Genomic DNA, 57,671 nt, shown 5'->3' with positions numbered 1-57,671 from the left:
GGCCCCGAGGATCTGCTGCTGTCGGGCGGCGATAACATCGGCGCCTCGCAGTACACCTCCGCCGCCCAGGACGACAACCCCACCCTGGACATGCTCAATGCGCTCGAGCTGGATGCCTCGGCCGTGGGCAATCACGAGTTCGACCAGGGCCACCAGGACCTCACCGAGCGCGTGGCCCCGCGCGCGGACTTCCCGTACCTGGCCGCCAACGTGCACGTGGGCTCGGAAACCGGCCCGCTGCTCATGGAGGGCGAGGGCCACGACGGCAGCGGCGTGTACGAGCTCTTCGAGCGCGACGGCGTGACCTATGCGGTCATCGGCGCCGTCACCCAGGCCACGCCGTCCAAGCTCGCCCCGTCGGCCCACGAGGGCCTCGTGTTCACCGACCCGGTCGCCGAGGTCAACGCGGTGGCCGAGGAGATCGCAGCCTCCGGGGAGGCCGACGTCATCATCGCGGCCTACCACGACGGCGCCGCCAGCCAGGAGGCTGCCGCCTCCGACAGGTTCTGGACCGAGACCTCCGAGGAGGTCGACGTCATCTTCGGCGGCGACACCCACGCCGAGTACAGCGTGAGCGAGGACGTCGACGGCGACGGCACCGATGACCGCGCGTACCTGCAGTCCGGGTCCTACATGGCGAACCTGGGCAAGGTCGAGGTCACCTACGACGCCGCCAGCGACGACGTCGACGTGGTCGCCTCCGTGACCCCGTACGACGAGCTGATCGCGGGCCAGACCCCCGAGCAGCTCGTGGCCGCCTCGCCGCGCACCGCCGAGGTGGACCGGATCGTCGCCGAGGCCACCGCGACCGCCGAGGAGATCGGATCCACCCCGGCCGGGGAGATCACCGGCGACTTCACCACGGCCTTCACCGGCACCACCCGCGACGACCGCCAGAACGAGTCCACGCTGGGCAACCTGGCGGCCGAGGGCTTCCGCTCCGAGCTGGCGGAGTCCCACGGCGTGGACATCGGGGTGATCAACCCCGGCGGGCTGCGCAACGAGTTCTACTACGCCGACGATGCCTCCGAGGTCATCGACGGCGACGCCGACGGCGTGGTCACCGAGGCGGAGATCAACAACGTCCTGCCCTTCGCCAACAACCTCAACACGGTCGAGCTGACCGGCGCCCAGTTCAAGACCGCTCTCGAGCAGCAGTGGCAGCCGGAGGGCTCCTCACGCGCATTCCTGCATCTGGGGCTGTCGGACAACGTCCAGTACACGATGGACGAGTCGCTGCCGGCCGGCGAGCGCATCACCTCCGTCACGGTGGACGGCCAGCCGCTGGATCCCGAGGCGAGCTACACGATCGGCTCGGTCTCCTTCCTGCTCGAGGGCGGCGACGGCTTCACAGCCTTCACCGAGGGCGGGGCCAGCGTCGACACCGGCCGGATCGATCGCGAGGCCTTCACCGACTACCTCGGCTCCTTCGAGGCCCCGCTGGAGCCCACGTTCGACCGCCGCGGCGTCAACGTCACCGGCTCCACGACCGAGGCCGGCATCACGAGCCTCGAGCTCACCGAGCTGAACATGACCTCGCTGGGGGCGGTGGCCAACGAGACCGTCGAGATCCGCAGGGGCTCGGCCGACGGCGAGGTCGTGGCCTCCGCCGAGGTCACCGGCGAGCCCGCCAAGGACGCCTCCGGGCAGGTGGGCGGCTCCGCGAGCCTCCAGGTGCAGGTCGCCGATCTTCAGGGCGAGCCCGCCTACCTGGTGGTCTCCCCCGCAGGCACCACCATGCAGCTGCCCGCCGAGCTCTTCGCAGCCGGGGGCTCCGAGCCCACGACGGAGCCGACTGCCGAGCCCAGCGACCGCCCGGGCTTCGGCCACGGCCGCGACCTGGCCGATCAGCGCAAGGCCGACCGCGGGCGCCCCTCCGGCGATCTGCGCGAGTGGGTGCTCGAGCAGCGCGAGCGCCGCTCGGGTCGCTGAGCCGCAGCCGCCTGCCCAGCTCATCTCCCGGGGCCCGTCGGGAACCCCTCCCGATGGGCCCCTCCCCTCTCTGTCCTCACCCCCTGCCCCCATCCTCCGAAGGGAATCCAGAAATGACTGCCCTGAAGACCCCCCAGCATCGCACCGGGCGCCTGCGCTCGGCCGCTCTTCCCCTGGCCGCCCTGCTGGCCATCCCCGCCGGGCTCAGCTCGCTGGCGCCGGCGAGCGCCTCACCGGCCGGCGACGAGGTCGTCATCAACGAGGCCTACCTCAGCGGCGGCTCCGCCAACGCGGTCTACACGCACAAGTTCGTGGAGCTCTACAACCCCTCCGACGCCCCCGTGAGCCTGGACGGCTGGTCGCTGCAGTACCGCTCCGCCACCGGAACATCGGGGACGTCGAACACCGTGCCCCTGTCCGGGACCATCCAGCCCGGCGAGCACTTCCTGGTCAGCGGAGCCTCCAACGGCACCAACGGGGCAGCGCTGCCCGAGGCCGATGTGGAGGCCGGCGGCCGGCTCAACCCGTCGGGCACCAAGGGAACCCTGGTGCTCTCGAGCGGGGGCACCGCGCTGAGCCTGCCGACCGGCTCGATCACGGAAGCCACACCCGGAACGGAATCCGTCGTGGACCTGCTGGGCTACGGCGACTCCAACACCTTCGAGACCGCCGGGGCCACGAGCCCGTCGTCGAATGCTGATCCGCGGTCGATGAACCGCTCGGATGCCGCGGACACCGACGACAACTCCGCTGACTTCTCGCTGTCGAGCCAGGTCACGCCCCAGTCCGGAGACGGCTCCGAGACGCCCGATCCCGAGCCCACGCCGGAGCCGACTGAGCCCGGCGAGCAGCTGTCGATCGCCGAGATCCAGGGCGAGGCCGACACGACCCCGTACCAGGGCCAGCAGGTCACCACCCGCGGCGTCGTCACGGCCGCCTACAAGACCGGCGGGCTGAACGGCTACCAGATCCAGACCGAGGGCACCGGAGGCGATCTGGCCGCCGATCACGACGCCTCCGACGGCATCTTCGTCTACGCCCCGGAGGCGCTGGACGCCGCGCAGATCGGCGATCACGTGGAGGTCACCGGCACAGCGGACGAGTACTACGGCCAGACCCAGATCTCCGTACCGGCCAACGGCATCGAGGTGCTCGGCGAGCTCGCCGAGGCCGTGAAGCCCGCCGACGTGGCCTGGCCCACCGACGAGGAGTCCCGCGAGGACCTGGAGGGCATGCTGCTGCAGCCCACCGGAGAATTCACGGTCTCGGACAACTACAGCCTCAACAGCTACGGCGAGGTGGGGCTGGCCGTCGGCGAGACCCCGCTGCGCACCCCGACGGACGCGGCCCCGGCGGGCTCGGCGGAGGCCGCGGCCGTCGAGGCCGACAACGCCGCCCGCGGGGTGCTGCTCGACGACGGCTCGACGTGGAATTACACGAATCTGCAGCGCTACGGCGACCAGCCGCTGCCGTATCTCTCGCAGGAGAGCCCGGTGCGCGTGGGCTCCTCGGTGAGCTTCGACCAGCCGGTCGTGCTGGGCTACGGCCACGACGCCTGGCGGTTGCAGCCGCTCGAGCAGGTCACCGGCGAGACTCCCGAGGCCGTCCCGGCTTTGTTCGAGAACGACCGTTCGGAGTACGCGGCACCGGCCCCTGTGGGCGGCGACTACACGCTCGGCACGTTCAACGTGCTGAACTACTTCACCTCCCTGGGCGCGGACGAGCCCGGCTGCCGCGCTCACCTGGACCGGGCGGGCAATCCCACGACCGCCGATTACTGCGATGTGCGCGGGGCCTACGACCAGGACTCGTTCGCCCAGCAACAGGAGAAGATCGTCGCGGCGATCAACGGCCTGGACTCCTCGGTGGTCTCGCTCGAGGAGATCGAGAACTCGGCGGCCTTCGGCAAGGACCGCGACCAGGCGCTGTCCGCCCTGGTGGAGGCCCTCAACGCCGACGCCGGGTCCCAGAAGTGGGCCTACGTGCCCTCGCCGTCCGAGCTGCCGGCCTCCGAGGACGTCATCCGCACCGGGTTCATCTACCAGCCGGCCGAGGTGGAGACCGTGGGCGAGTCCGCGATCCACGACGACCAGGAGAACTTCGACAACGCCCGCGAACCGCTGGCCCAGACCTTCCGCCCGGTGGGCGGCACCGAGACCGATGACTTTGTAGTCGTCGTGAACCACCTCAAGTCCAAGGGCGGCTCCGGCTCCGGCGACAACACCGACACCGGCCAGGGCTCCTGGAACGGCGACCGCACCCGCCAGGCCGAGTCCATGCAGGGCTTCGCGGAGTCTTTCGCTCAGGAGGCCGGCACCGATCGGCTGTTCCTGGTGGGCGACTTCAACTCCTACACCCACGAGGACCCCATGCTCGGGCTCTACGCGGACGGGTACGTGAACCTGGCCCCGGAGGGCCAGCACACCTACTCCTACGGCGGGCAGTCCGGCTCCCTGGACCACGTGCTGGCCTCGCCGGCCGCCGCCGAGGCGGTGACCGGATCGGACATCTGGGAGATCAACGCGAACGAGTCCGTGGGCATGGAGTACTCGCGAGCGAACTACAACGTGGTGGATCTCTACGCTCCGGATCAGTTCCGCGCCTCGGACCACAACCCGGCCCTGGTGGGGATCGCACTGAGCGGGTCGGAGGAGCCGTCGCCCGAGCCCACTGATCCGACGGACCCGACCGATCCTTCGCCGGAGCCCAGCCCTGAACCCACCGATCAGCCGACCTTCGGGCACGGCCACGATCTGGCTGAGGAGCGCAAGTCCGAGCGCGGCCGCCCGTCCGGCGATCTGCGCGAGTGGGTCCAGCAGCAGCGGGACCGCTTCACCTCGACCCGCTGATCCGCCCCGCCCCTTCTCTCGCGCCTGCGTGCGCGGATGCGTCGCCACCCCGCGAACGGCGCATCCGGGCACGCAGGCGCAGGATCGTGCGCGAGTGGGCTGACGAGGGAGGCTCAGTCCAGGATCTGCTCGGCGGCTCGATCGGCGTCGGCCAGGGTGCGGGCGCCGAGCTCGGCGGGGGCATCGGCCTCGGACGCGATCGCGGTGCCCCACTGGACCGAGGTCAGCTGCAGCCCCAGCACCCACACGCCGTCCTGGACCCGCTCGTCCGTGCCGATCGTGCGGTACGGGATGGCCGAGACGTCGAGCCCGGCGCCGGGCATCCGCACGGCGCCGTCGCGGGTGTCCATGGGCTTGGAGCGCAGCAGCCCGGCGTCGTGCATGGACTGAAGCAACGGCGAGATGTTGCGCCGGACCTCGTTGGGCGGAGACATGGCCTCGAGCATGAGGCGAGCACGGAACGGCTCGGCGGCCACCCACGGGGAGCTGGCCTCGAAGCAGCCGCGCTCGTCGTCCGCGCGGAACACCGGATCGGGCCCCAGGAAGCGCACCACATCGGCCCGGGCCAGAGCGGCCAGCTGGCGGATCCGCAGGGCGGGCGGCCCGGAGCTCAGGCCCTCGACCAGCGGTGCGAACGTGCGCAGCAGGTCGTCGTGCCAGGAGGCATCGGTCAGCCCCACCTCCGCGATGATCTGCTTGAGCAGGGTGCGCGACCAGTTCAGCGACGAGAAGGCCATCTTGGCCGGGTCGTCCTCACCCTGCGCGGAGCCTGCGGCATCGCGGTCCAGCAGATGCACGACGGCGGCCGCATACTCCTCGTGCGAGCCGAAGTCCTCCCCTCGGAACGGCTTGGCCGAGCGCACGGGGTCGAAGCGATCGGGAGCCGGCACCGCGGTCTGCACGAGCCGCTCCAGACGCACCTCCCACGGCAGCCCCTCAGCGGTGTCCTCGGCCAGGCGCTCCTGCGAGTCCTGGGCCCATTCGCGCTCGGCACCCCTGCGAGCGGCCGGTGCGGTGCGTGCGGGCCCGGAGGGGGCGTCGTCGTCGGGAACCCCCAGCGCCCGGTCGAGCTCGACCAGGAAGTCCGCGGCGGGCATGCCTAGGCGATCGGCGTGCACGCGCGCGTACGTGCGGTAGTAGGTGCGGTGGGCATCCCGCAGCACGAGCGGCAGGAGCACGCGCTCGAAGGACAGCGGGCCCTGGCCCCTGAGCTGCTCGATCGTCTCCGGGGTCAGAAAGCGGTGCTCCAGGCTGCGGGCATAGTAGGAGCCGATCTCCGGCTTGGCGCGGTACGGCGTCCCGCGGCGCGAGCCCGCCACCACGAAGGGCTCCTGGCCGGAGGGCCGGTAGACCAGCCGGTCGGTGCCGTCGTCGGCGGGCTCGAACACGCCGCCGCGGCCCTCGGTGACCTCCGCCAGGACGTCGTGGAAGTTCAGGCCCATGCCGCGCACGAGCACGGTCTCCCCCGCCGGCAGCGTGTCCCAGTGGCCATCGGCCGGGACGATCGGCGGGCGATAGTCCAGTCCGTTCTGGGCGGCGCCGTCCACGAGTTCCTTCTGCCTCCGGCTCAGGTGGGCGTCCAGGTGGCCCAGGGCGAGCACCACATGATCGGCCAGCAGCTCCTGCTGACCGCCGATCTCCACCGCATAGCTGTGCCGGCCCGACTCGACCCGGCGCGCGGCCACGGCCTCGTCGCGATGCACCCGCAGCTCGACCGTGGCCGGAGCGCTCTCGACCAGCGTGCGGAACACCCATTCGAGATAGGCGCCGTAGAGCCGGCGCTGCGGGAAATCCGCAGCCCCCAGCTGCTGCAGCGCCTCACGGTTCTGCTCGTCCAGCTCCACCGGAAGACCCTGCTCCACGACCGCCCGACGCCAGCCGTCGAAGCTCATCCCGCGCAGCGGCTCCAGCGGCGGCACGTCCAGGGCGCCGTCGGCGGCGATGACCGTGGGGAACAGCGACGGCGTGTTCATCAGGAACCGCGGCGACTGCCGGGTCCGCCAGACGTGGCCCGCTCCGGGAGGGAAGGGGTCCACGACGTCGATATTCACGCGCCGCCCCGAATGCGCGCTGCGCGCGATCAGGCGCTCCAGGGCCGAGAGCCCGCGCGGCCCGCAGCCCACGATGACCACACGGGGCACGGGGCGGGAGCGGGGCTCGTCGTGGGGGGTCTCGGTGGGGTGCATCGGAGGGGTCATGGCCCCAGCATAGGAACCGCAGACCCTGCATGAGGCCCCGGAGCCGGGCCCTAGGGTGGGGACCATGAACGAGACCCCTGCAGATGAGACCGCCGACGACCTCCTGTGGCTGGAGGAGATCCACGGCGAGCCCGCGCTCGAGTGGGTGCGCGAGCAGAACGATCGCAGCGAATCCCTGCTGGTCACCCCGCAGCTCGAGCGCCTCGAGGCCGCCGCGCTCGAGGTCATGGACTCCGATGACCGCATCCCCATGGTCTCCAAGCACGGCGAGCACTACTACGGCTTCTGGCGCGATGCGCAGCACCCCCGCGGGCTGTTCCGCCGCACCACCTGGCAGTCCTGGCTCAGCGACGATCCGCAGTGGGACGTGATCCTGGACCTGGATGTGCTCGCCGAGGCCGAGGGCGTCCCCTGGGTCTGGGGCGGCGCGCGGCTGCTGCGCCCCCAGCACACCGAGGGCCAGTGGCGACGAATGCTGATCGCCCTGTCCCCGGACGGCGGCGACGCCCGGCGCTACCGCGAGTTCGATCTGCTGCAGCGGCGCTTCGTGCCCGCCGATGAGGGCGGCTTCGACCTGCCGGCGGCCAAGACCTCGGTCTCCTGGCTGGATGCGGACACGCTCTTCGTGGGCACGGACACCGGTCCGGGCTCGACCACGACGTCGTCCTACCCGGCCCAGGTCCGCCGGCTCTCGCGCGGGCAGGCGCTCGATCAGGCTCCCGTCGTCTTCGAAGTGCCGCGGGATCACATCCAGGCCTGGGTGGGTCGCGACCACACGCCTGGCTTCGAGCGCACCCTGGCTGTGGATGCGATCGACTTCTTCCGCTCCCGGACCTACCTGTTCGACGAGTCGGTCGACGGCGGCCCCGTGCCGATCGATGTCCCCGAGACGGTCGAGGTCGACCTGCACCGGCAGTGGCTGCTGCTGCGCCCGCAGGAGACCTGGGGCGAGCACGCGCCCGGCACCCTGCTGGTCGCCGAGCTCGAGAGCTTCCTGGCCGGCGAGCGCTCCCTGACAGTGGTCTTCGCCCCGGATGAGCACACGAGTCTGCAGGGCTGGTCGTGGACCGCCTCGCACCTGGTGCTGCAGCTGCTGACGGACGTCTCCTCCGAGATCCGCGTGGTCGAGCCGGGCACCTGGCGCTGCGAGCCCATGCAGGGCACAGGCGAGCACCGCTCCACCGCGGTGTGGGCCGTCGACGACGAGGACCCCGAGGCCGGCGACGACGTCTGGGTCTCCACGAGCGGCTTCCTCACTCCCACGACGATCCTGCGCGGCACGCTCGAGCAGTCGCTGCCCGAGCCGGTCAAGCAGGCGCCGTCGTTCTTCGACGCCTCCGGGCTGAGCGTGGAGCAGCACTGGGCGGTCTCCGCCGACGGGACCCGCATCCCCTACTACCAGATCGGTCCTGCCGACCTGGAGCTGGACGGGCGCAATCCCACGCTGCTGTCCGGCTACGGCGGGTTCGAGGTCTCGCGCACGCCGGGCTACTCCGGGGTGATCGGACGGTCGTGGCTGACCCGTCGGGTCGAGTCGTCCGGCGCGGGCGGAGCCGCACCCGGGCGCACGGGCGTCCAGGTCATCGCGAACATCCGCGGCGGCGGCGAGTACGGGCCCTCGTGGCACCGGGCTGCCCTGCAGTCGCAGCGCCACCGCGCCTATGAGGACTTCGCGGCCGTGGCCCGCGATCTGCACCGGCGCGGCGTGAGCTCGCCGTCCACGCTGGCCTGCGCCGGCGGCTCGAACGGCGGGCTGCTGGTGGGCAACATGCTCACCACCTATCCGGAGCTCTTCGCGGGGATCTCCTGCGGGGTGCCCCTGCTGGACATGCGCCGCTACACCAAGCTGTCGGCGGGGACGTCGTGGATCGCGGAGTACGGCGACCCGGAGGACCCGCAGCAGTGGGAATGGCTGCGCACCTTCTCCCCGTACCACCTGGTGGAGCCGGGTCGGCAGTACCCACCGGTGCTGTTCTGGACGGCCACGAGCGACGACCGCGTGGGACCGGTCCAGGCGCGCAAGATGGCTCAGCGCATGCTGAACCAGGGCCATGAGCGGGTGTGGTTCCACGAGACGCTCGAGGGCGGGCACGCAGGTGCCGGCGACAACCGTCAGGCCGCCCGCTCGCACGCGCTGTCCTACGACTTCATGTGGCGAGCCGTGACCGCCGCCCTCTGACCCGCCGCCCATCCCCTCCCCCACCTACGCCGAGTGGATACTCAGTTGCGCTGTTGAGCCCTTTAGCGCAAACAGGTATCCACTCGGCGGGTGGGTGGGGAGGGGTTCGATGTTCTGCCGCTTCCGATCGGAGTCCCTGATGTCCGCTGCGCAGCCCACCGCGCCGACGAGCGCCCGCCACGACGACCGCCCAGGCGCCCTGCTGGAGCGCACCGGCATCGAGATCATCGCCGAGCACGAGCGCACCGCCCGACCCCGCGACCTGTTCTGGCCCTGGTTCGCCGCCAACATCTCCGTGTTCGGGATGACGTACGGCTCCTACCTGCTGGGCTACGGCATCTCGGTCTGGCAGGCGAGCGCGGTGGCCGTCGTCGGGATCATCGTGAGCTTCGCGCTGTGCGGCCTCGTGGCGATCGCCGGCAAGCGCGGCAGTGCGCCCACAATGGTGCTCTCGCGTGCGGCCTTCGGAGTGCACGGGCAGAAGGTCCCGGGGATCATCTCGTGGCTGACCTCGATCGGATGGGAGACCTCCCTGGCGATCACCGCCGTGCTCGCCACCGGCACGGTCTTCAGCGCACTGGGCTGGGGAGCGGGCGGGGCTGTGATGGTCACCGCCGCGGCAGTGGTGGCCCTGCTCATCGTCACGGCCTCCGTGCTCGGCTACCACACGATCATCCGGCTGCAGTCGGTGCTGACCTGGCTCACCGGTGCGGCCACGATCGTCTTCATGGCCCTGACCATTCCCCACATCCGCTGGGATGCCGTCCTGAGCGCCCCGGCCGGCTCGGCGCAGCAGATGGTCGGCGCATTCGTGATGGTCATGACGGGATTCGGACTCGGCTGGATCAACATCTCGGCCGACTGGTCCCGGTATCAGCGCCGCTCGACCTCGGATGCCGCCATCGTCGCCTGGAACACGATCGGCGGTGCCTGCGCCCCCGTGGTGCTGGTGCTCTTCGGGCTGCTGCTGGCCGGCTCCGACCCGCAGCTAGCCGAGGCCATCGGCGCTGATCCCGTGGGCGCTCTGAGCACGCTGCTGCCGCTGTGGGCGCTCATCCCGTTCTGGATCGTGGCCGTGCTGACGCTGGTCTCCGGGGCGGTGCTCGGCATCTATTCCTCCGGGCTCACGCTGCTCTCGCTGGGGATCCGCATCCCGCGACCGGCGGCGGCCGCCGTGGACGGACTCATCCTCACGGCCGGCACCCTGTGGGTGGTCTTCTTCGCCCAGGACTTCATCGGCCCGTTCCAGTCGTTCCTCATCACCCTGGGCGTGCCGATGGCCTCGTGGGCGGGGATCCTCATCGCGGATGTTCTCACCCGTCGCTCGGACTACGACGAGGCGGCGCTCTTCGATGCCGGCGGCCGCTACGGGTCGGTGGACTGGATCTCGCTGCTCACCATGGTCGTCGCCTCCGTGATCGGCTGGGGACTGGTGCTCAACGCCTTCGCCGAGACGGCCCCCTGGAACAGCTGGCAGGGCTACCTTTTCGGTCTGGTCGGCGGCCCGGAGGGCACCTGGGCCGGGTCCAACCTGGGCGTGCTGGTTGCCCTGGTGCTCTCGTTCATGGTGACGCTTCTCGCCCGACGGGGCCGCATCCGCCGTCAGGAGCAGACGGCGGCCCGGGCCTGAGAAGGACACGGGCACGGTGCCCGGCGGGCTGGGTCAGGACTCGCTGCGGTACCGCTGCGGAAGCGGCTCGAGGCTCAGGCGGGTCTGGTCGCCGGGCCGGGTGAGGGTCAGCAGCGCGCGCTGCACCACGGGCTCCTTCTCCAGCAGGTCCTCGACCGCCTGGACCCTGGTGCGCAGCTCCGACTCACGGGAATCTCCGGTCACGTCCACGGAGGCCACGACGAACAGCTTGTCGGCGCCGACCCACTCGGTGTGCAGCAGGCTCACGGACTCGATATCGGGATGCTCGAGCAGGATCGACAGCAGGCGGTTGCGCCCGCGCGCCGAGCCGCCCTCGCCCGTGAGCAGCTGGACGTTGCGGCGGATCAGCACCACCGCGACGATCCCCAGCAGCACGCCGACCAGGATCGAGCCCAGAGCATCCCACACCGCATTGCCGGTGATCTGATGCAGGACCAGGCCGCTGCCGGCGATCAGCAGCCCGAGCAGCGCGGCCGCGTCCTCGGCGAACACCGCGCGCAGCATCGAATCGGAGGTCGTGCGGATGTAGCGCAGCGGGCTGATGCGACGGGTGCGCGCCCCGGAGCGGGCCTGGCGCAGCGCTTGCAGGAACGACGTCCCCTCGAGCACGAACGACACCCCGAGCACCAGATAGGCCCATCCGTAGCCGCCGTCCTCGCCCTCGCCGCCCAAGGATTGGAAGCCGTGCCAAATAGAGACTCCGGAGCCCACGGCGAACAGCCCGATCGCGGCAAACATCGCCCAGACGTACCCGGCACGGCCGTAACCCAGCGGGTGAGTGGCATCTGGGGCCCGACGTGAGCGCCGCTCGCCCACCAGCAGGAAGATCTCGTTGCCGGTATCGGCCCAGGAGTGGGCTGCCTCGGCCACCATGGACGCCGATCCGCTCAAGGCCGCGACGGCTGACTTGGCCAGGGCCACCAGCAGGTTTGCCGCGAACGCCAGGATGACCGTGAACGAGCTGCCGCCGCCCTGGGTGCCGGCGGACTCGCGAGGCCCGGAGGTGGACGATTGATCAGCTGCTGTGCTCACGCCGATGCGCCTTCGAGAAGAGGAGAGGATGGACGCAGGGACGATGCCGATTCAGCACCCAGTGGCCAGATCGCCATCGTCCGCTCCGTGATCGACCAGGGTTTCACACACAGCTCGACTGCGTGAGAAGCCTGCTGGCGGAGAAGACGAACCCATACGAAAAAAGCCTGAGCCGCGACATCGTCTGTCAACGATGTCGCGACTCAGGACAAGGGCGGAGACGGGGGGATTTGAACCCCCGATCCAGGTCTCCCCGGATCCTTCATTAGCAGTGAAGTCCATTCGGCCGCTCTGGCACGTCTCCTTGCTGTCGCCAAGAAGGGTGCACAACGGCACTCTCCTGATGAAACAGCGAACGACACTCTAATCGGCCCGCTGGAGCGGGTCAAAAGCACGGTAGAGGCGCGGGCGCCGCGCTCTCCCGCGGAACCTGCCCGCGGAAGCAGCCGAAGCACCCCATGTTCGCGGGAGGGCTCCGACTCAGCCCCGGGAGGCCAGCACGAACGGCAGGACGGGTCCCGAGCCGGCGCGGCGCAGCTCGCGTGCGGCCACGGTCAGGGTCCACCTGCTGTCCACGAGGTCGTCGATCAGCAGCACGGGCTGGCCCTGGAGCTGGTCGAGCCCCTGCTGGACCTGCGGCGTGACCACGAAGCGCTCCCAGACCGCAGCCAGGCGGTAGGCCCCGTTGCCCCCGGAGCCCTGCCGCGGGTGGCCCTCCGCCAGGCCGAGCTCCCCGAGCAGCGGCATGCGGCCAGCCTGGGACAGCCCCTGGGCGAGAGAGGAGACCAACTGAGGGCGCGACATCGACGGCATGGCCACGATGCCGGCCGGACGGCGCTGCCAATCCCAAGCCGCCAGCACCTCGATGGCGGCCTTGCCCAGGGCGGGATCGACCTGCTGATCGACGGGGCGGCCGTCTGCGTCGTCGTGGAAGATCTCCCGCAGGCGATTTCCCCAGCCCAGATCGGTCAGGCGCGCGACGGCCCGGCCGTTCTGCGCCCGCTCCTCCTCCGGGATCCTCCCCTTGACCTGCACGCCGAGCCGATCCATGCCCGTGGGCCACTGGGCGCGCGGCTCGATCAGCACCCCGACCTTCTGCAGCGACGACGTGGCCGCCTGCGAGGCATCCCGGCTGACGTGATCCGAGTACCACGGCCCCGCGCAGTTGTCGCAGCGTCCGCAGGGCTCGGCGTGGGGATCATCGAGCTGCTCGATCAGCATCTGCATGCGGCACCGCGAGCTGTTCTGGTAGTCCAGCATGGCGTTCTGCTCGTCCACCCTGGCGCGGCGGATGCGGTCGTAGCGCTCGGAGTCGTAGTGCCAGGGGCGGCCGGTGACCTGCCAGCCGCCCTGCACCTGCTCGACCGCCCCGTCCACGGCCAGGACCTTCAGCAGCAGGGTCAGCGCGGTGCGCTTGATGTCCACGCGCGCCTCCAGTGCCCCCGGTCCCAGCGGCCCGCCGTGCTGCTCCAGAGCGGTGAGCACTGCGGTGGCCTTGGCCTCGGTGGGCATGGACGCGGTGGCGAAGTACTCCCAGATCTCCCGATCCTCGCTGCCCGGCAGCAGCAGGACGTCCGCGCTGTCCGTGGCGCGACCCGCACGACCGACCTGCTGGTAGTACGCCACCGGCGACGACGGCGCCCCCAGGTGGATCACGAACCCCAGATCCGGCTTGTCGAAGCCCATGCCCAGCGCCGAGGTGGCCACGAGCGCCTTGACCCGGTTGTCCTTGAGCTCCTGCTCGAGCTGCTCGCGCTCCGAGGGGTCCGTGCGCCCGGTGTAGGAGCAGACATCATGCCCGGCGTCTCGCAGCGCCTGCGTGGTGTCCTCGGCCGCGCCGATGGTCAGGGCGTAGATGATCCCCGAGCCCTGCATCTGCCCCAGGTGCTCGATCAGCCAGGCCAGGCGCACGGTGTTCGACGGCATCCGCAGCACGCCCAGGCGCAGGGAATCGCGGGCCAGCGGGCCGCGCAGCGTCAGCACGGGCGCCCGCTGCTCGTCCACGACCCCCACGCCGAGCTGCTCCTCGACGTCGTGCACGACGCGCTCATTGGCCGTGGCGGTGGTGGCCAGCACGGGCACGGTGCTGGGCAGCTGGGCGATCAGATCGCGGATCCGGCGGTAGTCCGGGCGGAAGTCGTGGCCCCAGTCCGAGATGCAGTGGGCCTCATCCACCACGAGCAGCCCCATGCGCCGCAGGAGATCCGGCAGCTGCTCCTGTCGGAACCGGGCGTTGTTGAGCCGTTCCGGAGACACGAGCAGGACGTCGACCTCATCCCGGCCCAGCCGCTCGAGGATCTGCCCCCACTCGGTGGCGTTGGCCGAGCTGATGGAGGCCGCGCGCACGCCTGCCCGCTCGGCGGCGGCGACCTGGTCGCGCATGAGCGCCAGCAGCGGCGAGACGATCAGCGTGGGGCCTGCCCCGCGGGCTCGCAGAAGCAGGGACGCGATGAAGTAGACGGCGGACTTGCCCCAGCCCGTGCGCTGCACGACCAGAGCCCGACGGGAATCCGCCACCAGCGCGGAGATGGCCTGGAACTGTCCCGGATGGAAGACGGCATCCGGGCGGCCGGTCAGCGCGCGCAGCAGCTCGAGGGCCTCCGACTCGAGTCCGGAGACGTCTTCAGCGGGACGGATGTGCTGGCTCATGCGGGAAGTCTCCCGCCCGACTCCGACAGCACAAGGACCTCGACGAGTCCGCGGGGGCATCGCCGGGCAGGGTGGGGCTCAGGCGTGAAAGCGGGCCGGGTCCGGCCCCCCGACCGGACCCGGCCCAGAGCCCGACCGCAGAGACCACTCGGACTACTGCAGCTGAGCTCATCCGGCGCGCCGCACCCCCCGATGCTGCGCGCCGACGGACCCGATGGCCGGGTCTCACGGCCGAGCCGGAGACCCCGCACTGTCGGATCACTCCACCCATGCTCCTCTGCCCGAGGCGATCCGTGAAATAGACGGTGAAGCAACCTGTCTTCTCATGAATCTTCACTTCTTCGCAATCCGCCTCCGACCTGGGAAGGAAGGGGGCACCCGCCTCAGATCGCAGAGCTCAGGTGGGCGCAAGTGCGGACAGCTGCACCCCGAGACCTGCACACCGTCTCACCAGCCCAGTGCGTCCACGAGCCTCTGCTCGAGCATCGGCGCCGTGCTGCGCCCGAACGTGGCGGTGATGTGGTCGAGATCCCGGTAGACCATCACATTGCCGACCGTCGGCCCGCAGACGTCGTCGGGGCAGTAGAGGTCGGTGAGCTCCACCAGGGGGACCTCGGGGTTCTCCTTGGCCCACTGATCCTGGATCGCCTGGCCGCCCAGCGCCTCCTCGACCGGGTCGCTGCACAGATGGGAGCCCTCCCCGTAGAGGTCGACGCACTCGAACATGTCGCGACCCCAGCGCGGGTTGTCGCGCACGCTCACAACCGGGATGTCCGCCTCCTGGAAACCGGCCACTCCCTCAGCCCAGTGCGGCACCACGATCTCGCGCTCATCCTGATCGGGCATCTGGGATCGGGTGCCCTGGGCGATCACGGCATCCGGCTCGAGCTCCAGCGCCGCCGCCTCGGCCGCGCGGTTGAAGTCGTTGCACTCGGGCGCCAGGGCGTCGTCGTGGCCGGTATAGCGGCAGCCGGCGTAGACGAAGGTGACCAGGCGCCAGTCGCGGTTCTCGGCCGCGATCTTCAGCGGCTCGGAGAGCTGCTTGGCGTGCGAGTCGCCCAGCAGCACGACGGTGCGCCCGGCCTCCCGGCCGTCCTCGGCGGCGGGATCGTAGACGTAGCACTCGGCGGAGTCGTCGAAGCCCTCCGGCTCGGCCTCGCAGGCCTCACCGCCCGGGTAGCCCCATTCGTCGTCGACCTCGGACCACAGGGGGATCGGCCGCAGGTCCGGAGCCTCGGGCGCCCCCTCGACGACGGCTGCCGCTCCCGGGTAGTTCTGCGGGGTCAGCTCGTAGGAGGTCTGCAGCTCGGACTGCGAGAGCGTCCATGCCTGCGCAGCGGTGACCGGCACGGTCACCGCCGTCACGATCGCCGCCAGCCGCACGAGCTCCTTGCGGGTCGAGACCCGGGCGCGGGCTCGGCGCGGGGCGGTGAGCACCCCGACAGCCCTCTCGGTGCCCAGGGACAGCACGATCGAAGCCGCCATGATCAGCAGGCCGGCGCCCAGCGGCACCGCCTCCGCACCCGTCAGCAGCAGCCAGGTGATCATCAGCGGCCAGTGCCACAGATAGACTCCGTAGGAGCGATCCCCCAGCCACGTCAGCGGCCGCCAGGACAGCGGGACATGGACACCGCCACGGCCGCCGCCGTCTCTGCAGATCAGCAGCGCGACGGCGCCCAGGGTGGGCACGAGGGCGGCCCAGCCGGGGAACAGGCCGTCGCGGCCGACCGCGAAGCCGGCTAGGACTACCGCCGCGAGGCCGCTCCAGCCCAGCAGCAGCGAGACCCGCTGCGGCAGCTTCGAGGTGAAGATCAGCGCGCTCAGCGACCCCAGCGCGAACTCCCACAGCCGCAGACCGGTATGGAAGTACGCCGGTCCGGGGTCCAGCGGCGTGACGATCACGGAAGCCGTCAGCGAGACCGCAAGCACCACCCCGAAGACGCCGATCGCGACCGCCCGGAAGCTGCGCCCCGAGACCCGGGACAGCCTGAGCGCGACGGCGATCAGCAGCGGCCACAGGATGAAGACCTGCCCCTGCACGGCCAGCGACCACATGTGCTGCACAGGGCTCGAGGCGACCCCGCCGCCTGCGTAGTAGTCGACGGAGGCCGCGGCGAGGACCCAGTTCAGCGAGTAGGTGCCCGCGCCGAGCAGCTGTGTCCACAGGGCGCCCCAGCGCGAGGCCGGGTAGAAGGCCAGGATCGCGACGAGCACCGCCAGCAGCGCGATCGCCACGGGGATCAGCAGCCGCACGAAGGTCCGCGACCAGTAGCGCACCAGCGCCAGCGGCCTGCCCTCCTCCGCCTTGCGCGTGAAGGACAGCGTCAGCAGATAGGCCGAGACCACGAAGAAGACGTCGACGCCTCCGGAGACCCCGCTGCCCCACAGGTGGAAGGCCACCACGAGGACGACGGCGAGCCCGCGCAGCCCCTGGATCTCGGGGCGACGAGGCGAGGCAGGGGCGGTGGGCCCGGTCGAGGACGGCGGTGCGAGGACTGGCGCAGCGATGGGGATCCCCCGGAGGCGGTGTTGAGTGCTGTGTCGAGAGGAGAGTTTACACAAGCGAATCCATGCGCGGAACAGCAGTTGGTGCGTCGCACGCGACACGCTACGTGAGCCAGCCCCCAGATGCCGGATCCGGAATGTCATGAGGTGCACAGTGCAGGGATGCCTTCTCCCACCAAGCACTCACCAGATCCCGGCACCTCGGCCACCGAATCCCAGACGGACCGCGGATTCTTCGGCCACCCCCGACTGCTCGCGCCCCTGTTCTCGGTCGAGCTGTGGGAGCGCTTCTCCTTCTACGGCATGCAGGGCATCGTCCTGCTCTACATGTACTGGCAGGTGGCCGACGGCGGCCTGGGCATCGACGCGGCCGTGGCCACCGGCATCGTGGGCGCCTACGGCGGCTCCGTCTACCTGTGCGCCATCCTGGGCGGCTGGGTGGCCGATCACCTGACCGGCTCCGAGCGGGCCATGTTCCTCAGCGGCATCCTCATCATGGCCGGGCACATCTCGCTGGCGCTGATCCCTGCCGTCTGGGGCCTCGGCATCGGCCTGGGGCTCATCGCGATCGGCTCGGGCGGGCTCAAGGCGAACATCACCAACCTGGTGGGCTCGCTCTACACGCGAGAGGACACCCGCCGCGACGGCGGGTTCTCGATCTTCTACATGTCCGTGAACATCGGCGGCCTGCTCGGGCCCCTGCTCACCGGCTGGGCCCAGCGGGAATGGGGCTTCCACCTCGCCTTCGGACTGGCCGCAGCCGGGATGGCGCTGGGACTGGGCATCTATGCCTGGAACCGCCGCAGCATGCCCGGCAGCGTCCACGTCATCCCCGACCCGCTGCCGCGCTCGGCCTACCCCAAGTGGATCGCCATCGTTATCGCAGCCGTCGCGGTGATCGTGATCGCGGTCGCCACCGGACTGCTCACGGCCGCCAACCTGGCCGGAACGATCGTGGCCGTGTGCGTGATCGCGGCCGTCGCGCTGTTCGCCGTGATGCTCACCAGCACCAAGCTCACCCCGGACGAGCACTCCCGGGTGATCGCCTTCATCCCGCTGTTCATCGGCACGGCGGCGTTCTTCGCATTGTTCCAGCAGCAGTTCACCGTCATCACCGTCTATGCCGACACGCGACTGGATCTCGACGTGTTCGGCTGGCAGGTCCCGATCCCTTGGGTCCAGTCCTTCAACCCGGCGTTCATCATCCTGCTGGCCCCGGTCTTCGCCTACCTGTGGACCACCCTGGGCAGGCGCCAGCCGGTGACCGCCACCAAGTTCGGCGTGGGGCTCATCCTCATGGGCTCGGCGTTCCTGATCTTCCTCACCCAGGTCTCCGTGGCGGCTGTGTCGGTCTGGTGGATCGCGCTGATCATGCTCGTGGCCACCATGGGCGAGCTCATGGTCTCGCCGGTGGGGCTGTCGCTGTCCACGAAGCTCTCGCCGGAGGCCATGCCGGTGCTGATGATCTCGCTGTACTACCTGGCGGTGGCTCTGGGCACAGCGCTGTCCGGCTCGCTGGCCGGGTTCTACAGCGCCGACACCGAGGCCGCGTACTTCGGCACCCTGGGCGCGATCACGATCGGCATCGGCGTGCTCACCCTGGCGCTGTCCCGCACGATCACCCGCGGCATGCGCGGGATCCGCTGACGCATCACGCACGACGACGGCGGGGCCGGTGCATCGCGCACCGGCCCCGCCATCGTTGCGATCCAGACCTCAGTCGAAGCCGGCCCAGATCCTCCGGCGCTCCTCCTGCTCGCGCCCGCGCCGCGCGATCTCCCGGTCGAAGCGCGCCCCCTCCGGAGTCGAGGGCATCACTGCGCAGATGAGCAGGAAGATGAAGCCGGCGATGGGGATCAGCCCGGCCAGCAGCCACAGCCCGCTGCGGTTCACGTCGTGCAGGCGACGCACGCACAGCGCCAGCCACGGGATCACATGCATCAGGCTGATCAGCCCCCAGACGGCCAGGAACCCGCGCCCGAAGCCGTTGAGCGATTCAGGGTCCTGGTGCCGCAGCCGCACCAGCTCGCCGCCGCCGAGGGCCCACAGCAGAATCGTGGCCGCGGCCGAGGCGAGCATGCCCCACAGCACGATCCACCAGAACTCGCTGGGCGAGGCCCGCCCGGAGATCCGGCCGAACCGCCTGTAGAAGTTCCGGATCGCGCGGAACGGGCCCACGGACTCCGGGGGCTGGGTCCCGAAGCTGCGGGGATCGGACCTGCTCACGGAGCTCCTCCTCGAGGCACGGAAGTCTTGAGGACCCCACGCAACCATCGACTCCGGAGCAGCGCCACCGCACGAGGCAGCAGCAGTCCCGATCGTGACGGGATCGTGATGGCCTCGTGAGGCGATCACGGCAACGGAGCCGGAGCGCTCAGCCCCCGATGTTGATCTGCCCGAAGATGCCGAAGCGGTCGGTCACCGCGCCGTAGATCCCGCCCCAGATCTGCTTGCCCAGCGGCATGGTCACGGTGCCGCCGTCGGACAGGCCCGCGAAGATCGCGGTGAGGCGCTGCTCGTCGGAGTCCTCTCCCATCACCGCCAGGGTGATGTCGTTGCCCTTCACGACCTCGCCCGGGGCCATGCCTTCCACGAAGTCGGAGACGTAGAGGCGGATCAGGTCATCGATCTCCAGGGCGCCGTGCATGATCTTGTCGGCGTGCTCGCTGCCGGTCGGGACGGCGCCGAAGTCGGCGAAGGTCGCGAGCTTGGGCGTGCCGGCCCGGTGCTCGACGCGCGGCGCACGCAGCTCAGCCCCAGGCCGGCCCGGCAGCACGACCTGGCCCGTGGAGCGTCCGTCGACGTCCAGGACCGCCCGACCCGCTTGGGGATCTCCGTGATGACCACGGACTCCAGCACCTCGAGGCCCGGGATGCGGGCGGCGATGCGCTGCTCGACCGTCATGATCTCGGCCGGCGAACGCACCCACATCAGGAAGCTGAAGTTCGCCGGCTCAGTCAGCGACGTGCACAGCCGCAGCGAGCTCATGCTCCGCAGCGCGGCCGCTGCGTCCTCGTGCTCGGCGGCGGGCAGCCTGCAGAACCACTCGCACACCGCGGGGAAGCCGGCGGCGCGGTGCGAGGTCTCGCAGCGGATCGTCACGGCTCCGCTGTCCAGGACCTGGCGCAGCTGGCGTCGGATCGTGACTGGATTCAGCCCCGGGACCTGATCCAGATGGGGATAGACATGCTCGGTGAGCCGCATCAGCGCCGGCGTGATCACGGTCAGCATCATGTCCCGGCCGCGATGGCAGCGCTCGATACTGAAGACATCGGGGGTCTCCGGCACGGTGCGCCTGACGGCCGGGCCCGTGATGAGCTATGCCGATTCCTGGCGGTTGACCCTGCGCGGACGCCAGTCCCACGGCTCGCAGCCGGAGAACTCGATGGATCCGATCGTGCTGGGCGCGCACATCGTGACCCGGCTGCAGACGGTGGTCTCGCGCGAGATCTCCGCCCTGCAGTCGGCCGTCGTCACGGTGGTCACGTTCCACGGCGGGCTCAAGGAGAACATCATCCCGGCCACGGCGGAGTTCACCCTCAACATCCGCTCCCTGGACGACACCGTCCGCGGGCCCGTGCTGGCGGCGGTGCGCCGGATCATCTCGGCGGTGGACGCCGCGTCCGGGGCGCCCGAGCCGCAGATCGAGGAGCTCTACCGCTTCCCGCGCAACCTCAACGACGTCGAGGAGACCGAGGCCCTGCGCGAGCACCTGGTCGGGGTCCTGGGCGAGCAGAACGTGGTCGACGGCAAGCCGTTCATGGGCTCCGAGGACTTCGGCACGCTGGCCGAGTCGATCGGGGTGCCGACGGTGTTCTGGTTCTTCGGCGGATTCACGGAGGAGCAGATGGCCGCCGACGATGTCCCGGTCAATCACTCACCGCAGTTCCTGCCGGTCATGGAGCCCACGCTGAGCACAGGCTACGCGGCGGCGATGACGGCGATCCTCTCCAAGCTCTCCAAGGCCTCCAAGGCCTCCTAACCCCCCTCCCCACCCCGCCGAGTGGATACCTGGTTGCGCTATTCGCCCCGATAGCGCAACCAGGTATCCACTCGGCGGAGGGGGTGGGACGGTGGGGGGAATGTGACTCGCGCTTCCTGATAGTGTCCGGTGAATCACATCACTGAACCCTGGGAGGGTCACAACATCATGCAGCCGACCACCATCGGGCTGGCGATCCTGCTGCTGGGCGTGCTCGCAGCGGCCGGAACGCTCATCCGCGCCAGCTGGGGGCTCACCCAGCGACTGTTCCTGCCCGTGTCGATCATCGCCGGGTTCCTGGGACTCATCCTGGGCCCCCAGATCCTGGGGCGCATCGCCGGCGCGGCAGGCGTCGACTCGCTCGTGGAGGGCGGGATCTTCGGCGCGAACGTCATGGAGGTCTGGAGCACCCTGCCCGGACTCCTGATCAGCGTCGTGTTCGCCACCCTGTTCCTGGGCAGCCCGATCCCCTCCCCCAAGCGAGCGGTGAAGCTGCTCGGCCCCCAGCTCTCCCTGGGCGTGACCTTCGGCTCCGGCCAGTACGTGGTCGGCCTGCTGCTGGTGATCCTGGTGCTGTCCCCGCTGTTCGGCGTCACCCCCATGTTCGGCGCGCTGATCGAGATCGGCTTCGAGGGCGGCCACGGCACCGCCGCCGGCATGGCCCCGGTCATGACGGAGCTGGGCTTCGACCACGGCGGCGACCTCGCGCTGGCCATGGCCACCGTCGGCATCCTCACCGGCGTCGTCGTCGGCGTCTTCGCCGTGAACTGGGCGGCCCGCAAGGGCCACACCGCGGAGCTGCACGCCGATGCCCAGATGCCCCTCTGGGAGCGCCGTGGCCTGTACGCGGGCGATGACAAGCCCTCGGCCGGCCGCGAGACCACCCGCTCGGCGGCCATCGAGACGCTGACGCTGCACGTGGCCTTCGTGGCTGTCGCCGTGCTGCTCGGCCGGCTCATGCTCTCGGCGCTGCAGGCGATCGAGGCGGCGCTGTGGGCCGATGTCGTCGAGATCTTCGCCTTCGTCCCCCTCTTCCCGCTGGCCATGCTCGGCGGTGTGCTGGTGCAGATGGTCCTGGACCGGTTCGACACCGTCGGCCTGGTCGACCGCGGCATGATGGACCGCATCCAGGGCATGTCGCTGGACTTCCTGATCGTCGCCGCGCTGGCCACGCTGTCCCTGACGGCCATCGCCGACAACCTCGCGCCGTTCGCGATCCTGGCCATCGCCGGCATCGCCTGGAACGTGTTCGTGCTGTTCGTGCTGGCCCCGCGGTTCATCCGCTCGTACTGGTTCGAGCGCGGCCTGGGCGACTTCGGGCAGTCGATGGGCGTGACCGCCACCGGCCTGATGCTCATGCGCATGGCCGACCCGGAGGCCAAGACCCCCGCCTACGAGTCCTTCGGCTACAAGCAGCTGATCTTCGAGCCGTTCTTCGGCGGCGGACTGGTCACCGCGGCCTCGATCCCGCTGATCGTGCAGTTCGGCCCGTACCCGCTGCTGGGGATCATGGCCACCCTGCTGCTGGTGGCGGTGCTGTCGGGCCTGTTCTACTTCGGACGCAATCCCGCCTTCGACCTCACCGCGGACGACCGGGCCAGCGCCTGAGAAGCTTCCCGGACTCGCCGAGCGGGCGATCTCCTGCTGCACCTCATGCAGCAGAAGATCGCCCGCTCGGCGTCTGGGGCGGCATCAGCTGGAACGCGACCACCACCGCCACGGGCACCAGCAGCAGGCCCGCCAGTCCGGCGAACCCCACGGCGCTGAGGATCAGTCCCGCGCTCGCCCCGCCCAAGGCACCCATCAGGTTCATGACCGTGTCCGAGCTGCCCTGGATCCGCGAGCGCGTCTCGGGCGTCCCGGCGCGGCTGATCTGCACGGACCCGGCCACCGTCGAGGCCGACCAGCCCAGGCCCAGCAGGATCAGGCTGGCGACCGCCACGGCGGAGGACTCCGAGCCGAGCATCGACAGGGCCATCGCCCCCACCAGCAGGGCCTGCCCCAGCAGCACCGTGGTCCGTGCTCCCCTGCGGTCCGCCAGGATCCCGAAGACCGGGGAGAAGGCGTACATCCCGGCGATGTGCAGGCTGATGGTCAGGCCGATGACGCTCAGCGTCGAACCGTGGTCCTGCAGGTGAACGGGCGTCATGGACATCAGGGCGACCATGACCCCGTGGCTCAGCGCCACCGTGAGGATGGCCCGCCAGGGTCTGACCGGCTCGGCCACAGGCTCCTGCGCCGTCGTCGCGGGCTCCGCCGCCTTCTCCCCCGCGACGCCGGCGCCCCCTGCCCGGGCCGCGAGCAGCGGGTCCGGACGCAACCCCACCAGGTACACGATCGCCGCCAGCAGCTGCGCCGTCATGGTGAACGCGAACACCCCCGTCAGCGGCGGCATCCCCAGAGCACCGCCCACGACCTCGCCGGGGCCGAGCAGGTTGGGCCCCGTCACCGCCCCGATCGCGGTCGACCAGACCACCAGGGACAGGTCTCGCCCCCGGCTGCGCGGGTCGGCCAGGTCCGTGGCGGCGAAGCGCGACTGGAGGTTCACCGCCTGGGCGGCGCCCAGCATCAGGATGCCCGCCAGCACAAGCAGCACCGAGCCCAGGTCCGCTGCCGTCACTGCGACGACTGCCCCCAAGGCGGCCGTGACGGCTCCCCCGCTCAGCGAGATCCGACGGCCACGGGCCTGGGCGAGGCCCGCCAGAGGCAGTGCGAACAGGGCGGCTCCCAGCGTGCTCATGGTGGCCGCCATTCCGGACCACGCCGACGAGCCGGCGAGCTCGCTGATCAGGAGCGCCCCGAGGCTCAGCGTGGCCCCGGTGCCGAGCCCTCCGAGGACCTGGCCCAGCACGAGCACCAGCAGGATGCGGCGCTGGGGCCCTGCCGCCCGGCACGGCCCGCCAGCCGGGACCTGATCCTGATCCGTCGTCATCACCCCCGATCGTGGGCAGCCGCGCGATCCGGGGCGCAGCACAGGCTCCATACCGCACCTCCCCCTCCGCCGAGTGGATACCCGTTTGCGCCATGGGGTCCTTCATCGCAACTGGCTATCCACTCGGCGGTGGGGTCTGGAGCTGTCATCGGAGGGCAGGCGCTCAGGCTCGAGAACGACGACGGCCGCCGCACAGGCAGTGCGGCGGGCGTCGTCGGGCGGTGGGCGGCTGAGGCTCAGGCCTCCTCGACCACGCCGCAGGCCGCGCGGTCCCCGGCATCGCCGGTGGAGGTGCTGTCCTCGTCGGCGCCCTCCGGGGCGTAGCGCTCGGGGATGTTCGCGAAGTTGTCGGCATCAGAGTGGACCATCAGCGCGGTCCCGTCGTCGTCGAGCAGGTCCTCCTGGGCGAGCCTGTCCGTGGTGAAGGTGATCTGCGCCGTGCCGTCCTCCTGGACCAGGATCGACGGCAGGTCACCCGCGTGGTCGGGATGCTGCGCGTCGTCCGGATTCAGGTGCCCGCCTGCCGAGAGGAAGTCGCCGGTGTCCGACGGGTCGTCCGGCGCGGCGCTGTCCGGCTCGCATTCGCCGACCTGATGCAGGTGCAGGCCGTGGTGGCCCGGTTCCAGGTTCTCGAGATCGACGCTGATCTCCATCCCGCCGTCCGTCTCGGTGAACTCGGCGGTGCCGGCGTCCTGGCCGTCGCCGTCCTGGGCCGCGGCGGTCGCCAGGGCGGCGCTGTCGGCGGCGGACGACGCGGTCTCGCCGTCTCCCTCCGCACCGGAGTCCTGCCCCGCGCAGGCGCTGAGCGCCAGGGCCGCGACGGCCCCCAGGCTCAGCAGCGTCGCCGGTCGTCGTGCCGTGGTGGTGGTGGATGCTGTTCGCTGATGCATGTCGGCCCCTTCCGGTTCTCGGCCGGCCGATCGAAGCGGGCCTGCTTCTGATCAGCCCGTATGCCGACGCTAGCAACTATGGCTCGTCCACCCCAGCAGGCCCCTCAGGAGGTGAGCCGGGCGCGCATCGACAGGAAGGCGCGCGCTGCCGCGCTCGGACGGCTGCTCGACCAGATGGCCGTCAGCGGGCGGGCGATCGCGACGCCGGCGATCTGCACTCGCACGAGTCGTCTCGCCCGCAGGTCCTCCGCCACCGCGATCGAGCTGAGGGCGCCGGGAGCCGTGCCGGCCATGGTCGCACTGCGCACGCCCAGGGTGGTCGGCGAGACCACGGCGGGCTCGGCGGCAAGCGGGTAGCCCGCCCGGAGCAGCGCCTCCTCGAGCGCCCGGCGGGTTCCGCTGCCCGGCTCGCGCAGCACCAGGGGCGTGCGGGCGAGCTCGTCAGCGGCGACGGCGGCACGACGGACCCACGGATGCGCAGCGTCGACCACGACCTCCACCGTGTCCGAGCCGATCTGCTCGCACCCCAGGTCCTGCGGCAGGTCGGGTGTCTCGATGAGTCCGAGGTCGACGGCCCCCTCACGCACGGACTCGATGACGGCGCTGCTGTTGGCCGCGCGCAGCTGTACGAGAGGGCCCTCCTGGCCTCGCTGCGCGCGCCAGCGGGCCACCCACGGGGGAAGCAGGTGCTCGGCGATGGTCAGGCTGGCCGCGATGCGCAGGGTGTCCGCACGGGACTCGCGCAGGGAGCGGGTCGCTGCGGCGAAGTCGTCGGCGGCCGCCAGCAGAGGGGCGGCCCAGCCGACCAGCAGCTCGCCCGACGGCGTGAGATGGGATCCCCTGGGCGAGCGCACCAGCAGGGCGAGACCCAGCTGCCTCTCCAACGCGCGGATCCGCAGCGACAGGGCCTGCTGGCTGACGTCCTGCCGTGCCGCTGCGGCCGAGATGCTGCCGTGCTGCGCTGCCAGAGTGAGGGCGCGCAGGGACTCCAGGTCCGGCTCACTCGTCATGCTGCCCCCATCGCCTCGAGATCCAACGATAGCTTGTGACCCGGCACGGAGATGCCTCTACTGCCGATCGCGCGGACTCGCGACGATGGACAGATGACCCCGCACAGGACCACCGCAGCACCGGCGTCCGCCAGCACTGTGCGCGCCCTGGTGCCCGGCATCATGCTGTGCCTGGCCGCCGCCGGGCTGTCCCTGGGGCTCGCTGCGCTGCTGCCGGGACTGCCCGCGCTGCTGTGCGCCATCGTGATGGGCATGGCCGCGGCCAACCTGGAGCTGCTCCCGAGCGCCGGTGCCGCGGGCATCGCCTTCAGCTCCCGCCACCTGCTGCGCGCCGGCATCGTCGTCCTGGGGCTGCAGCTGGTCCTGGGCGACATCCTGGCCCTGGGGGCGCCGCTGCTGGGCGTCGTGCTCGCCGTCGTCGTCGGCGGGATCATCGGCACGCTCACCCTGGGCCGACTGCTGGGTGTGCCCGGGCATCTGAGCCTGCTGGTGGCCTGCGGCTTCTCGATCTGCGGTGCCGCCGCGGTGGCCGGGGCCGCCGGGGCGAGTGATCCCCACGGCGAGCGTGAGCAGGACGCCGTCACCGCGATCGCGTTGGTGGCGCTGTTCGGGACGCTCATGATCGGGATCGTGCCGCTGCTCAGCTCAGCCCTGGGGCTGGAGGCGGAGACGACCGGGCTGTGGGCTGGAGCTTCGATCCACGAGATCGCCCAGGTGGTGGCCGTCGGCGGGTTCGTCGGCGGCGGGGCGCTGAGCGCGGCCGTCGTGGTCAAGCTCGCCCGCGTGCTGCTGCTCGCGCCGGTCATCGCGATCCTGAGCCTGCACCGCCGCCGGACCCGGAAGGCCGCGGATCCCGACGCATCGCCCGGGGCGCTGCCGCCCGTCGTGCCCCTGTTCGTCGTGGGATTTCTGGCCATGGTGCTCGTACGCTCCCTGCTGCCCATCCCGGACCCCGCGCTGGCCGGTGCCCAGCTGCTGCAGACCCTCCTGCTGGCCGCGGCGATGTTCGGGCTGGGCTGCGGCGTCCGCTTCCGAGCGCTGGCCGCCGTGGGCGCCCGCCCCTTCGCCCTGGCGGCCCTGTCCACGCTGCTGGTCGCCGGCATCGCCGCAGGAGGCATCGCCCTCGCCACCCCCTGACCCCCTCCGCCGAGTGGATCCCCAGTTGCGCTGTTCCGCCCGATAGCGCAACTGGGCATCCACTCGGCGGGGAGAGAGGCGGAATCGATACCTACCATACGTATGGTATGGTTTAGGGTATGATGACGAACCCCCAGATCCTCGACGCCGCCCTCGACGTCCTGCGCGATGGCCGCTCCCTGACCATCGACGCCGTCGCGCAGGAGGCGAAGCTGACCAAGCCCGGCGTCGTGCACCACTTCCCCACCAAGGAAGCGCTGGCCTTCGCGGTGCTGGAGCACCTGCTCGCCCGCTGGGAGCGCGAGCTGTCGGAGCGGGCCGGTGCCGACGCGAGCCCCGAGCAGCGGCTGCGCGCCTACGCAGAGCTCGCGCTGCTCGGCGAGATGGACACCGCCGATCTCGCTTTGTTCGCCGATCCCCGGCTGCGCGAGAAGCTCTCCGTGCGCTGGGGCGAGCAGATGGACGCCTGGTTCGGCTCGTTGGAGCATCCGCGCGCAGCCGCCGTGCGCTATCTCGCCGACGGCGCCTGGATCGACCGCTGCCTGGGGATCCTCCCGCAGGACCGCGATCAGCGCGCGGCCGTGCTCGACGTCGCCCTGTCCCTGTTCGAGAAGGAGACTGACGCATGAAGAAGTGGATCTTCCTGACCCTGGCGATCCTGGTGGAGGTGACCGCCACGCTGTCCCTGAAGGCAGCACTGGAGGCCCCGGCGCTCTACGCCGTGGTGGTCGCAGGCTACGCCGCCGCCTTCCTGTGCATGTTCCAGGCCCTGCGCGAGGGCATGAGCCTGGGCGTGGGCTACGGCATCTGGGCCGCCTGCGGCGTGGCGCTGACGGCAGTCCTGTCCGCCGTGATCTTCCACGAGCCCCTGACCCTGCCCATGGGCATCGGCATCGCCGCCGTGATGGGCGGCGTGCTGCTGGTCGAGATCGGCTCCCAACAGGCTCAGAACACGCCGGACACCGCACGCGAGCAGAAGGAGGCGACTGCACGATGACTCCCCTGGCAGTGACATCCCTCGTCCTAGCGATCCTCTTCGAGGTCAGCGCCACCCTCAGCCTGCGCATGGCCGCCGCCGGCTCCAAGCTGTGGTGGCTGGCGATCGGCGGCGGCTACGTCCTGGCCTTCTCGATGCTCACGCTGACCCTCGCCGAGGGCACGCCGCTGGGCGTCGCCTACGGCGTCTGGGCAGCTGCCGGCGTGGCCCTCACCGCGATCCTCAGCCGCGTCCTGTTCAAGGAGCCGCTCACCCGGGTCATGACCCTGGGGATCACCCTGATCATCGGCGGCGTGCTGCTCATCGAACTCGGCGCCGCGCACTGAGGCCCTCTCCCGCCGAGTGGATACCCAGTTGCGCTATTGCGCCCGACAGCGCAACTGGGTATCCACTCGGCGGGGAGAGGGATGGGGATCAGCTCCAGCCGGTGACCTGGGCGAAGATCAGGAAGCCGATCGAGATCAGCACCCAGACCCCCAGCAGCGGGGCATAGAAGCGCACCCACCGGTTCCACGGGATGCGCCCGACCACCAGCGCCGCCATGAAGTACCCGGAGGTCGGGTACAGCACGTTCGTCATGCCGTCGCCGGTCTGATACGCCAGCACCGCCGACTGGCGCGAGACGCCCAGGATGTCCGACAGCGGCGCCAGCACGGGCAGAGTCACGAGCGCCTGCCCGGAGCCGGACGGGACGATCAGGTTGAACACCGCCTGCATCAGGAACATCCCGACGACGAACAGCACGGGCGGCAGGAAGCCCACCGACTCCCCCAGGCCGTAGATGATCGTGTCCAGGATGTGCCCGTCCTCGAGGACGATGGCTACGCCGCGGGCCACGCCGACGATGATCGCGCCGGCGAGGACGTCGCGCATGCCCTGATCGAAGCCCTCGGCCAGCTCGCGCGTCTTCAGCCCCGCGACCAGCCCGACGACGATCGCGGTGAGGATGAACATTCCCGCGAACTCGGGGAAGAACCAGCCCTGGGTGAGGATCCCCCACACCAGCAGACCGGCCATCAGGATCAGGGCGACGGCCGCCGCGCGCTGGCGCCCGGTGAAGCGCGGGGTGGACTCCAGATCCAGGCGGTCGCGGTCGCGGATGGAGGTGTCGGCGTGGCCGTGCAGCACCGAGCGCGTGGGATCGGCGGCCACGCGGCGGGCGTACCACATGACGTAGGCGATGCCCGTGGCCAGATAGAAGACGTAGAGCACGATGCGCAGACCGATACCCGAGAAGGGCTCCAGCCCGGCGATCTGCTGGCCCAGCCCGGTGTTGATCGGGTTGAGGAATCCTGCGGCGAAGCCCGCGCCCGTGCCCAGCAGCGCGATCCCGGCCGCGACGACCCGGTCGTAGCCCAGGCTGAGGATCAGCGGCATGATCGCCGGGATGTAGACGAGCGAGAGCTCGGGCACGCCGATGAAGCTGGCGATCAGCGAGAACACCGTCATCAGCACGGGGATCACCACGATCCCCCGGCCGGAGAAGGTCCGAGCTACCGCGGCCAGGGCGACGTCGATCAGCCCGGTCCTGCGGATGACCTCGAACATGCCGCCGATCGTGAAGACGAAGAACACGATGGCCCCGGCATCCACCAGCCCGCGCGGGATCGCGGTGAGCAGCTGCAGGGCGGTGACGGGCGACTGCTCGATGAACGAGAAGCTGTCCGGGTCCACGACCTCCCGGCCGCCCGGTCCCGCCATCCGCTCGTACTGTCCCGCAGGGACAAGCCAGCTGGCGACGGCGGCCAGCAGCGCGAAGGCGATCAGGATGACGTAGACGTGCGGGAAGCGGTCCCGCGGGGCGGTGGGGTCAGTCTCCGCGGCGGCGGGCTCCCCGGCGGGAGAGGTCTCTCGTGAAGCGGCGGGCTCTCCGGCTGATGCGGAGGTGGACATGGGGCTCCCTCGCGGGTCGGGCAGGTTCGTCGCGCGCCAGCGGGCAGCGGAGGCGCGCCTGCTTTCGAACCTATGCACCCCGTCGCGGGCACCCCAAGAACGAAGACTCGGGCCGTAACCGGCCTCTCCGACGTGTGCCCAGCCGGGAGGGTTGGTGACAGATCTGCACCTCATCAGCGCTGATGAGGTGCAGATCTGTCACCAACCCGCCGCCCCGGGCTCCCGGCCACGAGCCTCCAGTCCCTGGGCGGCCTTCCGGCCACGACGAGAAGCGCCCCGAACCTGAGGGTTCGAGGCGCTTCCGATGTGCTGAGACATCACAGAGTGGGCCCTGTGGTGTTGAGTCTCAATACCTCGTCACCACATGTCTCGATACCTCGGCAACACCACCGGACCCACGATGAGACATGACCCGCCGCCGTCCGCACCAGGATCCAGCCCTCGCACGCCGCCGTGCAGCTTTCATTGGGAGGGGCAGGGCCCGTGACGGTCGGGGTGCCGGGGCCGACGCGGCCCCGCGAAGACTGTGCCGTTGCGATCAGCGTCTGACCAGGTCGACGTCGCAGATCCTCGACGGGCCCACGGTAGAACCCACGAGTCTGCCGCAGCAGAGGAGTCGCAGATGCCGTCGTTCATGGGCGGAAGGTCTGCACCGGCGACCCCTCACCTAGGTGAGTCCTCGCGGAGCACCCCGACGCAGCGAAAAACACCCCGAACCTGAGGGTTCGGGGTGTTTCCGATGTACTGAGACGTCACAGAGTGGGCCCTGTGGGGATCGAACCCACGCAGGCGACCACACCGGGGGAATCAACCCTTGAAATGACAGCGATCTAGGTCTCCCTAGATGCCTCTGGATCACAATCGATGTGGGCAGATCGTGGGCGGCCAGGACTGCTTCCGGACTAGAGGTTGCCTACCAGCGAAGGGCTCCAACATTGCGACTGAGTGCTTGGAGCGCTTTGTAGAAGCGTCGCTCCTTGGGCGACATCTTGTCGGAACGGGTGTCGCGCGGCCCCCTAACTTCGGGACCATCCTCCGGGAGGGGCCAGAGGCCAGCATTCTCGACGTCGAAAGGGTACTTCTCCGTGTACAGGTCCTGAGACGGGTCGTCGCCCTCGTAGCGAAGTTGGATGACTCCATGTTTGGGCATACCGGAGCCCCCATCCTCTACCGGCTCGGTGCCCTTGGCGTTCATTAGAGTTTCGCCCTCGGCCGCAGCGATGTGCCAGTACATCCGCAGGGAGGATCCCGGGGGAAGGTCACGCGGGGTGTCGAACGCACGCAGAATGGCGTCCGCAACGTCGTCGGGAGTGTTCACCTGCGGCTCGAAAGCCATGCGCAGATCGCGGGCAGCCGACCGCCCCTGATTCCGCACGACGAGGTCATAGGAGGCTGCTCCGGCCAAGCTGGGGAGGATCTCTGCGTAGACATATGGGCGGGTTTGCAGGATCGAGTCCCTCTTGGCCTGTTCATTGGCCTCGCGCGCCGCCCTGAGCGTACTGAAGGCCGAACAGGCCGTCAGTACCGCTGTCAAGAGAAGTCCAAGCGTGAATAGGGCCGTAGCGAATGTGCTCCATGCGGCTAACGCGTTCATCTGGGCTTCCCTTCTACGGAGTTTTGGGGTCGCCCGAGGTCGTCCTCGGCATGTCACCCGCGCGGATTCTAGTGGTGACAAGCCGGATTGGCCGGTGTCACCTGCCGGGCCTGCTTCCGGGGGGGGGGGTAGAACGGGTGGGGAAGGAGCTGAGGTTCACCATGTGCGCGCCAGGACGCTGTAAGCTGACTGGGCCGTTGTCCCTCCCTCGGAGCGCCTAGAAGCAATCCGTTCGTCGGGCTCTTCCAGCACTCGAGGCCCTTGGGTGAGCGAAGAGCAGCGCAGCGGTAAGGGCGGGGAAGGCCCGGCAGGTCAAGCCTGCCGGGCCTTTTCCATGCTGGTTCAGGCTGCCGCGGTCATCTTGATGATGCTGGTCGGATCGGCGAAGCCGAAGCCCATCCGCATGGTGGTGCGCACAGCGATGCGGTCGGAGGTGAAGTAGACCGACTCGTCGACGTCGACGCGCACCTCATCGCGGATCACGCTGTAGATGCGGCTGGCGTCGACGCCGGAGATCGTGCCTGCGGGCAGGTCGGGAGCGATGATGATGGGCACACCGTTGACGACGCGCTGCCCCTGCACCAGCGACTCGTTCGAGCCCACGGAGACCTTGAGGTTCGCCAGCGTGAGAGCGTCCTCGGGCGAGGTGAGGAACGCGGTGATGATCGCGCCCTTGGCCTCGGCGGTGTACTGCGCCACCGAGAAGGAATCCAGGTTCTCGAGCTCGAGGTCGACGGCCGTGGCATCCTTCAGCGAGGTCAGGCCCTTGGGTGCCGGGGCTGCCTGGCTGGTGAGGAAGGCCTTGTCGATGACCTTAGGAGCTTCGGATTCACGCGCCAGCCCTGGCGGCCGCGGCTGAGGTGGGGCCGGCAGTAAGGGCACGGGCGGGGCTGGTCCTCGGTGCCGAGTCGGCCAGGCGGGCCGGGGTGGTGCCGGGGCGGATCTCCGGCAGCACGAACAGCCCGCGATCGGTGCGCTCGTCCTCGGTGGGGCTGTCCGTCCCACGGACGCCCGGGGGGGGCGGCTCCAGATCATGACGCCTCCCTCAGTTCGCGGTCGCGGGCGGCCTCGGCGGCCTCTCGGTCGGGGCGGTGCTCTGTGCAGAGGTCGATACCTGGCAGGGGCCGGTTCGCGTAGCCTCCCCTTCGGCAGTACGTCTACCGCTGCTGGGTCTTGAGGCTGTTCTGCTCTTGGCCTACTTCGGGGACGTTTCCCCCTGGAACTGCAACGGGACAGAGGCTGACCTGCTCGGCGTTTTCGAGCGGCTCGGTGACACCCGCCTTGTCCTGTCCTGTCCTGTCTCAGTGTTACGCGTAACAGGGGCCGTAGCTTTACGGGTAGGTGGGGCCTGGTCGCAGTTCGCGGGGAGGCGCTCGGAGTGGTCTCCGTTCTTGTGCTTGCGGTGCCGGCGCATCCGCTGCTTCGACTTCTCCGTGTTCTCGCGCACGCTGGGCGGCGGTATGTGCTGCTCGAGCTACAGCAGGGCAATCTTGTCTCCCTCAACTCGGATGAGGCCGACCTCTGCGAGGGCGGCGACCGCGGCCGCACATCTACCTGTCCCACGAGCAGCTGCACGCGCTCGCCGATGAGGCAGGGCAGCACCGCACGCTGATCCTGCTACTCGGGTACACGGGGCTGCGCTGGGGCGAGATGGCCGGCCTTCGCGCCCGCGACCTCGACTTTGAGCGGCGGCGCGTGAGCGTGGAGCGCAATGCGGTGGAAATCGGCTCGAAGATCGAGATCGGCTCCCCGAAGTCGCACAAGAAGCGCTCCGTCCCGCTGGATTGGTTCCTGGCGCCGCAGCTGCGCGACCAGGTCGCCGACAAGGAGCCAAACGACCTGGTGTTCATGAGTCCAAGCGGCGGCTTCATCCGGCGCCCGAAGCTCTCCGAGGCGGTCTCTACCGGCAAGAACGGGCGTCGCCGCTCCGGGGACGGGCACTCCTGGTACTCCGCGGCGCTCGGCCGCGCCGAGCTCGAGCACATGACCCTGCACGACCTTCGGCACACGGCACCGTCCCTGGCGATCTCGGCCGGGGCCAACGTCAAGGCGGCGCAGCGGATGCTCGGGCACGCCTCGGCGGCCATGACCCTGGACGTGTACGCGGACCTCTTCGACGACGATCTCGACGCCGTGGGGGCAGCTCTGGATCGCGCAGCATCTACGGCAGTTGTGGGCAGATCGTGGGCAGAGGGCCAGGGTCAGGGCTAAAGAAGGCCGCTACTTCCCCGGATTCTAGGGGAAGTAGCAGCGTTCTCTATGAGTGGGCCCTGTGGGGATCGAACCCACGACCCATGGATTATCAGTTCAAGCCCATTGTGCGCAGCTACAACCGACAGCCGGCCGGGCGCAGGCGGTCCCTGCGCGTCCCCATCTGCACGAATCATGACGCTGAACCGCTCTCCTCCGATCCAGCAGTTCGCCCATCTGCCTCGAGGTGCCGAATTCGAAACGTCGCTCGCTCGTGAATCGAAGGAAATCTTTCGCCTTTGACCCATTTAACACATAGTAGAATATATCCGAGCTGGAGCCGGTACTCAGCACCAGTAAGGTTCCTGCCATCATGCAGAGCAGATGTCTCGGGTAGGCCGACGTAAGTCCGGAGCCAAACATCGTCACCCATCGAATGCATCGCCCGATCTCTAGCGTCGAGTAATTCATCATCCACAAACATGCTAACCATCAAATCACCAATATCGCCACCATTTAAAAATCGAGGTGCCTCCGGCGGAACAGGGAGGTTCTCGGTTCGTAGCATGCAACCAAATTGCTTGACTAGGTATTTTGATAGGTCCTTAGCTTTCGCCCCCAAGTCATCCCCGTAGACATGACGCCACTTAAGGCGCCGAGCCTTCATCAACCCTTCCCAGTTGACTGAAATATAGTCGACAAATTGATCGTAGCTACGATCAAACGGTTGACTTCGCTGATTATTGCATTTCGCACACAAGCACCTGCTCCAGAGGACTGCATGACCTTTCTTTAGCGATCGCAACTCTCCGGTATATCCAACCTTGGCAACCCGATAAACACCGTCCTCCTTAGACGAACCTCGGATGCGACGCAAATCACTATGCTTATACTTATGCTCAGAAGTTGTAGCAGGGGCGCCACAGATCCAACACTTTCCCTCATCTCGAATTCTGTATTTGTCCAACACGGATGGGGCCAGTTGATCATTCATGCGTACATTGTATGGCAGAAGTGGCCAGCTTAGGTTCCGCAACCCGCAGCCAACGCCCAGTAGAACCCGATCCGGGGCTTCAGCTCCGCGCCGTTCTCACTTGCGAACGATCGAACACATGGCGACACCGAGGACCATCGCCCCATAATTCACACAGAGTAAGCAATCGCTCGCGATCAACGAAACAAACCACGTATATTCATCAGTTTTCGATCCCGTTGAGGGTGTCAATCTGGCCCGGTACGCTACGCGGGTAAAGTTACTGTGGCGACCTTATCGCCCCGCAATCTGGAGCACGCCTGATGTACCGAGACATCAAGGAGTGGGCCCTGTGGGGATCGAACCCACGACCCGAGGATTATCAGTCCCGCCGACACAAGGTGTCGCCGGCTCACGTCCACAGGGCAACCCGCTCGTGCCGTCTGGACGGAGGTCACCGCCGAACGCGAGCCACCACGTGCTCATCTCGCGGCCTGATCGGCTAGGGCGTGTCTCCTACGCGACGAGGCGCCCTTCCTGGAAGCCGGCATCACGCACACCCCCATGATCCTGCGGCGCTGAGCAGCTCTGCGGCCCCACCCTGCACCGGTGCGCGCCCAGATGAGAATCGACTGATGAACTGAGCGGACTCCCGGCGGATCCCTACCTGCGTTGCATCCGCCGTTCACACGCGCCTGCCTATAGTACCGAGATGCTCCCCCGCGCTCCCCGCCAGATCTACCGCTACGCCCAGCTACTCTCCGGCCCCCGCCGAACCCCGCTCTTCGACCGGCACCTGGCCTACCTGCTGGTGGTCATCGCCGGGGCTCTGAACTCCGTCGGCTTCGTGGCCGTGGGTCTCTACACGTCGCACATGACCGGGATGACGGCCTCGGGCGCCGATCACTTCATGACCGGCGACTGGCGCCTGGTGCTGGCGGCGGCCCTGGCCGTGTCCTCATTCATCGTCGGGGCGATCATGTGCACCGTGGTCTTCACCTGGGGCCGACGACGACGGCTCTCGAGCCGCTACGCCAACGTCCTGGCACTGGAGGGCGTACTGATGCTCGTGACCGGTCTGCTGGCCGGGCGATTCGAGGGCCCTGAGACGGAGCTGGTGCTCGTGGCGCCGCTGTGCTTCACCATGGGCCTGCAGAACGCCCTGATCACCAAGATCCGCGACTTCCCGGTGCGAACCACCCACGTCACGGGGATGGTGACCGATATCGCCGTGGAGCTCGGCCGCATCCTCTACCGCAGCCGGGACGACGCCCCAGTGCGCGGTGACCGGGAGAAGCTGCGGGTGCTCACTGTGCTCGTGGGCCTGTTCTTCCTCGGCGGGATCGTGGGCACGCTGGGTTACTGGGGAATGGGCTTCGGCGCCCTGGTCTTCGGCGCCGCCCTGATCCTGACCGCATCCCTGCCGCCGATCGCGCGCGACTTTGCCGGGCCCGGCACCGGGCCGGCGCGGCGGGGCGGGGTCGCCGCGTGATCGAGTCGAACGGCGGTTGAGTCTGGACAAGCAATGGCGCGGGATCGCCACTAGCGGCCTCTGAGGCGCGTGCGATCGCGGCCAGCATCCACCGCTGGATCACCACCAAGTCCCGCATGTGGGCCGACGGCCCCGCCGTCTACGAAGCCCCGTTGTCCACCATCCAAGCGGGACTGCCGCGGAGGCCACCCGCAGACCCAGGGCAAAGTCGAGCGCTTCCAGCAGACCCTGAAGAAGTGGCTGGCAGCCCAGCCCCCACCAGCAGACCTGCCGGGCCTGCAGGCCCTGCTCGATCAGTTCCGCGAGATCTACAACACTCAGCGGATCCACTCAGCGAAGAAGACCACCCCGTACGCCGCCTACATCGCCGCACCGAAGGACACCCCAGGGCCCCTGGCACCGGCCACGACCCGGTTCCGCACCGACAAGATCGATGCCACGGGCAAAGTCACGCTGCGCTACGACGGCCAGCTCTTCCACATCGGCATCGGCCGAGCCCACGCCCGAACCCACGTCGTTCTGATCGTTGAGGACCGCGAGATCACCATCGTGGCCAAGGCCACCGGAGAGATCCTCCGCGAGCTCACCCTGGACCCCACGCGGAAGTACCAGCCACAACGAAAAACACCCCGAACCTGAGGGTTCGGGGTGTTTCCCATGTACTGAGACATCACAATGGTGGGCCCTGTGGGGATCGAACCCACGACCCATGGATTAAAAGTCCACTGCTCTGCCAGCTGAGCTAAGGGCCCCACCGCCGCCCGGATGTGCGGGCGACGCCCACCATCGTAGACCAGCCCCCGCAGGCAGATCCGCAGAGGAATCGGCATCCGCCGCCAGCCCCGGTACCGTCGTCTTCGTGACCTCCCACGACACGCCTCAGCGCCACCGAACAGCCCAAGATCCGGACGATCAGGACACCGCCTACCAGCTCGACGAGAACGGCGACCCGCTGGGATGGGCCGACACCCAGCGCCCGAGCCCCGAGTGGTCCGAGTCCGAGAAGCTCTTCGGCCCGTCGCCCATCGAGGGCGCCCTGGCCGCCGTGCTGGATGAGGTCCGCGAGCTGACCGACGGGGAGCCGTCGTCGTCGATCCCGGCGCTGGCCAACGCCGATCCGGAGAAGCTGGCGGTCGTGGTCGCCACGGCCGATGGCCACATCTACGAGGCCGGCGACAGCCGCGACTGCTTCTCCATCCAGTCGATCTCCAAGGCCTTCGTCTACGGGCTGGCGATCGAGGACCGCGGCTTCGAGGGCGTGGATGCCAAGATCGATGTGGAGCCCAGCGGCGAGTCCTTCAACCGCATCTCGCTGAATCCGCAGACCAACCGCCCTGCCAACGCCATGATCAACGCCGGGGCGATCACCGCCTCCTGGCTCGTGGACCCGCACCGCGGCACCGCCCGCCGCGAGCGCGTCCGGCAGCTGTTCTCGGCCTTCGCCGGGCGCGAGCTGATGATGGATCCCGACGTCTACTCCCAGGAGCACAAGGAGGGCGACCGCAACCGCGCGCTGGGCTGGATGCTCAGCTCCGTCGGGATCATCGAGGAGGACCCCACCCAGGCGCTGGAGGACTACTTCGCCCAGTGCTCCGTCATGGTCGACACCCGGGATCTGGCGATCATGGGCGCCACCCTGGCCGCCGGTGGGCGCAATCCGTTCACCGACGAGCGCGTCATGGAGCCGGTCACGGTCGAGCGTGTGCTGTCGGTGATGAACTCCTGCGGAATGTACGACGATGCCGGCGAGTGGTTCGTGCGCGTGGGCCTGCCCGGCAAGTCCGGCGTGGGCGGCGGCATCATCGCGGTGGTCCCGGGCCAGCTGGCCGTGGCCACGTTCGCCCCGCCGCTGGATCAGCACGGCAACAGCGTGCGCGGCACGGCCGCCTGCGAGCGCATCTCCCAGGCCATGGACCTGCACTTCGCCCGCGGCCCGCGCCCGTCCAAGCGCACCGTGCGCTCCATCCACTCCCTGGCCGACGCCCGCTCCCTGACCCACCGCGATGAGGACTCGCGCCGGGCCCTCAGCGAGCTGGCTTCGGACGTCGCCGTGATCGAGATCCAAGGCAACCTGCTCTTCCCCGGCACCGAGGAGACCGTGCGCGCCCTGCGCCAATCGGCGCAGACGGCGAGCTCCGTGATCCTGGACCTGTCCGACGTCGATCAGATCGCCGGCTTCGGCCGCCACCTGATCGCCGTGACCGCCACAGAGCTGTGCGAGGCCGGCCGCGACGTCGCGCTGGTCGTGGGCGACACCTGGACCGGCGACTGGCACGACGCCTGGGACACCGTCTGGGAGGACATCTGGAAGGACGAGCCCGACGACGACACCGATGGCCCGTCCAACCCCTATACCGACTCGCTGCCTGCCATCTCGGCGGCGCGCAAGATCCGGACCACCACCAAGCCGGAGAACCTCACGGTCTTCGGCACCCGCGAAGAGGCCCTGGCGCACGTGGAGGATCAGCTGATCGAGCAGCTGCGCCGACGCGACGACGACGCCACCGCCTCCGACGAGATGCCCGATCTGGACGCCGAGTCCACCATCGAGGCCGCGCGCTCCACTGACCTGCTGCGCGACACCGACGACGAGGTCGCCGAGACGATCTGGTCGCGCGCCCAGGAGCTGCGGGTCCGCGAGGGCGAGCCCGTGCTGGACCTGGAGCCCGGCGAGTCCGCGGTGGTCCTGGTGGTCGAGGGCCTCGTGGAGATGATCCCGCACGGCTCCCACGAGGACGGCTCGGTCGTGCGCCGCATGCGCCCGGGCACCGTCTTCCGCTCCTCGGGCGTCAGCGACGAGCGGCTGAGCGTGCAGGCCGTGGCCGGCACCGACCTGGTGGTGCGCGTGCTCGACGCCCCTGCCCTGCGGGCGCTGGAGCAGGAGGAGCCCGCCGCAGCTCTGGAGCTGTGGCGCTCGATGGCCCGGGCCGCCTCGGAGGACCTGGAGACCGCCCTGTGCGCCAACCTCGGCTGGGAGCCCGGCGACCACTGGAACGAGACCCCGGTCGAGGACTGAGCTCTGGTCTGCTCGCACGGGGCTTCGGCTGAGCGCTGATCGGATCCGTACGGCCTGATGCGACCGGCAGCAGCGGTCGTACGCTGGAGGCATGTCTGCTCGTGATCACCACCGCCCGGTGAAGTTCGACCCCGCCCTCTTCGATCAGAGGATCGGCGGGGTCGATCCGGCCATGCTCGCCGAGGCCGCCCATGTCACGGCCGCGGCCGTGCTGCACCGCGGTCGCGGCCACGAGGACCCGGAGGTCCGGCGTCGGCTCGTCGAGTTCACGGACACCGAGGGACTCGATGGTCTGGCCGCCCTGTGGTCGGAGGCCCCTCCGGTGAGCCTGCCCGGGGCGCTGTGGAGGCTCTACGCCCTGCGCTCGGCCGTGCAGGCGGATCCGGTGCGGCTGAGCCGCTGGTTCGAGGCCGGGCGCGACACCGCCCAGGTCTCCACCGTGGTGGCCGGCGTGGCAGACCCGCCGCGGGCTGCCGAGATCCGCGCCATGGCCGACGCGATCCTCTCCGGGGCCTGGAACGGCGACTTCGACGTCGCCCTGGAGCGCTTCGCCGCCTTCTGCCGCGTCACGGCACTGGGCCGCACCCGCCTGGGCGACCCCTGGGCCTCGGACGACGAGACCCGGCGCACCCCCGAGCGCGTTCCGAGCACTCCCTCCGCAGGAGAGCTCGCCGTCGAGGCGGCGGCCGCCGAGCTGGACGGCGAGCGGATGGCGCGCCAGGAGATCGCCGGGGCGCAGCGCCTCGAGCGCACCGCCGAGGACCTCGAGGCCGCCGCGCGGGCCTGGCGAGCCAGCTCGCTGGACTGAGGACGGCCCATCTGCCGCTTTGACCCATCGCCGGGGGCGGCTCCTACAATAGGAAGCAGGTGCCGGGCCGCGGCAGCCCCGGGCTCCATCATTCAGCCGCTACGAGCGGCCACACGCCGAGAGGCGCTCCCGGTCCGGCACCCCTAGACCACCGACCTGCCACAGGCCGATCCACGACTAGGCCCCGCAGCCATGCCGCTGCGGGCTTCTCCCTCCAGTGACCGAAGGCATGGCTCCATGGCACTGCGTGTCTTTCCCGAGGACAGCGGGGTGCTGCACACCCTGGCGCAGCTCAGCGACCAGGTGCAGGAGGCCGTGCGCTGCTGCTCCGAGCTTCTGCCCGCCGAGGGCGATCACGTGGACGAGCTGAGGAACTTGGCCACCGGCATCGGCACCCGGACCGCGGATCTGCACTTCGGGGCCATGACCTCGGCGCGCACCACCTACGCCCTGCCCCTGCCCCGTTCGGACATCTACATCCTCAGCGGCCACCTGGCGGAGGCCTCCGAGCACCTCCAGCTGTGCGTCGAGGCCCTGGCCACCGACCCGCACCGCCTCTCCCACGGCACCCAGACCACGGAGCAGCTCTCCAGCATCAGCCACATGGCCTCGCTCTCGCGCACGGCCATGCTGCGGCTGCAGTCCCTCGAGGGGCTCGACGAGTACTGGTTCGACATGCATCGTCTGCGCAAGCAGACCGAGCGGACCTACCTGGTGCACCGCCAGCGCCTGTTCCGGGATCTGGAGCCCGCAGAGGCCTTCGAGTCCCTGCAGACGGCCGATCAGCTGCACGAGGCCGCCCGCTCCATGACGGCACTGGCCCACGAGGTCGGGCGCATCAGCATCTCCGAGGCCTGATCCGTGCTGCTCGCAGCCACCGCGGCCGTCCTCGTCCTGGCTCTGGCCTTCGCCGTCATCAGCTCCGGGCACGACGTCTCCAACGCGATCGCGGTCCCCGTGCGCCATCGGGCACTCACCGCCCGCACGGCTCTGGTGACGGCAGCCGCGCTCAATGTCCTCGGGGTGGGGCTGGCAGTGCTGCTGGTGCCTCTGCAGCAAGTCACGGAGCATCTGCAGACCCTGCTCCCCGACCCGCGCACAGGTCTGCTGGTGCTCGCCTGCTCGCTCATCGTGAGCATCGGCTGGGCCCTGATGACCTGGCGGCGCGGCCTGCCCGCCTCCATGGGGGCCACGCTGACGAGCTCGCTGGTCGCAGCCTCCCTGACCGCCGCGGCCCTGGGTCTGGCCAGCTCTCCCCCGCGCGCCGAATGGCCACTGGGCCTGATGCTGCTGCCCATGCTCGTGGGCCCGCTGCTGGCCTTCGCCCTGGCCTGGGCTCTGCTGATCCCCGTGGTGCACCTGGCCAGCCGCTTCGAAGCCGACCAGGTCACCCTGGGGGCACGTGTGGCCCTGGCCATCGGCGCCTCAGCGGTGAATCTCGGCCACGGTGTGATCCACGGACCGCGCATGATCGCCCTGCTCACCGCCGTCGTGGGGCTGTCGGGGATGTCTTCCATGGAGGGACCCGAGACGTCCGGTGCGATCGCCGCGATCGTCGCGGTCTGCCTGGCCGGCGGAAGCCTGCTGGGCGCCTGGCAGATCGCCCGCACGATCTCCTCCCGCATGGTCCGCCCCGATGCCGTGCGCGGTGCCACCGCTCAGGCCGTGGCCGGCGCCCTGCTGCTGCCCGTCGCCCTAGGATCGGACCTGCAGATGTCCACGTCGCAGACGACCACCGCCGCCGTGCTCGGCGCGGGCGTGAACCAGCGCTTCCGCTCGACGCACCACGTGGTCGTCGTCCAGGTCATCGGCTGCTGGATCGTCACGATCCCCATGTGCGCCGCGGCCAGCGCGGTGCTGGTCGCTGCAGCTTCCCCGCTGCTGAGCCTCTGAAGGACCCCCTGCCTTCCCCGGCTGTCGCCGCTGCGCTTCCTGCCCCCGACGCACGCCGCGGGACCGCTCGATCTGCTCCCGGGCACGCCGCCCGAGCACGACAGCGCCCCCGCTCGGATCCATCCGAGCGGGGGCGCTGAGTGCCGCTGAAAAGCCTGCGCGGGCAGGCCCTGCCGATCAGCCGAAGCGACCGGAGACGTAGTCCTCGGTGGCCTGCTGCTGCGGGTTCTGGAAGATGTTCGTGGTGTCGTTGTACTCCACGAGCTTGCCGGGCTTGCCGGTGGCCTCGAGGTTGAAGAACGCGGTGCGGTCGGCCACGCGCTGGGCCTGCTGCATGTTGTGGGTCACGATCACGACCGTGAAGTCCTTCTTGAGATCGTGGATCAGGTCCTCGATCGCGATGGTCGAGATCGGGTCCAGGGCCGAGCAGGGCTCGTCCATGAGGATGATCTCGGGCTTCACGGCAATCGCGCGAGCGATGCACAGACGCTGCTGCTGGCCGCCGGACAGGCCCGAGCCCGGGCGGTCCAAACGGTCCTTGACCTCGTTCCAGAGGTTGGAGCCGCGCAGGGAGGACTCCACGAGCTCGTCGGCGTCCTTCTTGGAGATGGCCTTGTTGTTCAGCTTCACACCGGCCAGCACGTTGTCGCGGATGGACATGGTGGGGAACGGGTTGGGGCGCTGGAACACCATGCCGATCGTGGATCGGACCGTCACCGGGTCCACGCCGCGACCGTAGACGTCCTCGCCGTCGATCATGACCTTGCCGGTGGTGTACGCACCAGGGATGACCTCGTGCATGCGGTTCAGGGAGCGCAGCACCGTGGACTTGCCGCAGCCCGACGGGCCGATGAATGCCGTGACCGTGTTGGGGTCGATATCGATGTTCACGCCCTCGACGGCGCGGAAATCTCCGTAGTAGACATCGAGGTTCTCGACGTCGATTCGCTTCGACATGTGGTTCAGAGCTTCTTTCTCAGTCGTCGGAGGGTTCAGCGGCCGGCGGTCTTGGGCGCGAAGGCACTGGCGATCAGTCGCGCGACCAGGTTCAGCAGCATGACGAACAGGATCAGCACGAGCGCGGCGGCCCAGGCGCGATCAGTGGACGGTTCCGGAGTGGTCGGAGAGATCGGTCGCATCAGCTGCTGATAGATGAAGGTCGGCAGCGAGGACATCCAGTCGTCGAACGGGTTCCAGTTCATGGAGTCCAGGAAGCCGATCGTCACCATCAGCGGCGCCGTTTCACCGATCACTCGGGCGATGGCCAGCGTGACGCCGGCAGCGATGCCCGAGATCGCGGTGGGAATGACCACCTTCAGAATCGTACGCCACTTGCGCACGCCGAGGGCATATGAGGCTTCTCTCAGCTCATTGGGCACGACCTTCAGCATCTCCTCCGTGGACTTCACCACGGTGGGGATCATCAGCACGGTCAGCGCCACCGCGCCGACGATGCCCATGCGCACGCCCTGCTGGCCCAGGATGATCGTGAACAGGGCCGAGGCGAACAGGCCGGCGACGATCGACGGGATGCCGGTCATGACGTCCACGAGGAAGGTGATGACCCTCGACAGTGCGTTGCCGTTGGAATACTCGACCAGGTAGATGGCCGTCAGCAGGCCGATCGGCACCGAGATGATGGTGGCGCACAGGGTCACGACCACGCTGCCCACGATGGCGTGCAGGATGCCGCCCTCCACACCGGTGCCGTTCTCGACGCTCTGCTGGTCGTCGATGGCGGTCACGCTGGACATGGTGGTGGTCAGCAGCTCCGGCGACAGCGTGGGGATGCCTCGGAAGAGGACCGTCCAGATGACCGAGATCAGCGGGATGACCGCCAGGATGAAGGCGCCATAGACCAGGTAGGTCAGTGCGGCGTTCTTGCCCTGGCGGGGGCCCTCGATCGAGGTGACGGCGATCGGCGCGGCGATCAGGAAGATCACGGCCGCGAACAAGGCCCACAGGGCCACGCTGAAGCTCACGACGGCGGCCAGGGCGGCACCGACGATGATCGCGGCGATGAGGATGGCTGGGATCAGCCACGTAGGGCGCTGGCCGGACGTGAGCGAGTTCTGATTCTTGGAGCTCCGGACCTCGGAGTGCTGCTCAGTGGTGTTGGTCGACATCAGTTGGCCCCCGAGAATTCCTTGTAGCGGGCGGTGATCGCACGTGCTGCGAGATTCACGATCAGGGTGATGATGAAGAGCACGAAGCCGGCGGCGATGAGCTCGGTGAACCGGTTGCCGAAGGCCTCCGGGTAGTTCAGCGCGATTTCCGCGGCGATGGTGTTGTTGCCGGTGCGGATCAGCGACCACTGCAGGCCGCCGGTGGAGAGCACCAGGGCCACGGCCATGGTCTCGCCCAGAGCGCGGCCCAGGGCCAGCATGACCGAGGAGATGATGCCTGCCCGGGCGAAGGGCAAGACGGCCTGGCCGATCATCTCCAGACGCGTGGCGCCGAGGGCCAGCGAGGCCTCCTCGTGCAGCTTGGGCGTCTGGACGAACAGCTCACGGGACATGGCAGTGATGATCGGCAGGATCATGATCGCCAGAACGATGCCCGCGGTGAGCATGGTGCGGCCCGTGTTCGATGCGGGCCCCTCGAAGAGCGGGATCCACCCGAAGTTCTCGGCGAGCCAGTTGTAGAACGGCACCAGGGCCGGCGCCAGAACCGTCATGCCCCAGGCGCCGTAGACGACCGAGGGGATGGCTGCGAGCAGGTCGATCACGTAGCCGACAGGCTTGGCGACCTTGGACGGAGCGAAGTGCGAGATGTAGAGGGCCACGAGGATCCCCAGCGGGGTGGCGATCAGCAGTGCGATCACCGCCGCCATCAGGGTGCCCAGGACGATCGGGTAGACGTAGCCGAAGAACCCCTCGCCGCCGGTGATGGCGGATCCCGGGATCGTCAGGATGTCAGCGGACTCCCAGCCGAGGAAGCTGAAGACCGCCAGCAGGATCACGAAGATCAGGATGCCCGCGGCCAGGCTCAGCCCGGAGAAGAGCTGATCGCCGAATCGGCCGCCCTTCGAGCCGGAGGCGAAGGTCCGAGAGCCCTCCGGCTTCTGCTCCGGCGGCCTCTTCTCAGAGACATTGGTGGACATGGTCGACCCCTTCGGGTGTAGATGCTGTCATCGGCGGTCCGTCGGGCCGCTCGTGGTTGCGGCCAGCGGCCACAGCGACGGGCCCGCCCCGTGCTCCGGGATCTCTCCTCAGGGCGGCCCGGGCGGGCCCGTCGCAGGGGCGCGCAGACCGCATGAAGCGGCCTGCGCGCCGCGGATCACTCGCTGGCGGCGATCTGGTCGATCGAGTCGTTCGCCTCCTGGCGCATGGACTCGCTCAGCGGAGCGGAGTGCGCAGCATCGGCAGCGGCCTGCTGGCCCTCCTCCGAGACCACGTACTGGCCGAAGGCCTTGGCCGCGTCGGCGGTGTCCTGGTCCTGGTACTCGTTGCAGTAGATGTGGTACGAGACCAGGATGATCGGGTAGGCGCCGTCAGCCTCGGTCTTGCGGTCCAGCTCGAGCGCCATGTCGTTCTCGGCACCGCCCTCGACCCGCTGGGAGGCATCGACAGCCGCGGCGGCGGCCTCGGGGCTGTACTCGACGTAGTTCTCGCCCACGCCCACGGCCACGGTGCCCAGGTCGCCGATGGCGGAGGCGTCGGCGTAGGTGATCGCACCCTCCGTGTCAGAAGCGGTGGAGACCACGCCGGAGGTGCCCTGGGCATTCTCCTGGCCGGAGATCGGCCAGGACTCGGACTCCTCATCCGCCCAGGCATCCGGTGCAGCGGCATGGAGGTAGTCGGTGAAGTTCTCGGTGGTGCCGGACTCATCCGAGCGGTGCACGACGGTGATGTTCGTGTCCGGCAGGTCGGCATCCGGGTTCTGCTCGGCGATGGCCGGGTCGTTCCAGGTGGTGATCTCGCCGGAGAAGACCTGGGCGATGGTGCCGGCATCCATGTTGAGGGTGTCGACGCCCTCGAGGTTGAAGCCGACGGCGATCGGGGAGATGTAGGCGGGGACGTTGAACGCGCCCTTGTCGCCGCACTGCTCCTTGGAGGACTCGAACTCCTCCTCGTCCATGGCGGCATCCGAGCCGGCGAAGCTCGCGCCGCCGGCCAGGAAGGCCTCGCGGCCGGCGCCGGAGCCATCCGGCGAGTAGCGGACCTCGACGGCCGGATCCAGCTCGCCGGCGCCATCCGACCAGGCGTTCATGGCCGCCTCCTGCGAGGACGCGCCCGCGCCCTGCAGCGTGGTCGTGCCGCCGCCGCCGCCGCAAGCGGTCAGTGCGATAGCGCCGATGGAGAGAATCGCGGCGCTCTGGCCGATGCGAGAAGCCTTCACGTGGTGCCCCTGTTCCTGTGGTTCTGCTGAAGCTGACGTGCCGGTGAGGTCCGGCGGCGCTGGACGAAGGCCCCGAATTCCCGGCCAAGCCCACCCAACGCTCACCGACTCTAGGATCGGCACGTAGCCGGACTCCGCTCAGGCCGTGAACGGAAGGTGAACTTCCCCGACCCTTCGGCGGTCTTTATGTATTGCTGAGCACATATTTTTTGATGGCGTGAGCGTCGTCATGCGGACCGCAAGCTCCCGAGCGGCCAGCATCGAGGCACCCTCGGTGCCACCGGCGAGGGGGCCAGATGCACCTAGGATGGCTCGCATGAGCGAAGCCGAGCAGAGTCCCGGGCTGGTGCACCGCGCCGGCAGGGAGTTCAGCGAGCGCGCCCGCGCCGGCGGGGCTCGCCTGCGCGGCGACATCCTGCAGGCCCTGCAGCTCACGGTCGCCGCGATCGGCGCCTTCGTCTTCGCCGAGAACGTGCTCGGGCACACGGGGCCGATCTTCGCGGCCACGGCGGCCACCGTGGCCCTCGGCTTCTCCAAGGGCGGGCAGCGCTACCGGCGCGTGCTCGAGGTCGCCATCGGCTGCACGCTCGGCATCGCGCTGGCCGAGGTGCTGATCCACTTCATCGGCGTCGGAACGTGGCAGGGCGGCGTCGTCATGCTGGTGTCCATCCTGCTGGCCCGGTTCCTGGACAGCGGCGTCCTGTTCACCACGCAGATGGCCCTGCAGTCGCTGCTGGTCGTCATGCTGCCGCCGTCGTCCGACGGCGCGTTCGCCCGCTCGACCGATGCCATGGTGGGCGGGGTCTTCGCCCTGCTCATGGCCTACCTGGTCCCCTCAGACCCCCGCCGCCAGCCGCGTGTGCACGTGCGCCGGCTGACCGATGAGCTCTCCGCCGTGCTGCGCGAGGCCGCCCAGGCCATCACCGAGGACGACTCCACGGCCGCATGGCACTGCCTGGTGCGCGCCCGGCGCACCCAGTCCGAGATCGATTCCGTGAAGACCGCGCTGCAGGCCTCCCAGGAGATCGCCGCGGCAGCGCCCGTGCATCGGCGCCACCGCTCGGAGATCGAGCAGATCGCGATCTCGGCGCACTACCTGGACCTGGCCGCGCGCGACAGCCGGGTGCTGGTGCGCCGGGTGGCCGGGGTCATCAACCACGTCACCCTGGCACCGGCTGCCATCGAGTCGATCTCCGAATGCCTGAGGGACATGGCGGATTCGACCGACACGGTGGGCCGCGCCCTGGCCGTCCCTCAGCGGGAGTCGCGCGAATCGTTCCTGCGCCAGGCGCGCAACGAGCTGATCACCGTGGCCGAGCGCCTGAACCCCCAGGACATGGGCGTGCAGACCCTCGAGGGCCAGACCCTTGTGCTGCTCATGCGGCCGCTGGCGGTGGACCTCCTCGAGGCCACCAACATGGACCACGAGGACGCCATCGCCCACCTGCCGGCCCTCGACGACTGGGACCGCATGTGAGCACCCGCTGTGCTGTCGGACCCGGTTCCTAGCGTGTGAGCCATGAGGTCGACGGCATGAGCACCAGGTCCAAGCGCAGCTCCTCGGGATACCGCTGCACGGAATGCGGGTGGAGCACCGTCAAGTGGGTGGGCCGCTGCGCCGAATGCCAGGCCTGGGGGACCATGGAGGAGGTCGGCGAGCACAAGGCCCGCACCACCCCGGCCCGCTCGATCGCCGATCCCGCCAAGCCCATCGCCCAGGTGGATGCCACCCAGGCCACCAGCGTCCCCACCGGCGTCGGAGAGCTCGATCGCGTCCTGGGCGGCGGGCTCGTGCCCGGCGCGGTGATCCTGCTGGCCGGTGAGCCCGGCGTCGGCAAGTCCACCCTCCTGCTGGATGTCGCGGCTCGCGTGGCCCAGGGCACCGCACCGCGCGGTCCGCGCTCGGTCCTGTACATCACGGGAGAGGAATCCGCGGCCCAGGTGAAGCTGCGCGCCGACCGAGTGGGCGCGCTGGCCGATTCCCTCTACCTCACCTCGGAGACGGATCTGTCCACCGCACTGGGACAGGTGGAGGCACTATCGCCGGAGGTCCTGGTCGTGGACTCCGTCCAGACCCTGGCCAGCGCCGAGGTCGACGGCTCCGCCGGCGGCGTGACCCAGGTGCGGGAGGTGGCCGCCTCCCTGATCGCCGCGGCCAAGTCGCGGGGCATGACCGTGCTGCTCGTGGGGCACGTGACCAAGGAGGGGACCATCGCCGGACCCCGGCTGCTCGAGCACCTGGTGGACGTGGTCTGCCAGTTCGAGGGCCAGAAGCACTCGAGCATCCGGCTGCTGCGCGCGGTCAAGAACCGCTACGGCCCCACCGACGACGTCGGCTGCTTCGAGCTCGTGGACAGCGGCATCCGCTCGGTCTCGGATCCCTCCGGGCTGTTCGTCTCGCGCACCGCGCATCCGGTGTCCGGGACCTGCCTCACCGTGACCATGGAGGGGCGGCGCCCCCTGCTGGCGGAGGTCCAGGCGCTGCTGGACCAGTCCTCGACCGCCCAGCCGCGCCGCGCCACCTCCGGTCTGGACAGCTCGCGGGTGGCCATGCTGCTGGCCGTCCTGCAGCGCCGAGCGGGTGTGGGACTGGCCTCCATGGACGCCTATGTCTCGACCGTGGGCGGTGTGCGCCTCGGCGAGCCCGCCGCGGACCTGGCCACCGCGCTGGCACTGGCCTCGGCCGCACAGGACAAGCCCCTGCCCCAGCGCCTCGTGTGCTTCGGCGAGGTCGGCCTGGCCGGAGAGGTCCGGCCCGTTCCGGGGATCGAGCAGCGCATCCGGGAAGTCGCCAGGCTGGGCTTCACCCACGCCGTGGTCCCGGCCAGCCCGCAGGGGCTCAGCAGCATCCCGGACGGCTTCCGCGTCCGCGAGGTCACCAGCCTGGTGGAGGCCCTGCAGATCTTCTTCCCGCCGTCCTGACCTGTCTCACTTCTTCCCGCCGTCCTGACCTGTCTCACTTCAGGGTGAACTCGACCGGCTCCGCGGAGTCCTCGCCCAGCGAGACCTCCAGCTCATAGCCTCCGGCCGCGGCGTCCTCGAGATCCTCGGCGCACCCTTCCGCCGAGCGCTGGCGGTTCCACTGCATCCGGGCGCTCTCCTTGCCCCCGGCCTCGAGCTCGATCGGACGGTCCTGGCCGTCGATCTGGCAGTGCTTCGAGTCGAAGACCGTGTCTGAGCCGGAGGTGACCGTGTAGTCCATGCGCGCGGTGCCGGCATTGACCATGCAGGGGTCCTCGCCCGTGTTCTCGATGGTCATGATCAGGATCGGGTCCGCGTCCTCGGCATAGGTCTTGTGGTCCGTGGACCCCGTGATCTTCAGGGCATCGCCGCAGGCCTGTGCGGCCGGGCCGCTGGCGCCGTCGGTGGTCTCGTCCTGCGGGCGCGCGGAGAAGCCGTCGAAGGGATCCTCCGACTGCGCCGCCTCGGTGGCCACCGCCTCGGGGTCATCGGCCGTCTCCGAGCCGCCGGTGAGCGCGTTCACCGACCAGATGCCCACCGCGATCAGCAGCAGCACCACAGCCGCCGGGACCAGCAGGCGGGTCAGCCGCTGCGGATCACCGATCCAGCTGCGCCACCGCGGCTGCCGAGCCTCCGGTGCCTCCGCCCAGTCCTGGTCGTCCCAGTCCTCGGCATATCCGCGCTCGTCGTCCCAGTCCTCGGGATAGCCGTGCTCGTCGCCCCAGGCGTCGCGATCGTGGTCGTCGTGCCGCCTGCGGTCAGGGCGCGCACCGCCTGCGGGCTGGCCGTGACGACGTCCCGCTGAGCCGCGCCGCTCCTCACGGTCCAGGTCCCCACCGCTCAGCTCCTCGACACGACCGCTCTGGGCTCGGCGCTGGTGCTCAAGCGCATCGCCGGGAGCGGCCTGCTCCCTCGATGAAGCCGCCCCGGCGGCGCGGCCCGGGCGCCGTCGCGCAGGCTTGCCGGTGGCCCAAGCAGGCAGCAGGTCGTCCTCCGGTGCGGAGGCTGCGCGCGAGGAGCGCGCACCGGAAGAAGACGAAGCAGCCCCGTCGCGGGACCCTGCACCGGCTGAGCTGCGCGGAGCAGAGGAGTACGGCTGAGGGGCCCCGAAGTCGTCGGGGACGTCATCGTCGTCCGGCAGCTGGGGACCGCGCGGGCCCGGGCCCACCGTGGACAGCTCCTCGGCGGAGTGCGGGATCAGGTCGTGGTCGTCCTGATCGATGGGGTCGTCGTCGAGGCCCTCGAAATCCAGCGGGTCCTCGGAGGACCGTCTGCGACCCGTGCGCTGCGGCGAAAACCGCGTCGCGGGCTCGGAGCTCGAGCGCGTCCGGGGCTGCGATCGTTCCTCGGACGGGGTCTGCGGCGCCTCCTGCTGCTCGGCACGGCGGCGGCGCCGGTGATGCTCGGGGGTCGTGGAGGCTCCGAGATCCGGCAGATCGAAGTCCCAGGGGGCGTCCCTGCGCCCGTCATCCGCGTCGTCCCGTGCCATGGCCTCCAGGCTACAGTGGCGCGATGCCCAGCCCGCACATCGCCGATCCCTCACCTCAGGATGCTCAGCGACTCGCGCAGATCCGCGACCGGATCGCCGCCTGGTACGCCAGCGACGGCCGCGACCTCCCCTGGCGCTGCCCCGAGCGCACCGCCTGGGGCGTGCTGGTCTCGGAGATCATGCTCCAGCAGACTCCCGTGGTGCGCGTGCTGCCCCGCTGGCTCGACTGGATGCGGCGCTGGCCCTCCCCCGCCGACCTTGCCGAGGCCCCGACCGCCGACGTCCTGCGCGCCTGGGACCGCCTGGGCTATCCCCGACGGGCCCTGCGGCTGCAGGCCGCCGCACAGGCGATCGTCGCGGACCACGGCGGCCGCGTGCCGCGCGAGCACGACCAGCTGCTGGCGCTGCCGGGCATCGGGGCCTACACGGCCGCGGCGGTCTCGGCCTTCGCCTTCGGCGAGCGCCAGTGCGTGATCGACACCAACATCCGACGCGTGCACGCTCGCCTCTTCTCCGGCAAGGGGCTGCCGAGCCGGTCCCTGACGGCAGCCGAGACCCGTCTGGCGCGCTCGCTGCTGCCCGAGCAGCGCGCGGCCTCGGTGGTGTGGAACCAGTCCGTGATGGAGCTCGGCGCCCTGATCTGCACGGCTCGGTCTCCGCGCTGCGACCAGTGCCCCGTGCAGGATCTCTGCGCCTGGATCGCAGCCGGTCGCCCGGAGCCGGAGGAGGCCCCGCGGGGACAGTCCTGGAAGGGCACCGACCGGCAGGTGCGCGGCGCGGTCATGGCGGTGCTGCGCGCCGCGGATCAGCCGGTCCCGGAGAGCTGGCTGACGCGGGACCAGCAGGTCACCCTGCCGCGCGGCGCGAGTGCGGATCTGGCCCGCCCCCTCGAGGCCCTGCTGACACTGGAATCCCCCGTCGAGCAGCGACAGCGCGCGGTCGACGGCCTGGTCTCCGATGGCTTGGCCCACCGCCGCGGCGACAGGATCGCTCTGCCCGGCTGATCCCGACCGGTCTGCGCGGTCCCCGTCAGAGCGTGAGGATCATCCGGGTGTTGCCCAGCGTGTTGGGCTTCACCCGGGCGAGGTCCAGGAACTCGGCCACGCCCTCGTCATGGGAGCGCAGCAGCTCCGCGAAGACGTCCGGGTCGATCGGGCGCTGATCGGCCATGACCCGGAAGCCCTGGCGCTGGAAGAACTCCACCTCGAAGGTCAGGCAGAAGACCCGGTCCACCCCCAGCCTGCGCGCCCGCTCCAGCAGTGCCTCCACGAGCCGCCACCCCACGCCCTGCCCACGCACCCGCGGGTCGGCGGCCAGGGTGCGGATCTCGGCGAGGTCCTGCCACATCACGTGCAGGGCCCCGCAGCCCACGATCCGGGCCGAGGTCCCGCTGGGCGACGGCTGCCCGTAGGCGATCCCGGACTCGTCGACCAGGCCGGCGCCGGAGGGGTCGTCGTCCACGAGCTCGGCGATGAGGAACTCCTGGATGCCCTCGTAGTACGCGACGGTCTCCTTGATCACCAGCACGCCCTCCTGCGCCAGCGGACCCACGAGGGCCTTGATCGCGTGGACGTCGCCCGTGGTGGCAGGGCGCAGGCGCAGCTCGAGAGTCATCCGGAAAGTGTACGACCGCCCGCGACCCTCGCCCTCGCCGGGGCCCCGGCCGAGCCCGGAGAGCGCAGACGACGACGCCCTCCCCGAGCTGAGCTCGGAGAGGGCGTCGATGACAGGTGCCGCAGCGGATCGGCCCCGTGCCGGAGGATCAGGCCGTGGTCGGACCCGACTCCGGGCCGTGGCCGGGCTCGGGAGCCTCGGCGCCGGCCGATCCGGTGTCGCCGTCGGTGCTGTGCGGGACGTTGGTCCCGGACGGCACCTCACCGGGCACCAGATCCGGATCCTGAGCGGAGCCGTCCTGGTCGTCGTCGGAGAACTCCGTGTCCGGCAGCTCCGACATGGCCACCGACGAGAACGTCAGCTTGGCGTCGTCGCCGTCTCCGTCCACATCCACGGAGACGCGCTCGCCCTCCTTGATGTCGCCGAAGAGGATCTTCTCCGAAAGCGTGTCCTCGATCTCGCGCTGGATCGTGCGGCGCAGCGGACGGGCGCCCATGGTTGGGTCGTAGCCCCGCTTGGCCAGCACCTTCTTGGCGGCGTCCGAGACCACGATCGACATGTCCTGCTCGCGCAGGCGCTCCTGGAGACGGGCGACGAACAGATCGACGATCTGGACGATCTCCTTCTCCTCCAGCTGCGGGAACACGACGATCTCGTCCACGCGGTTGAGGAACTCGGGGCGGAAGTGCTCCTTGAGCTCGTCGTTGACGCGCTGCTGCATGCGCTCGTAGTTCGTGGTCGAGTCGTTGCCCGCCTGGAAGCCCATGGGGACGCTGCGCGAGATGTCCTTGGTGCCCAGGTTCGTGGTCATGATGATCACGGTGTTCTTGAAGTCCACCACGCGGCCCTGCGAGTCGGTCAGTCGACCGTCCTCGAGGATCTGCAGCAGCGAGTTGAACAGGTCCTGGTGCGCCTTCTCGACCTCGTCGAAGAGCACGACGGAGAACGGCTTGCGGCGGACCTTCTCGGTCAGCTGGCCGCCCTCCTCGAAGCCGACGTAGCCGGGAGGGGCACCGAACAGCCGCGAGACCGTGTGCTTCTCCTGGTACTCGGACATGTCCAGCGTGATGAGGGAGTCCTCATCGCCGAACAGGAACTCCGCCAGCGACTTGGCCAGCTCCGTCTTGCCGACGCCCGTGGGGCCGGCGAAGATGAACGACCCGCCGGGGCGCTTGGGGTCCTTGAGGCCCGCACGCGTGCGTCGGATGGAGCGGGAGAGAGCCGTGATGGCCTCCTCCTGGCCCACGACGCGCTTGTGCAGCTCCTCCTCCATGCGGATGAGGCGGCCGGACTCCTCGTCGGTCAGGCGGTACAGCGGCACGCCCGTGGCCGCGGAGAGCACGTCCGAGATGACCTCCGGGGTGACCTCGGCCACCTGGTCGCCGCCCTCGCGCCAGGCGGTGTCCTTGTCATCGCGCTCGGACAGCAGCTTCTGCTCCTGATCGCGCAGCGAGGCGGCCTTCTCGTAGTCCTGGCCCTCGATCGCATCCTCCTTGGCCTGCTTGACCTTGGCGATGCGCTCGTCGAGCTCCTTGATCTCCGGCGGGGCCGTCATGCGCTTGATGCGCAGGCGGGCACCGGCCTCGTCGATCAGGTCGATCGCCTTGTCCGGCAGGAAGCGGTCCGAGATGTAGCGGGCCGACTGGTGCACGGCGGCCTCGAGGGCCTCGTCCGAGATCGACACGCGGTGGTGCGCCTCGTACTTGTCGCGCAGGCCCTTGAGGATCTCGATCGAGTGCGCCTCGGAGGGCTCGTCGACCTGGATCGGCTGGAAGCGGCGCTCGAGCGCTGCGTCCTTCTCGATGTGCTTGCGGTACTCATCCAGCGTGGTGGCGCCGATGGTCTGCAGCTCGCCGCGGGCCAGCATGGGCTTGAGGATCGAGGCGGCGTCGATCGCGCCCTCTGCGGCACCCGCGCCGACGAGCGTGTGGATCTCGTCGATGAACAGGATGATGTCGCCGCGGGACTTGATCTCCTTGAGCACCTTCTTGAGGCGCTCCTCGAAATCGCCGCGGTAGCGAGAGCCGGCCACGAGCGAGCCGAGGTCCAGCGTGTAGAGGTGCTTGTCCTTGAGCGTCTCCGGGACGTCGCCGCGCACGATGGCCTGGGCCAGGCCCTCGACCACGGCGGTCTTGCCGACGCCCGGCTCGCCGATCAGCACCGGGTTGTTCTTGGTGCGCCGCGACAGGACCTGCATGACGCGCTCCATCTCGCGGGCGCGCCCGATCACGGGGTCGAGCTGGCTCTCGCGGGCCGCTGCCGTCAGGTTGCGCCCGAACTGGTCGAGCACAGCCGAGCCCGCGGGGGTGCCCTCGCCGGAGGTGCGAGCGCCTGCGCCCGCGGTCTCCTTCTCCTCGCCGCCGGACTGGTAGCCCGAGATCAGGTCCAGGACGGTCGAGCGGACCTTCTGCGGCTCGGTGCCGAGCTTGGTGAGCACCTGGGCGGCCACGCCCTCGCCTGCGCGGATGATGCCCAGCAGGATGTGCTCGGTGCCGATGTAGTTGTGCCCGAGCTGCAGCGCCTCGCGCAGGGAGAGCTCCAGGACCTTCTTGGCCCGCGGCGTGAAGGGGATGTGCCCGGAGGGGGCCTGCTGACCCGGGCCGATGATGTCCTGGACCTGCTCGCGGGCCCCGTTGAGGGTGATGCCCAGCGAGTCCAGGGCCTTGGCGGCCACGCCCTCGTTCTCGTGGATGAGGCCCAGCAGCAGGTGCTCGGTGCCGATGTAGTTGTGGTTGAGCATCCTGGCCTCCTCCTGGGCCAGGACCACGACCCGTCGGGCCCGATCGGTGAAGCGTTCGAACATGGATACTCCTCAGTCGATGTTTGGCATCGATGCTACGCACCCCGGAGGGTCTCGCCGCCATTGTTCGCCACCGGCGAGACGGCCCCGCACCGCCTCCCGCAGGAGCCTTCTGAGAGGCGGCCGGGGGCAGCGCCGCTCTGGGCACGGCGGTCCCCGAATGAGGAATCCCCGCACGTCCGGAAGGACGAGCGGGGATTCGCACAGCGATGGAACGGCAATCTCAGATCGAATACCTGCGGGCATCCACCACGAGTTCGTTTCCGAAGCGACCTGAGATTATCGATTCGGTGATGAATCCCTCAGGCCGCGCGCGCTCACTTGTGAGCGGCGTAGTACGCGTCCTGGACCTCCTGGTGGATGCGGCCGCGATCGGAGACGTTGTAGTTGTTCTCCTTCGCCCAGGCACGGATCTTGGGGGTGTCCGGATTGGCGCGGGTGCCCGAGGACTTCGCAGCGGGGCGGCCGGCCTGCTTGGCCTGAGCCCGGCGGGCCTTGCCCACGTACGGGCGGATGGCCGCGCGCAGCTTGTCCGCGTTGGCGGAGGAGAGGTCGATCTCGTACTGCGTGCCGTCCAGGCCGAAGCGGACGGTCTCGTCCGCGGGGCCGCCGTCCAGGTCGTCCTCGAGAATGATCTTCACGGTCTGCGCCATGTGTGGAGCTCCTTCATCATCGATTCGATGTGCTCGTGCGGTCAGGAGATCCGCGGAGCCGATTCCGGGCCCGATCACAACGAATTGCGCACTCAGGATCCCCTATTGCCCGCAACTATAGATATCGGATGCCGCTGAAAGCAATTCCCCGGCTCGGAGAAGCCGGGGAATCGGAGAAGAATCAACTGCGCGGTGCATCCTGATGTTCATCGGATCCGCTCCGGGCGGAACCGCGTCCGCCGGATTCCCGCGCCTTCAGATCCTGATACCACTTCTCGGCATCGGCCTGATCGCGATTCACGGCCTCCTGCGCACGGCGCTCACCGCGATCGGCCCGGAACAGGGCCCGCATGGTGAACCAGAAGATCAGCCCCACCCCGATCGAGGGCAGGAGCACAGCGATGTATTCGCCCATGGCGGATCAGTCCTTCTCGGGCTTCATCAAGGGGAACAGGATCGTGTCGCGGATGCCCAGATCCGTGAAGAGCATGATCAGACGGTCCAGGCCCAGCCCCAGTCCGCCCATGGGCGGGGCGCCGTGCTCGAGGGCGCGCAGGAAGTCCTCATCGAGCTGCATGGCCTCGTCGTCGCCGGCCGCGGCCAGGCGAGACTGCTCGGTGAGCCGCTCGCGCTGCACCACCGGGTCGATCAGCTCGGAGAACGCGGTGCCGCGCTCCATGCCGCCGATGATCAGGTCCCAGGCCTCGATGACGTCCGGCTTGTCGCGGTGCGGCCGGGCCAGCGGCTGGGCCGCCGGCGGGTAGTCGCACACGAACGTGGGCTGTATCAGCGTGGGCTCCACGATCTCTCCGAAGAGCTCGATCACGAGCTTCTCGGCACCCCAGGCGGGATCCACCGAGACGTCGTGCTCGGCGGCGATCGCCCGCAGCGCCTCGGCGGGTGTCTCGGGCGTGATCTCCTGTCCCACGGCCTCCGAGAGCCCCGGGTAGACGCTCAGCCACGGCCACTCGCCGCGCAGGTCGATCTCGCCCTTGGCGGTGCGCAGCGGACCGTCGATCCCCAGGGCGTCGGCGGCGGCCACGATCATGCGCTGCATGAGCTCGGCCTGCGAGAACTGATCGCCCCAGGCCTCGTAGACCTCCAGGGTGGTGAACTCCGGGGAGTGCGTGGAGTCCACGCCCTCGTTGCGGAACACCCGCCCGATCTCGAAGACCCGCTCCACCCCGCCCACGACGGCGCGCTTGAGGTAGAGCTCCGTGGCGATGCGCAGGGTCATGTCCTGATCGAACGCGTTGAGGTGCGTGGCGAACGGACGGGCCGTGGCGCCGCCGTGCACGAGCTGCAGCACGGGGGTCTCGATCTCGATGTAGCCCTCGTCCTCGAGCGTGCGGCGCACCGCGGAGATGATCGCGGCCCGCTTGCGGACCACGTCGCGCGCCTCCTGGCGCACGAGCAGGTCCAGGTAGCGCTGCCGGACGCGGGTCTCCTCGCTGAGCTCGGATCCCTCGTAGAGATTGGGCAGCGGCCGCAGGGCCTTGGAGGCCATCTGCCAGGAGGTCACCATGACGGAGAGCTCGCCGCGGCGGGAGCGGATCACGGTGCCGGTGGCGGCCACGAAGTCGCCCAGGTCCACCAGGGACTTCCACTCGGCCAGCGACTCCTCGCCCACGACCGCCTTGGAGAGCATGAGCTGCAGCTGGACGCCGTCGCCGTCCTGGAGGGCGGCGAAGCACAGCTTGCCGGTGTTGCGCACGAACACCACGCGCCCGGTCACGGAGACGACGTCCTCCGTCTCCTCGCCGGTCTCCAGGTGCTCCCAGCCGTCGCGGACCTGCGACAGCGTATGGGTGCGCGGGACCTCGACCGGGTAGGCCTGGCGGCCGGAATCGACCAGCGCGGCGCGCTTGTCCATGCGGAACTGCCGCTGCTCGTCGGGGCGGGCGGCCTCGGCCGCGGCGGACGGGGCATCGGGTGCGGGGCTGGCTGCGTTCTCGCGCGTCTGATCAGTGGTCACAGTCCCCCAGGATAGCCATCGGCCCGGGCGCCGGGG

Annotated in this window: 44 protein-coding genes and 2 tRNA genes (1 of these 46 running past the window's edge); 22 read left to right on the top strand and 24 right to left on the bottom strand. The window is 69.6% G+C overall.

Features of this window, described 5'->3' with window-relative positions:
• Both M3E84_RS03380 and M3E84_RS03375 read left to right on the top strand, forming a co-directional pair.
• Positions 1-1,932, top strand: partial view of a bifunctional UDP-sugar hydrolase/5'-nucleotidase gene (locus tag M3E84_RS03380; protein ID WP_259894583.1) — the 3' portion only. The gene continues 225 nt to the left of window position 1, outside the view; the window shows 1,932 of its 2,157 coding nt (coding positions 226-2,157); its start codon lies beyond the left edge, outside the window; its stop codon occupies positions 1,930-1,932.
• Positions 1,933-2,045: 113 nt separating this feature from the next.
• Entirely contained in the window at positions 2,046-4,781 is a 2,736-nt protein-coding gene (locus M3E84_RS03375; RefSeq protein ID WP_259894582.1) for an ExeM/NucH family extracellular endonuclease, read from the top strand.
• A gap of 113 nt (positions 4,782-4,894) precedes the next feature.
• On the opposite strand, the gene M3E84_RS03370 is transcribed toward M3E84_RS03375, so the two are convergent.
• The gene (locus M3E84_RS03370; protein ID WP_259894581.1) at positions 4,895-6,979 is read right to left on the bottom strand and encodes an FAD/NAD(P)-binding domain-containing protein; all 2,085 of its coding nucleotides are present in this window, start codon (positions 6,977-6,979) and stop codon (positions 4,895-4,897) included.
• 64 nt (positions 6,980-7,043) lie between these two features.
• On the opposite strand from M3E84_RS03370, the gene M3E84_RS03365 reads away from it, so the two are divergent.
• Positions 7,044-9,158 (top strand): prolyl oligopeptidase family protein, encoded by a 2,115-nt coding sequence (locus tag M3E84_RS03365; protein WP_259894580.1) that lies wholly within the window; start codon positions 7,044-7,046, stop codon positions 9,156-9,158.
• A gap of 139 nt (positions 9,159-9,297) precedes the next feature.
• Positions 9,298-10,788, top strand: a complete 1,491-nt coding sequence (locus M3E84_RS03360) for a cytosine permease (protein ID WP_259894579.1) — start codon at positions 9,298-9,300, stop codon at positions 10,786-10,788.
• Between the two features lie 33 nt (positions 10,789-10,821).
• Here the strand turns inward: M3E84_RS03360 and M3E84_RS03355 are convergent, their stop codons facing one another.
• The 4 genes from M3E84_RS03355 to M3E84_RS03340 form a co-directional block, all read right to left on the bottom strand.
• Positions 10,822-11,841 (bottom strand): cation diffusion facilitator family transporter, encoded by a 1,020-nt coding sequence (locus M3E84_RS03355; protein WP_259894578.1) that lies wholly within the window; start codon positions 11,839-11,841, stop codon positions 10,822-10,824.
• 215 nt (positions 11,842-12,056) lie between these two features.
• Positions 12,057-12,145, bottom strand: a tRNA-Ser gene (locus M3E84_RS03350).
• 176 nt (positions 12,146-12,321) lie between these two features.
• Positions 12,322-14,490: an ATP-dependent DNA helicase RecQ gene (locus M3E84_RS03345; RefSeq protein WP_259894577.1), complete on the bottom strand. Its 2,169-nt coding sequence runs from the start codon at positions 14,488-14,490 to the stop codon at positions 12,322-12,324.
• Positions 14,491-14,937: 447 nt separating this feature from the next.
• Positions 14,938-17,139 carry an acyltransferase family protein gene (locus M3E84_RS03340; RefSeq protein WP_259894576.1) on the bottom strand — a complete coding sequence of 734 codons (2,202 nt, stop codon included), beginning with the start codon at positions 17,137-17,139 and terminating at the stop codon, positions 14,938-14,940.
• A gap of 18 nt (positions 17,140-17,157) precedes the next feature.
• Between M3E84_RS03340 and M3E84_RS03335 the strand changes: the two genes are divergently transcribed.
• Entirely contained in the window at positions 17,158-18,642 is a 1,485-nt protein-coding gene (locus M3E84_RS03335; RefSeq protein ID WP_259894575.1) for a peptide MFS transporter, read from the top strand.
• Between the two features lie 69 nt (positions 18,643-18,711).
• Here M3E84_RS03335 and M3E84_RS03330 read toward each other — a convergent pair whose 3' ends face one another.
• Both M3E84_RS03330 and M3E84_RS03325 read right to left on the bottom strand, forming a co-directional pair.
• A complete protein-coding gene (locus tag M3E84_RS03330; protein WP_259894574.1) occupies positions 18,712-19,221 on the bottom strand; it encodes a DUF805 domain-containing protein in 510 nt (169 codons plus the stop codon).
• A gap of 148 nt (positions 19,222-19,369) precedes the next feature.
• Positions 19,370-19,771, bottom strand: a complete 402-nt coding sequence (locus M3E84_RS03325; protein ID WP_259894573.1) for a VOC family protein — start codon at positions 19,769-19,771, stop codon at positions 19,370-19,372.
• Positions 19,772-19,834: 63 nt separating this feature from the next.
• Here M3E84_RS03325 and M3E84_RS03320 point away from each other — a divergent pair, with 63 nt between their 5' ends.
• From M3E84_RS03320 to M3E84_RS03310, 3 genes are all read left to right on the top strand, one after another.
• Positions 19,835-20,164, top strand: coding sequence for a hypothetical protein (locus tag M3E84_RS03320; protein WP_259894572.1), 330 nt, complete (start codon positions 19,835-19,837; stop codon positions 20,162-20,164).
• 24 nt (positions 20,165-20,188) lie between these two features.
• Entirely contained in the window at positions 20,189-20,977 is a 789-nt protein-coding gene (locus tag M3E84_RS03315; RefSeq protein ID WP_259894571.1) for a peptidase dimerization domain-containing protein, read from the top strand.
• A 168-nt stretch (positions 20,978-21,145) separates the two neighbouring features.
• Positions 21,146-22,585, top strand: a complete 1,440-nt coding sequence (locus tag M3E84_RS03310) for a sodium/glutamate symporter (protein WP_259894570.1) — start codon at positions 21,146-21,148, stop codon at positions 22,583-22,585.
• Between the two features lie 43 nt (positions 22,586-22,628).
• Here M3E84_RS03310 and M3E84_RS03305 read toward each other — a convergent pair whose 3' ends face one another.
• From M3E84_RS03305 to M3E84_RS03295, 3 genes are all read right to left on the bottom strand, one after another.
• Positions 22,629-23,909, bottom strand: a complete 1,281-nt coding sequence (locus tag M3E84_RS03305; protein ID WP_259894569.1) for an MFS transporter — start codon at positions 23,907-23,909, stop codon at positions 22,629-22,631.
• Between the two features lie 236 nt (positions 23,910-24,145).
• A complete protein-coding gene (locus M3E84_RS03300; RefSeq protein WP_259894568.1) occupies positions 24,146-24,799 on the bottom strand; it encodes a superoxide dismutase family protein in 654 nt (217 codons plus the stop codon).
• Positions 24,800-24,903: 104 nt separating this feature from the next.
• A complete protein-coding gene (locus tag M3E84_RS03295; RefSeq protein ID WP_259894567.1) occupies positions 24,904-25,809 on the bottom strand; it encodes a LysR family transcriptional regulator in 906 nt (301 codons plus the stop codon).
• Between the two features lie 93 nt (positions 25,810-25,902).
• On the opposite strand from M3E84_RS03295, the gene M3E84_RS03290 reads away from it, so the two are divergent.
• The 4 genes from M3E84_RS03290 (at position 25,903) to M3E84_RS03275 (ending at position 28,269) form a co-directional block, all read left to right on the top strand.
• Positions 25,903-26,946, top strand: a complete 1,044-nt coding sequence (locus M3E84_RS03290; protein ID WP_259894566.1) for a YeiH family protein — start codon at positions 25,903-25,905, stop codon at positions 26,944-26,946.
• A 119-nt stretch (positions 26,947-27,065) separates the two neighbouring features.
• Positions 27,066-27,575 (top strand): TetR/AcrR family transcriptional regulator, encoded by a 510-nt coding sequence (locus tag M3E84_RS03285; RefSeq protein WP_259894565.1) that lies wholly within the window; start codon positions 27,066-27,068, stop codon positions 27,573-27,575.
• Positions 27,572-27,943 carry a multidrug efflux SMR transporter gene (locus M3E84_RS03280; protein WP_137802972.1) on the top strand — a complete coding sequence of 124 codons (372 nt, stop codon included), beginning with the start codon at positions 27,572-27,574 and terminating at the stop codon, positions 27,941-27,943. Before M3E84_RS03285 ends, M3E84_RS03280 begins: the two co-directional genes overlap by 4 nt.
• Positions 27,940-28,269 (top strand): multidrug efflux SMR transporter, encoded by a 330-nt coding sequence (locus M3E84_RS03275; RefSeq protein WP_206391125.1) that lies wholly within the window; start codon positions 27,940-27,942, stop codon positions 28,267-28,269. The genes M3E84_RS03280 and M3E84_RS03275 overlap by 4 nt, the downstream gene beginning before the upstream one ends.
• An 88-nt stretch (positions 28,270-28,357) precedes the next feature.
• Here the strand turns inward: M3E84_RS03275 and M3E84_RS03270 are convergent, their stop codons facing one another.
• From M3E84_RS03270 to M3E84_RS03260, 3 genes are all read right to left on the bottom strand, one after another.
• Entirely contained in the window at positions 28,358-29,836 is a 1,479-nt protein-coding gene (locus tag M3E84_RS03270) for a YfcC family protein (protein WP_259894564.1), read from the bottom strand.
• 913 nt (positions 29,837-30,749) lie between these two features.
• Positions 30,750-31,430 carry a hypothetical protein gene (locus M3E84_RS03265; RefSeq protein WP_259894563.1) on the bottom strand — a complete coding sequence of 227 codons (681 nt, stop codon included), beginning with the start codon at positions 31,428-31,430 and terminating at the stop codon, positions 30,750-30,752.
• Between the two features lie 342 nt (positions 31,431-31,772).
• Entirely contained in the window at positions 31,773-32,312 is a 540-nt protein-coding gene (locus M3E84_RS03260; protein WP_259894562.1) for a phage major capsid protein, read from the bottom strand.
• Between the two features lie 639 nt (positions 32,313-32,951).
• On the opposite strand from M3E84_RS03260, the gene M3E84_RS03255 reads away from it, so the two are divergent.
• The 3 genes from M3E84_RS03255 (at position 32,952) to M3E84_RS03245 (ending at position 36,724) form a co-directional block, all read left to right on the top strand.
• The gene (locus M3E84_RS03255; protein ID WP_311200421.1) at positions 32,952-33,641 is read left to right on the top strand and encodes a site-specific integrase; all 690 of its coding nucleotides are present in this window, start codon (positions 32,952-32,954) and stop codon (positions 33,639-33,641) included.
• Between the two features lie 1,664 nt (positions 33,642-35,305).
• A complete protein-coding gene (locus M3E84_RS03250; RefSeq protein ID WP_259894561.1) occupies positions 35,306-36,085 on the top strand; it encodes a YoaK family protein in 780 nt (259 codons plus the stop codon).
• Positions 36,086-36,154: 69 nt separating this feature from the next.
• Entirely contained in the window at positions 36,155-36,724 is a 570-nt protein-coding gene (locus tag M3E84_RS03245) for an integrase core domain-containing protein (RefSeq protein WP_006214729.1), read from the top strand.
• Between the two features lie 37 nt (positions 36,725-36,761).
• Here the strand turns inward: M3E84_RS03245 and M3E84_RS03240 are convergent.
• Positions 36,762-36,837: transfer RNA gene (locus M3E84_RS03240), tRNA-Lys, on the bottom strand.
• Between the two features lie 107 nt (positions 36,838-36,944).
• Here M3E84_RS03240 and glsA point away from each other — a divergent pair.
• From glsA to M3E84_RS03220, 4 genes are all read left to right on the top strand, one after another.
• Entirely contained in the window at positions 36,945-39,101 is a 2,157-nt protein-coding gene (gene glsA, locus M3E84_RS03235) for a glutaminase A (RefSeq protein WP_259894560.1), read from the top strand.
• A gap of 91 nt (positions 39,102-39,192) precedes the next feature.
• Positions 39,193-39,909, top strand: coding sequence for a hypothetical protein (locus tag M3E84_RS03230; RefSeq protein WP_259894559.1), 717 nt, complete (start codon positions 39,193-39,195; stop codon positions 39,907-39,909).
• Between the two features lie 237 nt (positions 39,910-40,146).
• On the top strand, positions 40,147-40,767 hold the full coding sequence (locus tag M3E84_RS03225; protein ID WP_259894558.1) for a hypothetical protein: 621 nt from the start codon (positions 40,147-40,149) through the stop codon (positions 40,765-40,767).
• Between the two features lie 3 nt (positions 40,768-40,770).
• A complete protein-coding gene (locus M3E84_RS03220; RefSeq protein ID WP_259894557.1) occupies positions 40,771-41,802 on the top strand; it encodes an inorganic phosphate transporter in 1,032 nt (343 codons plus the stop codon).
• A 177-nt stretch (positions 41,803-41,979) separates the two neighbouring features.
• On the opposite strand, the gene pstB is transcribed toward M3E84_RS03220, so the two are convergent.
• The 4 genes from pstB to pstS form a co-directional block, all read right to left on the bottom strand.
• Complete coding sequence (pstB, locus tag M3E84_RS03215) at positions 41,980-42,759, bottom strand: phosphate ABC transporter ATP-binding protein PstB (RefSeq protein ID WP_259894556.1); 780 nt, start codon at positions 42,757-42,759, stop codon at positions 41,980-41,982.
• Between the two features lie 35 nt (positions 42,760-42,794).
• Positions 42,795-43,928 (bottom strand): phosphate ABC transporter permease PstA, encoded by a 1,134-nt coding sequence (gene pstA / locus M3E84_RS03210; protein ID WP_259894555.1) that lies wholly within the window; start codon positions 43,926-43,928, stop codon positions 42,795-42,797.
• The gene (gene pstC, locus M3E84_RS03205; RefSeq protein WP_259894554.1) at positions 43,928-44,905 is read right to left on the bottom strand and encodes a phosphate ABC transporter permease subunit PstC; all 978 of its coding nucleotides are present in this window, start codon (positions 44,903-44,905) and stop codon (positions 43,928-43,930) included. Before pstC ends, pstA begins: the two co-directional genes overlap by 1 nt.
• 176 nt (positions 44,906-45,081) lie before the next feature.
• On the bottom strand, positions 45,082-46,143 hold the full coding sequence (gene pstS / locus M3E84_RS03200) for a phosphate ABC transporter substrate-binding protein PstS (RefSeq protein WP_259894553.1): 1,062 nt from the start codon (positions 46,141-46,143) through the stop codon (positions 45,082-45,084).
• Between the two features lie 316 nt (positions 46,144-46,459).
• Between pstS and M3E84_RS03195 the strand changes: the two genes are divergently transcribed.
• A complete protein-coding gene (locus M3E84_RS03195) occupies positions 46,460-47,620 on the top strand; it encodes an aromatic acid exporter family protein (protein WP_137802745.1) in 1,161 nt (386 codons plus the stop codon).
• A gap of 56 nt (positions 47,621-47,676) precedes the next feature.
• Positions 47,677-49,065, top strand: coding sequence for a DNA repair protein RadA (gene radA / locus M3E84_RS03190; RefSeq protein ID WP_137802744.1), 1,389 nt, complete (start codon positions 47,677-47,679; stop codon positions 49,063-49,065).
• A 34-nt stretch (positions 49,066-49,099) separates the two neighbouring features.
• Here radA and M3E84_RS03185 read toward each other — a convergent pair whose 3' ends face one another.
• Positions 49,100-50,593, bottom strand: coding sequence for a hypothetical protein (locus M3E84_RS03185; protein WP_259894552.1), 1,494 nt, complete (start codon positions 50,591-50,593; stop codon positions 49,100-49,102).
• A gap of 23 nt (positions 50,594-50,616) precedes the next feature.
• On the opposite strand from M3E84_RS03185, the gene M3E84_RS03180 reads away from it, so the two are divergent.
• Positions 50,617-51,597 carry an A/G-specific adenine glycosylase gene (locus M3E84_RS03180; RefSeq protein WP_259894551.1) on the top strand — a complete coding sequence of 327 codons (981 nt, stop codon included), beginning with the start codon at positions 50,617-50,619 and terminating at the stop codon, positions 51,595-51,597.
• A gap of 25 nt (positions 51,598-51,622) precedes the next feature.
• Here M3E84_RS03180 and M3E84_RS03175 read toward each other — a convergent pair whose 3' ends face one another.
• From M3E84_RS03175 to lysS, 5 genes are all read right to left on the bottom strand, one after another.
• Entirely contained in the window at positions 51,623-52,207 is a 585-nt protein-coding gene (locus tag M3E84_RS03175) for an amino-acid N-acetyltransferase (RefSeq protein WP_024289204.1), read from the bottom strand.
• Between the two features lie 148 nt (positions 52,208-52,355).
• Complete coding sequence (locus M3E84_RS03170; protein WP_259894550.1) at positions 52,356-55,010, bottom strand: ATP-dependent Clp protease ATP-binding subunit; 2,655 nt, start codon at positions 55,008-55,010, stop codon at positions 52,356-52,358.
• A 314-nt stretch (positions 55,011-55,324) separates the two neighbouring features.
• The gene (locus M3E84_RS03165; RefSeq protein ID WP_259894549.1) at positions 55,325-55,660 is read right to left on the bottom strand and encodes an Lsr2 family protein; all 336 of its coding nucleotides are present in this window, start codon (positions 55,658-55,660) and stop codon (positions 55,325-55,327) included.
• 181 nt (positions 55,661-55,841) lie between these two features.
• Positions 55,842-56,075 (bottom strand): hypothetical protein, encoded by a 234-nt coding sequence (locus M3E84_RS03160; protein ID WP_053446827.1) that lies wholly within the window; start codon positions 56,073-56,075, stop codon positions 55,842-55,844.
• Between the two features lie 6 nt (positions 56,076-56,081).
• Positions 56,082-57,635, bottom strand: a complete 1,554-nt coding sequence (gene lysS, locus M3E84_RS03155; RefSeq protein ID WP_311200419.1) for a lysine--tRNA ligase — start codon at positions 57,633-57,635, stop codon at positions 56,082-56,084.
• Positions 57,636-57,671: the final 36 nt, after the last annotated feature.

The sequence above is a fragment of the Kocuria sp. p3-SID1428 genome (assembly GCF_025149945.1).
Classification (GTDB): Bacteria; Actinomycetota; Actinomycetes; order Actinomycetales; family Micrococcaceae; genus Kocuria.
Note: the sequence above shows the minus strand (reverse complement) of the source record. Positions and strands in the feature narration are given on the sequence as shown.

Excerpts from the sequence above, each read along its gene's own strand:
- M3E84_RS03375 (WP_259894582.1), top strand. The coding sequence starts at position 2,046 with ATGACTGCCCTGAAGACCCCCCAGCATCGCACCGGGCGCCTGCGCTCG.
- M3E84_RS03370 (WP_259894581.1), bottom strand. The coding sequence starts at position 6,979 with ATGACCCCTCCGATGCACCCCACCGAGACCCCCCACGACGAGCCCCGC.
- M3E84_RS03365 (WP_259894580.1), top strand. The coding sequence starts at position 7,044 with ATGAACGAGACCCCTGCAGATGAGACCGCCGACGACCTCCTGTGGCTG.
- M3E84_RS03360 (WP_259894579.1), top strand. The coding sequence starts at position 9,298 with ATGTCCGCTGCGCAGCCCACCGCGCCGACGAGCGCCCGCCACGACGAC.
- M3E84_RS03345 (WP_259894577.1), bottom strand. The coding sequence starts at position 14,490 with ATGAGCCAGCACATCCGTCCCGCTGAAGACGTCTCCGGACTCGAGTCG.
- M3E84_RS03340 (WP_259894576.1), bottom strand. The coding sequence starts at position 17,139 with ATGACATTCCGGATCCGGCATCTGGGGGCTGGCTCACGTAGCGTGTCG.
- M3E84_RS03335 (WP_259894575.1), top strand. The coding sequence starts at position 17,158 with ATGCCTTCTCCCACCAAGCACTCACCAGATCCCGGCACCTCGGCCACC.
- M3E84_RS03320 (WP_259894572.1), top strand. The coding sequence starts at position 19,835 with ATGACCACGGACTCCAGCACCTCGAGGCCCGGGATGCGGGCGGCGATG.
- M3E84_RS03310 (WP_259894570.1), top strand. The coding sequence starts at position 21,146 with ATGCAGCCGACCACCATCGGGCTGGCGATCCTGCTGCTGGGCGTGCTC.
- M3E84_RS03305 (WP_259894569.1), bottom strand. The coding sequence starts at position 23,909 with ATGACGACGGATCAGGATCAGGTCCCGGCTGGCGGGCCGTGCCGGGCG.
- M3E84_RS03300 (WP_259894568.1), bottom strand. The coding sequence starts at position 24,799 with ATGCATCAGCGAACAGCATCCACCACCACCACGGCACGACGACCGGCG.
- M3E84_RS03295 (WP_259894567.1), bottom strand. The coding sequence starts at position 25,809 with ATGACGAGTGAGCCGGACCTGGAGTCCCTGCGCGCCCTCACTCTGGCA.
- M3E84_RS03290 (WP_259894566.1), top strand. The coding sequence starts at position 25,903 with ATGACCCCGCACAGGACCACCGCAGCACCGGCGTCCGCCAGCACTGTG.
- M3E84_RS03285 (WP_259894565.1), top strand. The coding sequence starts at position 27,066 with ATGATGACGAACCCCCAGATCCTCGACGCCGCCCTCGACGTCCTGCGC.
- M3E84_RS03280 (WP_137802972.1), top strand. The coding sequence starts at position 27,572 with ATGAAGAAGTGGATCTTCCTGACCCTGGCGATCCTGGTGGAGGTGACC.
- M3E84_RS03275 (WP_206391125.1), top strand. The coding sequence starts at position 27,940 with ATGACTCCCCTGGCAGTGACATCCCTCGTCCTAGCGATCCTCTTCGAG.
- M3E84_RS03270 (WP_259894564.1), bottom strand. The coding sequence starts at position 29,836 with ATGTCCACCTCCGCATCAGCCGGAGAGCCCGCCGCTTCACGAGAGACC.
- M3E84_RS03265 (WP_259894563.1), bottom strand. The coding sequence starts at position 31,430 with ATGAACGCGTTAGCCGCATGGAGCACATTCGCTACGGCCCTATTCACG.
- M3E84_RS03250 (WP_259894561.1), top strand. The coding sequence starts at position 35,306 with ATGCTCCCCCGCGCTCCCCGCCAGATCTACCGCTACGCCCAGCTACTC.
- M3E84_RS03230 (WP_259894559.1), top strand. The coding sequence starts at position 39,193 with ATGTCTGCTCGTGATCACCACCGCCCGGTGAAGTTCGACCCCGCCCTC.
- M3E84_RS03225 (WP_259894558.1), top strand. The coding sequence starts at position 40,147 with ATGGCACTGCGTGTCTTTCCCGAGGACAGCGGGGTGCTGCACACCCTG.
- pstB (WP_259894556.1), bottom strand. The coding sequence starts at position 42,759 with ATGTCGAAGCGAATCGACGTCGAGAACCTCGATGTCTACTACGGAGAT.
- pstA (WP_259894555.1), bottom strand. The coding sequence starts at position 43,928 with ATGTCGACCAACACCACTGAGCAGCACTCCGAGGTCCGGAGCTCCAAG.
- pstC (WP_259894554.1), bottom strand. The coding sequence starts at position 44,905 with ATGTCCACCAATGTCTCTGAGAAGAGGCCGCCGGAGCAGAAGCCGGAG.
- M3E84_RS03195 (WP_137802745.1), top strand. The coding sequence starts at position 46,460 with ATGAGCGAAGCCGAGCAGAGTCCCGGGCTGGTGCACCGCGCCGGCAGG.
- radA (WP_137802744.1), top strand. The coding sequence starts at position 47,677 with ATGAGCACCAGGTCCAAGCGCAGCTCCTCGGGATACCGCTGCACGGAA.
- M3E84_RS03185 (WP_259894552.1), bottom strand. The coding sequence starts at position 50,593 with ATGGCACGGGACGACGCGGATGACGGGCGCAGGGACGCCCCCTGGGAC.
- M3E84_RS03180 (WP_259894551.1), top strand. The coding sequence starts at position 50,617 with ATGCCCAGCCCGCACATCGCCGATCCCTCACCTCAGGATGCTCAGCGA.
- M3E84_RS03175 (WP_024289204.1), bottom strand. The coding sequence starts at position 52,207 with ATGACTCTCGAGCTGCGCCTGCGCCCTGCCACCACGGGCGACGTCCAC.
- M3E84_RS03170 (WP_259894550.1), bottom strand. The coding sequence starts at position 55,010 with ATGTTCGAACGCTTCACCGATCGGGCCCGACGGGTCGTGGTCCTGGCC.
- M3E84_RS03165 (WP_259894549.1), bottom strand. The coding sequence starts at position 55,660 with ATGGCGCAGACCGTGAAGATCATTCTCGAGGACGACCTGGACGGCGGC.
- M3E84_RS03160 (WP_053446827.1), bottom strand. The coding sequence starts at position 56,075 with ATGGGCGAATACATCGCTGTGCTCCTGCCCTCGATCGGGGTGGGGCTG.